This window comes from Prochlorococcus marinus str. GP2, from assembly GCF_000759885.1.
GTDB classification, from domain to species: Bacteria; Cyanobacteriota; Cyanobacteriia; order PCC-6307; family Cyanobiaceae; genus Prochlorococcus_A; species Prochlorococcus_A marinus_J.
Window position 1 is genome coordinate 226876 of the sequence record NZ_JNAH01000004.1, and the last position, 57671, is coordinate 284546.

Consider the following 57671-nt stretch of genomic DNA (forward strand, 5'->3'; position numbering starts at 1 on the left):
ATCTTGAAGAAGAAGTAACTATATGTTCATTAGCAAAAAAACATGAAGAAATATTTATTCCAGGCTTTACTAAGTCTCTTGATACTGACGAAAATCAAAAAGGAGTTCTTCTATTAAGAAGGGTAAGAGATGAAGCACATAGATTTGCATTATCTTTTCATAGAGACAAAAGATCTAAGAGAATGAATAGATCTCAATTGTCCCAAATCAGTGGATTAGGACCATCAAGAATAAGAGAATTGCTTGAGCATTTTAAATCAATAGACGCGATAAGAATAGCTAGTAAAGAGGATTTATCAAAAGTTAAAGGACTTGGAAAAAATTCAGTAAATGATATATATGAATATTTTAACGAGTTATAAATATTAATTAATTTTTGAAAAATAGATTTATTGATACTGTTAAATATAACTATATTAAAAATATATATTTTTAAATTAATCTAGTAATTTGGCAGCTGAAGCATATCTCTGGTTTAAATCACTTCACATTATTGGTGTAATCGTTTGGTTTGCGGGCCTTTTTTATTTAGTAAGACTTTTCATATATCATGAAGAATCTAAAAATATGGATAATGAATTAAAAATTGCCTTTAATAAACAATACACCTTGATGGAAAAAAGGCTGGCGAATATAATCACAACACCTGGGATGATATTAGCTTTAAGTATGGCTATATGTATGGTTATTATGCAACCAAGTTGGTTAAGTGAGAAGTGGTTACAAATTAAAATTTCTTTTGTTTTAGGATTAGTAATTTATCATTCTTACTGTTACAAAATAATGTATTCATTACAAAATGGTACTTCAACCATTTCAGCAAAAAACCTTAGATTATTAAATGAATTGCCTACTTTATTATTATTTATAATTGTACTTTTAGTTATTTTTAAAAATAATTTTCCAACTAGTGTTGCTACATGGAGCGTAGTTGGACTAATTATTTTCATATTGGCTTCAATACAATTATATGCAAAGATTAGAAAGAAAAATGAGAATTCATTAAGTAATGAATAGGGAAGACTTAGTAAAATTAACTTCCAATATCAATAAAAATAGTTGTCCTAAAAATATTAATTTTCACTGTCATACAAAATTTAGTGATGGAAGTTTAGAACCATATGAACTTTTAGAACAAGCTTATAAAAATAACTTGAAATTTTTATCAATAACCGATCATCATACAATTAAAGCTCATGAATATATAAAAAAAAATAATATACTCAAAAAATATCCTAAAGATTCTTTTACATTAATTTCGGGAATAGAAATTAATTGTTTGATTCTGGGATGTTTAGTACATGTAATTGGATTGGGAATAGATATAAAAAGTAAATACCTAAATCCCTACATCCTTGGAGAGTCTCCAATAGGTAATGATTTAAATATTAAATCAGTTATTAAAGCAATAAATTTAGCTGGTGGTTTATCATTTCTTGCACACCCAGCGAGATACAGGATTCCCTTTAATAAATTAATTCCAGAGGCCAAAATACAAGGTATTGATGGAATAGAGGTTTGGTACGATTATGAACTTAATGAAGTATGGAATCCTAGTTTATTTGTTTGTTCAGAAATAGATAAATTAGCAGATAAATATTCAATGCTAAAAACATGCGGAACAGATAGTCATGGACTTTCGTTATTAGGTAGATAATTCAGAATTCGTTTTTTTCAATTATTGAATCAGTATTAATAATTATGTTCTTTAAATTTTCAATGACATCTAATGAACAATTATTCCACATTTTTCTATTGACAATTTCAAGTAATCTTTGTGCAATATCTCTTAAAGCCCATGGATTATTCTCTAGAAAGAAATTCCTAAGATCTATATCACATAACCATGATTTATAAACTTCCTCATAACACCAATCTGAGACTACTTCAGTAGAAGCATCAAAAGCATATAAGTAATCTAGTGTAGCTGAAAATTCAAACGCTCCTTTATAACCATTATCCTTCATTCCATTTATCCATTTAGGGTTAAGTATTCTTGATATAACAACTGTATTAATTTCATCTTGTAATTTTGAAATTTTAGATAATCCAAATTTTGATAAATCACCATGATACATTTCAGGTAATTTACCGCTCAATTTTTTTACTGCTGAAGATAATCCACCCTGAAACTGATAATAATCATCAGAATCTAAAATATCATGTTCCTTATTATCTTGGTTATGAACAACTAACTGCACATTTTTAAGTGCATTTTCTAATGATTTTTTATCCTCTATAGGTTCAAGATTATCACTGTAAATCCACTTACTCCAATTAAGAAAAGATTCTCCAAAATCATCAATATTTTCCCAATTAGAATTTGAAATTAGTTCTTGCAGACCAGCTCCATATGAACCTGGCGCTGACCCAAATATACGATTAATTGAATCACCATCCCTTGATGCCCCAGCAAGAGGGTTAAATTTATCATCCTCATTAAGATTAGAAACAAGATTTATTGCTTTAGAAGTTAATTTAACTAACTGTGGAAATGCATCTCTAAACATTCCCGAAATCCTTAAAGTAACATCAACCCTTGGTCTTTCGAGAACAGATAAAGGAATGATTTCTAGATCTACTACTCTTCTTGAAGGCCCATCCCAAATAGGCTTTACTCCTAATAAATATAGTATTTGACAAATGTCTTCACCACCATTTCTCATTGTGGATGTTGCCCATACAGATATTGCTATATTTTTTAAATCTTCTCCATTATCTTGTTTGTATAAATCAAGTATTTGTGAAGCGGATTGACAACCAACACACCATGCTGATTCAGTTGGCAGTCCTCTCGAATCAATTGAAAAGAAATTCTTACCAGTGGGTAAAGCTTCAGTTTTACCTCTCGTAGGAGCTCCAGATGGACCACTTTTTACATATTGTCCATTTAATGAATTAATAAATGATAATCTCTCATTATATGAAGAATTAATGATTGGATATAGAATCTCTTTTTTTAATAATAAAAAATACTTATTATGTTGTTTTTCATTAAAAAAATAGTCTATTATTTTCTGATTTTTATATTTTTCTAAATTATTTATATTGGTATTCTTTTTGTAAAAAAACAAATATATTAAATACTTTGCTTGTTGTTCCAAAAAATCAATAGCCATTCTAAAATTTAAAATGTTTTTGTTGGAAAAAGTCAATAATATTTTTTTATCCTTTTCACTAAACTTTTGATTATAGTTGTTTGTCCAAGGATCCAAATCTAGTTTTAAATGTTTTGCTATATATTGAACAATCCCAATTCGATTGGCATTTGGCACTCTAGCGATACACAAGAATAAATTTATTTCATTAATGTCATTCTGCCTTTTACCAAAAATATGCAAACCTGTCCTAATTTGAGATTCTTTAATTTTGCAAAGAAAAGAATCAATCTCTTCAATTTGATTATTTTTATTATTAAAAGTGATTTCGTTAAAATCTTTTTTAATTAATTCAAAAATGGATTTTTCTATAAAATCAATCCGATTAGAATCTAATAATTTTGCTTCAAAATATTCGTCTAAATAATTTTCTAATATTGAATATTTTCCATATAATTCTGACCTATCCAAAGGAGGGGTTAAATGATCAATAATTGTTGCTGCAGTTCTTCTTTTAGCTTGGGATCCTTCTCCAGGATCATTTACGATAAATGGATATATATTTGGTATTGCTGGACAAATAATATTTGGAAAACATTTATTACTGAGACCTATAGATTTGCCAGGTAACCATTCAACAGTACCATGTTTACCAATATGGCAAATTGCATTTGCGTTAAAAACTTTTTCAATCCAAAAATATTGTGCTAAATATCTGTGGGGAGGTGGAAGATCGGGAGAATGAATATCTCTATCAGTGAAAGCGTCATAACCTCGTTGAGGTTGAATCAATAATGTTATTTTTCCAAATCTAATACCATTTATTGAGAAGCCTTCATTATCAAGATCGATCGCATCTGATGGTTTGCCCCAACGGTTAACAATAATATTTTTTGGTTCAAGTTCTAAATAATTCCAATACTTTAAATATTCACGAAGTGGTAAGTAATCTAATGGTTTATTATTTTGAGATTCAAGATCATTAGTTCTAGTTTTTATAAGTATTGACATTAATTCCGAAGAATCTTGAGGATAATTACAAGATCCAAGATCATAACCTTCTTCTTTTAACCAGTTAAGAATATTAATTATCGAAGATGGTGTATTAAGACCAACACCATTACCGATTCTTCCATTCTTTACTGGATAATTACTTATTATTAAACAAATTTTTTTATCAAAATTATTAAGTTTTTGAAGTTTCACATAATTTGTTGCGAATTTTGAAATCCATTTAATACCTACTTGATCAGCTTTGTAACTGCTTATTTCACTGTAGAGAGTATTTTTTTCAGAAATTATTTCTTTAAATGCTGAAGGACAGGTAGTAATCCTTCCATCAAATTCAGGAATAATTATTTGCATTAATAAATCAGATGAATTCATTCCAATGGATGAATCTAACCATTTTTTTCTTGATCTATTTGAAGAGAGAAGCTGCAAAATTGGAATTTTAAGAGAAGTAAAAATATTTGTAGAATTTTCAATTAATTCGTTATTTTTGATTTGAGATGAAGAAAATGAAGTTGTGGTAATTATTAATTTAATATCTTCCTTTTTAAAAATATCTATTAATTTCTTTTGAATAATATGATCTTTTAGTGTGGAAATAAATAACGTTTTAGGCGATAGTCCGCATCTTCGTAACTGCAAGTTAAGTTTTTCGTTTACTTCAATTTCATTAGCCAAAAAAAGTGATTTATAGGATATTATTCCTATCTTTTCGCCTTCTTCAATTTTCCAATCATATAAATAAGGATCTGCATAAAAACTAATATTCAAAAACTCATCAGGAATTAATGTTTCATTTAACTTTAGATAATTTAAACAATTAAGAAATTTTCTATAATTGTCCATTCCTCCCGACCGAAGTAATCTAGAAATATTTAATGCAATATTTTTATCTATACTACTTATTTCACTTAAGGAAACTTCCTGATCAACGGTACCTGATAGGATTACTAACTTCCTTTTTTTATTGACTGCTTGCCAATTTAAAAGTTGTTCAATTCCATAGTTCCATGTACCTTTATCTCCAAAAATTCTTAGTATGACAACTTTTGCATAATTAATTGTTTTTAATAAATAATTATCTATTTGAGCTGAGGAATTTAAATTAGAAATTTCTAAAGCTCTTATATTATTTTTTAATGAAGCAAATTCCTTTTCTAACAATAAGTTTGATATGAGATTTAAATCAGCTTTGACACTTGTTATAAAAATAAAATCTGCCGCTGGTTGCTCAATAAAATCATCCTTATTCTTTTCATTTCCTGCTATATTTAATATCCTGTGCATTTTTATATATAAATAAGGTTTAGAATACGTAAGTAGGATAAAACAAGTTTACCTTAATTAAATAAATTGAATATGCATGAATTTCTTCCATACGCCTGGTTCGAAGGTAAATGTATTCCATTTAAAGAAGCAAAAATATCTATAGCTACTCATGCACTACATTATGGTACCGCTGCATTTGGAGGAATGCGAGCGATACCTAACCCTACAAATAAAGAAGAATTCCTTTTATTTAGAACTGATAAACACATAAAAAGATTATCTCAAAGTGCAAAATTACTCTTAACTGATATTTCTGAAGAATATATTTTTAAAGCCATAGAGGAAGTTATAAAAAGAAATAAGCCAGAAAAGCCTATTTATATTAGACCATTCGTATATACAAGCGATTTAGGTATAGCTCCAAGGTTACACAATATTGAAACAGATTTCTTTATGTATTGTATTGAACTAGGAGATTATCTATCCCCAGATGGAGTTTCTTGTAGAATGAGTAGTTGGACTAGACAAGAAGATAGATCTCTCCCATTAAGAGGAAAAATAAGTGGGGCTTATATTACTAGTTCTTTAGCTAAAACAGAAGCTAGTTTATCGGGTTTTGATGAAGCCTTGTTATTAAATTCAAGTGGTAAGGTAAGCGAAGCTAGTGGTATGAATTTATTTATTGTAAGAAATGGAGACTTAATCACTCCTGGTGTGGATCAAGATATCCTTGAAGGGATTACTAGAGCAAGTGTAATTGAATTAGCAAAATCTTTTGGAATAAATGTAATTGAAAGGCCTGTTGATAAAACAGAATTATTAATAGCAGATGAAGTTTTTTTAACTGGTACAGCAGCAAAAATTACACCAGTTAAAAAAATTGAATCAAGTGAATTAAATGGTGAAAGACCAATAATGAATAAATTAAAAAGTAAGCTTATAGAAATAACAGAAGGTCGTTCTCAAGACTATGATAATTGGGTAACAAGAATTTCTCTAAAATAAATTAATTTTTAACTAAAAATGGAATCTTTCAGAACCTATTTAAATAGAGATGAAAAGCCATTAATAATTTTTGACGGAGGTACTGGAACATCTTTTCAGAACTTAAATCTTACTGCCGACGACTTTGGAGGAAAAGAATTAGAGGGTTGTAATGAAAACCTTGTTTTATCCTCACCAAAGGTCGTTGAAAAGGTTCATAATTCATTCTTAGCAGCTGGTTGTCATGTTATAGAAACTAATACTTTTGGAGCCTCATCAATAGTTCTTGATGAATATGATATTGCGGATAAGGCCTATGAGATAAATAAAAATGCTGCATTAATAGCCAAAAAGGCTGCTGCCAAATATGCATCAGTAGATAAGCCAAGGTTTGTTGCTGGCTCAATTGGACCAACTACTAAATTACCCACGTTAGGGCATATACATTTTGATGAATTAAAGCAATCATATAAAGAACAAATATATGGTCTTACAGATGGAGGAGTTGATCTTCTTTTAATTGAAACTTGTCAAGATGTATTACAAATTAAATCTGCCTTATTAGCTTCTAAAGAAGTACTTGATAGTAAAAATATAGATATACCTATAATGGTTTCAATAACAATGGAAACAACAGGTACTATGCTTGTTGGATCTGACATCGCCTCTGCATTAACAATATTAGAACCATTTAACATAGATATCCTTGGACTGAATTGTGCAACTGGTCCAGAACAAATGAAAGAACATATTAAATATTTATCTGAAAATTCTCCTTTCGCTATTAGCTGTATTCCCAATGCAGGACTTCCTGAAAATATTGGTGGTGTTGCTCACTACAGATTAAAGCCAATAGAATTGAAGATGCAGTTAATGAATTTTATATATGACTTTAAAGTTCAATTAATAGGTGGATGTTGTGGAACAACACCTGAACATATTAAATATCTTTCTTCAATAATCGATGAAATTACTTATGACGAAAGGTCTAACAAACTTGGTAATAACAATTTAAGTAGTTATATTCCTTCTGCATCATCAATATATAATTCTGTACCGTACAAACAAGACAATTCTATTTTGATTGTAGGAGAAAGATTAAATGCAAGTGGATCTAAAAAGGTAAGGGAGTTATTAAATAACGACGATTGGGATGGACTAGTTTCAATTGCCAAGCAACAACAAAAAGAAAATGCACACGTTCTTGATGTGAATGTTGATTATGTGGGGAGAGACGGAGTGAAAGATATGAAAGAAATAACTTCAAGACTAGTCACCAATATAAATTTGCCATTAATGATTGACTCTACAGATGCTGACAAAATGGAAAGTGGATTAAAGTCAGCTGGTGGTAAATGTATTATAAATTCAACCAATTACGAAGATGGCAATGAAAGATTTGATCAAGTACTAAATTTAGCCTTAGGGTATGGTTCAGGTCTTGTTGTAGGAACTATTGATGAAGATGGAATGGCAAGGAATGCAGATAAAAAATATAACATTGTAAAACGAGCGCTTAATAGAACTAGAGAATGTGGCTTGTCAGATTATGAGCTATTTTTTGATCCATTAGCTCTGCCAATATCTACTGGGATAGAAGAAGATAGATTAAACGCTAAAGAAACAATTACTGCTATATCAAAAATTCGTGAAAATTTCCCAGATATTCACATCATACTGGGGATATCAAACATTAGTTTTGGTCTTTCACCATTATCAAGAATTAATCTAAATTCAATATTTTTAGATGAATGCATTAAAGCAGGATTGGATTCTGCTATCATCGCACCAAATAAAATTTTGCCATTATCAAAAATTTCTGAAGAAACTAAAAAGCTTTGCTTAGATTTGATATATGACAAAAGAGAATTTGAAGATGATATTTGTATTTATGATCCATTAGTAGAATTAACAAAGGCTTTTCAAGATTTATCTATTCAAGATTTTAAAAAAGCATCTATAGAAAATAAAAACCTAACTCTGGAAGAAAGTCTAAAAAACCATATTATTGATGGAGAAAAAATAGGTTTAGAGGATCAATTAAATAAAGCTTTAAAAAAATATAAACCTCTTGAAATAATTAATACTTTTTTACTTGATGGGATGAAAGTTGTAGGAGATTTATTTGGTTCAGGTCAAATGCAATTGCCATTTGTACTCCAATCAGCAGAAACAATGAAATTTGCTGTTTCAATTTTAGAACCATATATGGAAACTGTAGATGAAAACATATCAAATGGAAAACTCTTAATTGCAACTGTCAAAGGCGATGTTCATGATATCGGAAAAAATTTGGTTGATATAATACTTACAAATAATGGTTATGACGTTATAAATCTTGGAATAAAGCAAGATGTTTCGGCAATTATAGATGCACAAAAGAAGCACAATGCAGATTGCATCGCTATGAGCGGATTACTTGTTAAATCAACTGCTTTTATGAAAGATAATTTAGAGGCCTTTAATAATGAAGATATTACTGTACCAGTAATATTAGGAGGCGCAGCCTTAACCCCAAAATTTGTAAATGAGGACTGCAGCAAAATATATAAGGGGAAAATATTGTACGGAAAAGATGCGTTCACTGATCTTAAATTTATGAATGAATATATGGATAATAAAAAAAAGGGTAATTGGTCAAATACAGAGGGGTTCATTAACAATGAGGGGATAAATATTAATTTAGCCTCATCAAAATCCAACTCTCAAGCTGTTAAAAAATCAATACCTATAGATAAAGAGACTTCTAAATTAAATTTAAAAGAAAATTTTACAAGATCTAAATTTATAAATGAAGAAGAACCAATTCAAGCTCCTTTCTTGGGAACGAAAGTCTTGAAAGACGATGATATAGATTTAAATAAGTTAATTTTTTATTTAGATAGAAAGGCTCTTTTTAGCGGACAATGGCAAATAAAAAAAGGAAAAAACCAAAGCGTAGATGAATACAATAACTATTTGGATTCATACGCTAAACCAATGTTAGATAAATGGTTAGATACAATTATAGAAAAAAAACTTATCTCACCCAAAGCAGTATATGGATATTTCAGATGCGGGAGAAAAGATAATAGCATCTTATTATTTGATGATAAATCATTAAATAAAATTTCCCAATTTAATTTTCCAAGACAAAAATCTGGGAATAATTTATGCATATCTGATTTCTATTGTGATTTAAAAAATGATAAACCGATAGATATATTTCCTATGCAGGCAGTTACGATGGGGGATATTGCTAGTGAATATTCTCAAAAATTATTTAAAGAAGATAGATATAGCGATTATTTAATATTTCATGGACTTACAGTTCAATTAGCAGAAGCTCTGGCTGAGTATGTCCATGCATTAATTCGCATTGAATGTGGTTTTAGGACTGAAGAACCAGACAAAAATAGAGAAATACTAGCTCAAAAATATAGAGGTGCTAGATATTCTTTTGGTTATCCTGCATGTCCAAAAGTATCTGATTCAAACATACAATTATCATTGTTGGATGCAAAAAGAATAAACTTGACCATGGATGAATCTGAACAACTTCACCCAGAACAAAGTACTACAGCTATCATTTCACTACACTCAAAAGCTAAATATTTCAGCGCTTAAGCTAAATTTTTAGTTCTTTTCTAAATATTCAATAATTTCTTCCTGCAATTCTTCCATCGTTTCATTATCACCCAGATCAAGTCCCTCTCCCGCGGCATCCTGTGTTAACTCAAGATAATATGAAGCACCATCACTAGATAAAAATTCTAATGCGGAAGTTTCATCACTATCTTTAAAAGCTTCATAAAGAGCTTTAAATGCAATGTTTTCAGTAAAGTCCCAATCCATAATGAAAAAAACCTTATTAGAATTATTACCTCCTTACCCCCCATACTCGTCAACCTTTTTTAAAGAAATGTTGGTGTTTTATTATTATTAAAAAAATCTATGACCATAAATAATCAAAATCAGTTAAATGTCTTAGGAGAAAAAATTGAGATTTGTAGTTGCGCACCTATGACAGGGTGGTTCAGAGATGGATTTTGCAACTATGACAAAAATGATGGAGGGAATCATTCCATATGTTGTGTAATGGATGATAATTTCCTGAAATATAGTAAATCACAAGGTAATGATTTAATAACTCCCATGCCTATTTATTCATTCCCAGGGCTAAAGGATGGTGATCATTGGTGTATTTGTCTAGATAGGTGGAAGCAAGCATTATTAGACGGTCTTGCACCAAAAGTCATATTAGAATCAACAAATATTGTAGTCTTAGAATCAGTACCTCTGGAAAAATTGAAAGAATATCAATTTAATAAAAAGTAATTACAAGTTTATTTTTTTTTTTAAAATGATTATGATGATTTTTTTTAAATGAGTTTAGAAATATATTGGAAAAAAGCACTAGAACAAACTCGATTATCAATTGATGATGAATCATTATATCCTCTCAAAACTGATATTATTACAAGAGATTTATATGAAAAAGACGACTTCATAATTAGGAAACTCGATACTTCAAAATTTAATAAAAAAAAAATTTATGGTCCTAAGCAAAACCCATTTTGTCCATGGGAAAAGATACTAGAAATTGATAAAATTGGTGATTATCATCAACTTATATTAAATAAGTACCCTGTACAAAAAGGTCATATTTTACTTATTACAAATGAATGGAAACCTCAAAATGGATGGTTAGATATCAAAGATTGGAAAGCGATCCAACAAGTTAATAAAGATACTAGTGGATTATGGTTTTTCAATAGTTCTCCAATTGCGGGAGCAAGTCAACCTCACAGGCATTTTCAACTTCTGCGTAGATCTAAAGGTGAGGTATCATGCCCTAGAGAAAAGTGGTTTTTAGAGATGAACTCATATCAAGATATAGATAGTAAGCTTAAAAAAAATATTATTGTATCCAAATTTAATTTTTTAGAAAATCCATCATGTCTTTTTGAATTTTACTTAGAATTATGCAAGAAATTAGGACTTGGGGACCCTGTTAATGATAAGAAACCGATATATCCTTACAATATTTTAATAACTAATGAATGGATCGCTATCATAAAGAGAAAAAATGATCATATTCATGGTTTCAGTATTAACGGTTTAGGATTTGCAGGATATCTATTAGTAACTGAAAATTCAAATATCACATATTTAAAGAAATTTGGCCCTGAAAAACTTCTAGAAAGTTTCGTTTGAATATTAGTTAGTTACTTCCACATCCTTATCCCTGCTTATTTGGTTTTCTAGAACTTCTATAGATGCTGTTACAGAGGCTATTTTACGTTCAAGTGAATCCTTAATGTAATTGAGCATTTCTAATTTCTTATTTTGATAAAAACTCTTTTTTTCTTTAGATGACTTGAAATAACAATTAAACATTTTTATTTTAATTATAAATAGATACTTAATTGACTTGTGACATGAAAATAAGTTGGTTTTAATTTAAAAACAATATTCAATATGGACTTTCAATTTTTTTTCAATAAAATTAAATAAATTCCTAACTATTAAAGATAGATATTATTGAATATTCCTGAAAATTCAAATACAAAAAGAATTTCAATTGATTTACCTGAGGAACTAATTTCCAGGTTTGATCAACTAAGAAAAGAGTGGGGATTTAGAGCAAGAGGACCTGTAATAGAAAAGATACTTAAAGAAGTTCTTCAAGAAGATGATTTACTACCAAATAACCAACAGCAAGAAATAGACTTTAACGAGAACAATAATATTGAAAATTCAAATATTGATGAAGATACTGCATTGGTATTAATTAAATCAGACGTAAAAAAAGAAGTTAATGAGATATCTTTGAATAAAAGATTTACAAATAACAATTATAATAAAGAAAAAGCCAACTCAAACATAAGCCTTCCCAATTTTGTTGAAAAAAAAGTAAAGAATCTAAGAAGAAGTTTTAATAGTGAAAAATTAAAAGAGAATATTAATGATATTCAAATTAAAACAATTAAAGAAACTGAATTAATAAAATGTCGAATTGAGTTAATAAGTCATTGGAAAACCTTATATGGATCAGTTCCTAATGAACATGTAGTAGAAGCTTCAATGGATTGGTTTGAAAGGGATATATGGCCAAACCTTGATGGAACTGAAAATCTACCCTTTACGTGGAGTGCAGCCAATAAATTAATGTCAGAATTATGCCCATTTTGGATAAAGAAAAATCCAACACTTGAAATTGTTTTATTAATGATTGGAGTTTTAGAAGACCCTTTTGCTACATCTGATCTGATAAATAGAATACCAACACTTATGAGAAGGTTTGTAAGTAGATTTAAGCGAAAAAATAGGTCAAATTCATTTGAAACTTTGGACTCAACAATGACAGTACATGGTGCACTTAAATTATTGAATTTATCAACATCAGCAGGATCAGCTCATACGTTCCGTAAAATTAGGGAGGCCTATAAATCAATAGCCTTAGAGACTCATCCAGATGCTGGAGGATCAACAGATCAAATGAGAAAATTAAATGAAGCGTATCAATTGCTAAAAAATCTATATAGAAATTAGTATACTAATTCTTAAATAAGACTAATTATAAGTCTAATAAATAGTCTCATATAAGATAACTGTTATAAAAATTTTTATTTATATCAATTATTTTTATATAAATTTATAGAAAAAATAATTATGCAAAAAAATTAAAATATAATTTAATCCAAAAAATTTAAAGGTTAAGCGTATAGTACTTCTAATATGAGACACATTATGAGTCTATTATATAGTCTCATAATAGATATTTGAGATAAATTAAATAATCACCTTGAATGAATCACACCTAAACGGATTAATGTCTGGGAGAAATAAAAAAATTAAGCAATAAATCAACAAATTATGTCCTGTTAATGTCCAAGAAATTAATGTGGCCTAAAAAGCCTTGCTATAATTAGCTTTTGTTTATTCTCGTACTGCCTTAAAGACAGTACTACTTAGATTGAAGCTTTTGAATGGCGGTTTGTTTGTCAATACTAGGGACATCACTTAGTCCGTTAGCATCAAACCAAGGGGCGCTTGCCCAATCAAATCCTTCACCAAAAGTATTATCTGGTGCTGTTATATACCAATGACATGATGCATCTGGTATGTCGACAGCACATTTTGACCAATCATCTGACCACTGCGGGACTTGTACCCACAGCACTGAAGATAGTAATAGAGAAAGTAAATTGATCATGATGTTTATAATACAACATTAATTAGTTTTATATGATTATTACTTATCTTATATAAGAATTATATATAGACTTACTTATAGTCTCATATAAGATAAGCAATACAATTAATTCCTCAATTTAGTATTAAAACATTTTTCAATGTTAGAAATGATATTTGAATGTATTGATGAAATGTCCGAGTCTAGTAATGTTTTATCTTTATCTCTATAAGATAATCTAAATGTATAACTTATATGATCATCTCCAAATTTAGCATCTTCAAAAACATCAAGTAAATTTACTTCCTCTAAGAGATTTTTTCCTGTTTTTCTTATCTGTGATGTTATTTCGCTAATTAAAAATTTCTTACTGAAAACAAAATTTATATCCCTTTCCATTTTCGGAACAATTGGGTATTGCTTATATATTGGAATCCATTTGTTTTTTCTTGTACTAGCTCCCAAGAGGTTTGAAACATTTATGTTAAATAAATAAACTTTTTTTAATGACTTCTTTTCTAATAATAGTTTGGGATGTATTTCTCCAAAATAACCCGTATCTTTTCCTTCAATAACTAATTTCGCTGTTCTTCCTGGATGAAGAAAATCAATTGAATCAGTAGGTTTATCTTCAATTTTTATGTTCAAAGATGATAAAGCCTCCTTTAACTTTCCTCTGGCCTGGTAATAATTAAGATCGCTATCCTTACCCGAATTTATCCATTTTCCAAATTTTTTATTTCCATAAATCGCACCATTCAGAACTTCTTCCTGAATGAATTCAGTTTTCATTTGAAAAACATTTCCAATTTCAAATATATAACAACTTGCTTGTCCAGCTTTTATATTACGGTTCACTATCTCCAAATGTTCTTTCCAGATACTATCTCTAAGACAGCTTGTCTCTAATAACAAAGGATTAGAAATCTTTATAAGTTTTTCATTATCTTCAGGAACAAGAGAGTAGCTTAGTACCTCGTTAAAACCATTTTCTATAAAACCATTTTTTACTTTTCTCAATGCCAACTGTTCTGATGACAATTTTCCAGGCTTAATTGGATTAGGAAGTTTTAAGTCGAATCTGTCATACCCTATTAATCTCGCTATTTCTTCAATTAAATCTATTTCTCTTATTAAATCATGTGATCTGTTTGGAATTACTGCTACATCCCAGCCATATTCTTTATTCTTTAAAGTACAACCTATGAGTGTTAATTTATCAACTATTTCATTATCAGATAAATTTCTTTTTTCATATTGATCGTTAATTATTAATGGACCAAGAATTTTATGTATTCGATTTCTTCGTAGTTTAATAAATATATCCTCATTACTTATTAAATTGGAAGTATTGATGATTGGTGAATTTATAGAAAAATATTCTTCTAAAAGATTAATTGCCCTTGTTACGGCACTTATGGTATTTTTTGATGAAATCCCTTTTTCAAACCTGCTGCTAGATTCTGTCCTTATGCCAACCGCCTTTGAAGATTTTCTTATAGTAACTGGATTAAAAACAGCGCCTTCAAGGTAAATAGAAGAGGTAGTATTAGTTACAGAAGTCTCTAAACCGCCTATCACCCCAGCAATAGCTACAGGTTTATCACAACAAGTAATAACTGTGATATTGTCATTTAAGTCATATTCTTTACCATCTAAGCAAATAAGGCTTTCGTTATCCTTGCCTTTTCTTACAGAGAAATCTTCTGGAGAAACTTCCTTACCAATTAAGTTTGATAATTTATCTTTATCAAAAGCATGCAAAGGTTGACCTTGTTCTAAAAGAATATAATTTGTCAAATCAACTAGAAGATTAATTGATTTTATACCTGATTTTTCTATACGGTCTTTAAGCCAATTTGGCGATAATTTCTCTCCATTTACTCCATCAATGCAGCTTATTGTATAAATGCAATTAGATCCTATAGCCTCTGGACAAAGTTTAATTCCCTTAAGTACATGAATATTGTATTTATGGCTTAATTCTGGAAAATTTAAGTTGGATTCTAAAAGAGCAGAAATTTCACGGGCTATACCTATAACAGACATTCCGTCAGGTCTATTAGCTGTAATGGCTAAATCATATATAAAATCATTTAATTCAAGCAAGTCAGACCCTGGAGTGCCCAATTCATGTTTTAAGGCTAAATCTTCATCGATAATCTCTATCCCTTCGCTAGAGTCTTCTAAACCCAGTTCCTGCAGTGAACATATCATTCCTTCACTCATGACACCTCTAATTTCACTTCTTTTAATAGTTAAATCAACTGCATTTAATTTTGCGCCGACAGTAGCAACATAAACATAAATATTTGGTTTAATATTGTGCGCACCACAGATAATTTGTAAATTCTTTGAATTACCAATATCGACTTGGCAAATTGAAAGTTTGTCAGATCCTTCGTGTTTTAAAACGGATAATACCTTACCCAAAACAACACCATTTACATTTTCTGAACAATCTTCTAACGATTCGACCTCAAATCCACCTATAGACAATTTCTCAGAGAGATCTTCAGGAGTAGAAGTAATTTCTACTAAATTTTTCAACCAATTTTGAGAAACTTTCATATATATTTTTTATTCAATGATGATTAAAGAAATGAGTATATCTTCAAAAAAGTTTGTTGAAGATGTACAATAGAAAATTATACAATAAAGTATTAATTAAAATGGCCAAAAAAGGGACAAGAGTTGTAGTGACCCTGGAATGTACTGAAGCTAGGACAAGCACAGATCCTAAGAGATCAAATGGTGTCTCAAGATATACTACTGAAAAGAATCGTAGAAATACAACTGAAAGATTAGAACTTAAAAAGTTTAATCCTCATTTAAACAGAATGACAATTCACAAAGAAATTAAGTAATCAAATCAAATTAAATCATGCCTAATTCAATTTTTAAAAAACAATTATCACCCATCAAACCTGGAGATCCTATTGACTATAAGGATGTAGAACTACTAAAAAAATTCATAACTGAGAGGGGCAAAATCCTACCAAGAAGGATGACAGGTTTAACCTCTAAGCAACAAAGAGATCTTACATTAGCTGTAAAGAGAGCAAGAATTGTAGCTCTTTTACCCTTCGTAAATCCTGAAGGTTAATTTCATATTGAATATAGTTTCACTATAATTAATATCTCAAATATTTGAAAGATTTAACTAATTTAAAAACATATATCATTGACTCTGATAATCCACATGAGGTTGATGATGCTATTTCATTAGAAATAAAAGAAGGAAATAAAAAAAATTTATGGATACATATTAGTAATCCATGCAAACTTTTTTTGCATAACTCTATTGTTGATGTAGATGCAAGAAGGAAAAATAGCAGTTTATATATGACGGATCAATATGTCCCAATGTTACCTAATGGAATTCTTGAAAAGGCAAATTTAGCTCAAAATAAAATTTCAGAAACTATTAGCGCATCGATAGAATTCAACGACGATGGTTCTATAAATAATTATGAAATAATTGAAGCATTAATTAAACCTAAATACCAATTAACATATGAAGATGCGAATGAAATTTTGGAATTAGAACCTAGAGAAGAAATTGAATTAGTCCAAATTAAAAAATTATTAGAAAAAAGTATTAAACATAGAAAAAAACAAGGAGCAATTATTTTTGAAAGTCCTAATAGTAAAATTAAATTAAATAGAGATAAAATTATAATAAATAAATTAGAAAAAACAATATCACAAATTATAGTTGCAGAATCAATGATATTAATGGGTTATGTAACAAGTTTATTTATTAATAAATTTAATTTAGCGGCTGCTTATAGAATTCAAAAAATAAATTGTAATCCACTTGAAATACTTAATAGATACAAAGATAGTGAGATAAAATATATAATATTAAAACAATACATGGGAAGAAGTTATATATCAACTAAGCCCGGAAAACATGAATCTTTAGGCCTTCAAATGTACGTACAATGTACTTCCCCATTACGAAGATATTTAGATTTAATTATACAAAGACAAGTATATAATAAAATAAATAATTATGAACTTCTAAGTATTAATTCTATTTCTGAAATAATTGATTATTCAAGAAATAAACAATCAGAAAATAATAATATATTGAAAAATGATAAATTCAAATATTTAGCATTATTTTTTAAAAATGAAAATAAACCTTTTTATAAAATAATATTTGTTAAGTGGATTAATCATAAAAGAAATATTGCTTTAGTTTATTTTCAAGAGTATTCACTAGAATTACTCATAACACTTTTTATATCTATAGAAATATATAGTAATAAACTTTATAAAATTAAATATTGTAATAATGAAAAAAGTCTTTTAGAGTTTATTTATTAATCAAAAATTTATTTAAAAATTAAATATTAGTTTGAAATAATTATCTGTTAACATTAATAAAAACGATTCATGAGTTTTGTCATTACAACACCTTTATATTATGTAAATGATAAGCCTCATTTAGGCAGTGTTTATACAACAATAATCTGTGACTCAATAGCCCGGTATAAAAGACTTAAAGGTGAAGATGTTATGTTCATCACAGGTGTTGATGAACATGGTTTAAAAATACAAAGAACAGCAAATGAAAAGGGAATTGAACCCAAAACTCATTGTGATGAGATTTCAGAAATCTTTACTATTAATTGGAAAAATTGGGATATATCCTTTGACAAATTTATAAGGACAAGCTCCAAAAGTCACGAGTCAGTTGTTAATGAATTTTATGAAAGAGTAAAAGAATCAAATGATATTTATATGGGAGTACAAAAAGGTTGGTATTGCGTTGGTTGCGAAGAATTTAAAGATAATCCTGAAAACTCAGCAACTTATAAATGTCCAATACATCAAAAAAATCTAGAATGGAAAAATGAAGAGAATCTTTTCTTTAGGCTTTCTAAATACCAAAAGCAAATCGAGAAAATAATAAGCGAACCTTCTTTTATTGAACCAATTGAAAGAAGGAATGAAATTGTAAATTTTGTCTCCAAAGGATTAAAAGATTTTTCAATCTCAAGAACAAATGTTTCTTGGGGAATTCCTGTGCCAGGCCATTTAAATCACACCTTTTATGTATGGTTTGATGCTTTACTTGGATATGTAAGCGCTATTAGTTCCAATGAAACAGAATCCTCATTGGAAATGTCAATTAACGCAGGGTGGCCAGCAGATATTCATTTAATTGGTAAAGATATACTTAGGTTTCACGCCGTATATTGGCCTGCAATGCTTATTTCTGCTGGAATGAGAGTGCCTAAGAAAGTCTTAGGACATGGGTTCCTCACCAGAGAGGGGCAAAAAATGGGTAAAAGTTTGGGCAATGTACTTGACCCTGACCAATTGCTCTCTAGATACGGGAATGATCCTGTAAGGTGGTACCTAATTAAGGATATATCACTAGGTAGTGATGGAGATTTTCAAGATAAAAGATTTGTTGACATAATCAATAATGACTTGGCTAATACAATTGGTAATTTACTAAATAGAACATCATCCATGTCTAGAAAATGGTTTGATAATAAAGTGCCTAATAATGAAAAAATTTCAACTAATAATAAATTAGAGAATTTCGCAAAAATTGCAGTAGAAAAATATATGCATAATTTTGAAATTTACAAATTAGATCATGCAGCTAATGAAGTGCTTAACCTAGCAATTAATACGAATTTATATTTGAATGATAATCAACCATGGTTGTTAGTAAAAGAGAAAGATAATTTGCCTTTTGTAAAAGAAATTATTTATGCCGTACTGGAAAGTACACGGATAATAGGACTATTATTATTACCTTTATTGCCAGAATTATCATCAAAAATAAATGAACAACTTGGTTCTATATACAAGAAAGAAATTCCTTGGGAAGAACAATTAAGGTGGGGATTATTAATTAGTAATTCAAGCCTCCCGAAACCAACTCCAATAATAAATAAACTTGAGTATGAATAATCTATATAGACTAATAATTTTTTTCCCATTTTTTATTCTTGGATGTGCATCAAATTTAACTGAAGAAAATAAAATTCTAAAAAAAATTGATGGTTTAAATATGAATATTTTTTCTAATGAAGGAAAAAAAATATACTCAATAACTAGTCCTAATTCAATTTACGATAAAGTTAAACTTGTATTCAACCTTGAAAGAACAACTATTAGTATCTTTGATGGTGAAAATATCAAATATATTATTAATTCTGATTCATCAAAATTATCAGATAATCATAGAATTGTAGAACTTAATGGAAATGTAGAATTGAGAACCATTAATCAAGATAATGATTTTTTGTATGGGGATTATTTAATTTGGAATATTAATAAATCTAAGTATCAATTAATAGGAAATGTTAGATTTGAAAATAAAAATATTAAATTGTCTTCGAATAAAGCCATGCTGGATAGAGAAAATATAATTGAATTTTTTAATCCGGTAAAATATATTATTAAAGATGATAATAATGAGAATAAATATGAAATTAATTCAGAAAATGCTTTCTATAATCTCAACACTAACTCTCTAAGTTTTAAATCAAAAGATGAAAGGGTTCGTTCTAAAATATATTTTTAAATATTATTTTTTAAAAAAATATTATTTATTTTCTTAGACCAATTATTTATCCATTTTTCATCAGACTTTGTAAAACATTTTGCACTCCAACCTCCAACTAATATAAAAGCTTTTTTATTTATTGGAACAACTAATATAGATGGAATATCAGAACAAAAATTTAAAAATTCATCTCTTCCTGGATAAAATTTAGTGTTTGCTAATGATATTAATTTCATATCTTTAATCGATCTAAGACAAGTTTCTCCTGGATTGAACTCACTTTTTGAAGTTATTCCTCTTTTAAGTATATTTACTCCATCATTATGAATTAATATTGATGCAGCTGCAGTAGAAGTTAATATCGCTTCAGATCCCCATGCAAGTTCATTAATAACTTCATCCGGAATGTTTTTATCATATATAAACTTATTTTCTCCCTTCAGATCTACTTTTTCACCAGCTAAAGGTTCAAATTTTTTAAACAAGAAACCTATCAAAATAATAATTAATGAAGCAGTTGCAGCTAGTACTTGTGCTCTTTCGAGCTCAGGAGTAATAATCTCTATCGAGAAGAAATTTGCTATTTGAAAAATAAAAAGTACTGTTCCAATTAATATTAAAGATTTTCCATTGAATCCCATATATAAAATATGTTAATTCTATTTAAATTATGCAACTATTATATTGTTTAGTAAATTTAGACAAAACTCAAACATATGGTTTTTAATATATAATTAAACAAAACCTCTTAAAATGAATCTAAACATTAATAAATACTTTTTTACTTTTATCGTTACTGGTCTAATATTTATCCTTATTCCTACAACTACATACGCAGAAAGTGTTAGCAATATAAACAGACTTTTTGTTGTCACACAACAAAAGACAATAATAAATTACGAAAAAAGTCAGCCTTCATCCATTGACAACCCAGTAGTGGATCCTAATTTTAACGTCATGAGATCCAAAGATACTGAAAGTTCAACTGCCACATATATAGTTATTGGTTTATTAATAGCAGCTACGATTATACCCTTAGCAACATGGTGGTATTTCTCTAAATAATAGAGAATTTATGACTTCAAAGGAATTCAGTACTGATAATTTATCTCATATAATATTCGTAACAGGGGGTACAAAGAGTGGAAAAAGTGAATTTGCAGAACATCTAGCAAAGGAGTCACAGGGTTTAACATATGTTGCATTATCTGATAACAATGTTGATGACAAAGAATGGCAAGAAAAAATTACTTTACATAAAATTAGAAGACCTAAAGAGTGGAAATTGATAGAAACGACTGATCTGTTAAATACATTAAGAAAAGAAGATGGTCCACTGTTAATAGACTCGATTGGGGGATTTGTAATGGAAAGTCTTGAAAAAGAACATGAAGAATGGTCAATAAAGATGCATTCAGTAATTAGTCATTTAAAAAAAAGAAAAAATATAACAATTATTGTTGGAGAACAAGTTGGTTGGAGCTTGGTTTCAGAATATAAAATTGGTAATACTTATGTTGAAAGAATCGGCGAGCTTCAAAAGAGAATAACCAAAATATCGAAAGATAATTGGCTTGCAATAAACGGCAGAGCAATCAAAATAGATCAAATAAGTTTAGAAATACCCACTTGAAATTGGAAGTATCTCTTTTTGAACCTAGAATCCCCCAAAATACTGGTAATATTGCCAGATCATGTGCTGCCTTCGACATATCTTTAAATCTTATAGAACCCTTAGGCTTTAAAATAGAAGATAAATACTTAAAAAGAGCAGGGTTAGACTATTGGCCATTAGTTAATATTAATAAATACGAAAATTTTGATAAATTTCTGCAGTCAAAGTCAACTAAAAGAATTATTTCTTTTAGCAAAAAAAATGGGATGTATTTAAATGATTTTAAATTTCTGGAAGATGATGTTTTGTTATTTGGCAGAGAAGACTCAGGATTGCCAGATAGCATTATAAACAAAAGCGATTTTTTAATATCAATATTCATGCCCAATTTACAAACTGAAAGTAATGATAATAAAGGAGTTAGAAGTTTAAATCTTTCAGTAGCATGCGGTATTGCTATATATGAGGCCCATAAACAAATTAATTTTCAAAATCATAATTAAGTACAAATAATGTCTTACAATATTGATATGTCTCGGTAGCTCAGCTGGTTAGAGCGGCGGATTCATAGCCCGCAGGTCGCGTGTTCAAGTCACGCTCGAGACATTTTCAATACATTAATAAATGTATAAATGTATAAATGTAAAACTTTTAAACTGCCATAACTAGCTCAAACAATAATAATACTAAATAAAACTAGTGCGGTCTTAGCTTAAAAAAAATAAAAAGCAAAATATCCCGAAGCTAGGATAATAGTTCTTGATAATAATTTTAATACTTTTCAACATGTAGCAAATTGTCATCTAATAATCATTCCTGAGATGTGTAAAAAAAAAGCATTTTAATTAAATATAAAAATAGACAATATAGGTTCAGCTGAAGATTGGCGAGGGCAGTTTGAACAGGCAGAGCTATATCATCAGGAACTGGTGCAGAAGGGATTAACTATGGCAAAAATTGAAAAAAAAGATAGGCATAACATTTATTATATTACGCTCTTTTTTTGATCAATCATTACATAAAACAAACTATTAAATATCAAAATCACATAACCTATTTCGATATTAAAACTCAATGAAATCTTCTATTAAACAAAAGATATAAAACTATATTTTTTGCTAGGATAATTGCTATAAGTATTGTTGCAATATCAAAAAATAATAAGCGATCCTACGAACGGATGAATTCATTGGACAAAAGAATTCACTCTAAAAAAGTGAATAAAAAAGTACTTTTTATCAGGATAAGTTTTTAATTTGGACTTAAATTCTTATATCCTGTCAATTCGGATAGTTCCTCAAGTGTTTGGACTCCTATAATTATTTTCCCGTTAATTTCCCATGATGGGAAACCTTGAATTTTTTTATCAATGCATAGTTGTGTTTGACTATTTTTACCATCTCTCGCGCACTCAACGACATTAAGTTCCTTATAAGCTTGCTTACCAAAAAGCTCACTTTGATTAAGACAATTAGGGCACCAATAGGCTGAATATTTAACTACACCATTATCTTTTAGATACTTAGCGAAGTTGATAGTTTCTTTGGTACTTTCAGAGGTAATTATAAGTTCCTTCTGATTATTTAAATGAGAGCTATTAACAGTTGTGGTTAAAGCAAAAAGAGGAAATAGTGAGAATAATAATAATTTCATTTAATTACTTTTTTTCTTTATATTATCTAAATATTTTATCTAGCAAAATGCACATATTTTATTTTGAAGTTAATCTATTTACTTCAAAATATTCAAAAAGATCAAATACATAATTTTGTATGCTTTCATTTCCAGATACTGCCATTAATAATATGTTTTTAAACTTCAAATCTAATTAAATTGCATACTACATTTTTAATATTTATTTTTTATTGTAATTTTTTAATTAGAGCTAATGATTATTTATTCAGGAAGAATAATTATCTTAATTTTTAAGATTTTAAAAATAATAAATTTTTTTGATCACACTATTAGAATCATTTTGAGAAATTGTTTAAAATTTTACTGCAATTATTAATATTTCAAAACTATAGCATAGAGTGTAGCTCTAATAAATAATATTTATTATTTAGTGTGACACTATTTATTCGATAATATTATTTTCAATCATAACTTTCTTAAAATACTTGAAGTGAATAAATTCATGAATCATTTTGATTTCATCATTGAATATTTTTTTATTTACTCTATAGAAATCATCATTAATTGTTGATTTAAAATTTTCAGAGACTGGTTCTTTATCAAAAGAGTTGTTTATAAATTTATTCTTATCAATTTTATTAGCAGAAAAATTATCGCTTAAAACTCCTCTAGATCTTAATGCTTCTTCAACTAATAATCCTGTTACTTTTGATTGGCTAAATTCATTAGCCTTACATAATTTATCTATAATTTCGTGAACTTCTTCACTAGGCAAAAACCCAATTCTTTTTCTTTGAGAGGGCATAACAATTTATTTTTAGTGTCACACTTGCATATTATAAGTGTTGCACTATATTTGATTTAAGTCAACTAATTTTTATGCATATTTTAATATTGTCTGTTGGATTTATTCTCTGGTATTTAGCTTATGAAGCTAAGCCCATAATTAATGATGAAATAACATTTTATAAAGAAGAGAATCAAACAAACAAAAGAATAAAACTTATAAATATTATTAACGAAAGCCTTAAAAACTAATATTCAATAAATTTTGACCATTCTTTGTGCTTATAATCCAAGTCAGAGATTAACTGCTTTTGATAAGTATATTTGAGTTGATTTTCATTAAGAGATTTCTGGGTAATAATCATCTCGTGAGAGTAAAAATTAGGATTTTTAACTCTTTCAAATTTTTTTTTGATATCCATAAAAAAAATTAACCTATATTTTTTTATATTGTTTAAGATCCTTTAGTATTATTATTTTTATATTATTTTTATATTTACTTAATATATTCTTTTTAGAAAATTTGTAAAACTCACAAGGTTATTTATTAAAACAAGTTATATTAAAAATAAAAATTTTAATTATGAATCTTAAAGATAGAGGAATAACTGTTGGCGATTTGCTAATACTAGTAATAATAATCATTTCAGCTACTACTTTAGTTAATACATTCAACAAGGACAAAAAAACAACAATTAATTTAGAAATTCAAGAAATTCCAACTTACCAGAAAATTAGTTAAACAGATTTGTTATTTAGATAAAATACTAGAAATAGTTATTTAATTATTACCCAAAAATTTCCATAACAAATATTTGCCATAGTTATCATTTTTACTACAAGTGACCTAGTAAGATGAATTAATTGGTGCTTTCCCATTTAAAATTATCTTTTAAATCATTAAGATCTTTAGATAAAGATACTAAATTCACCATTTGAAGAATTTGATTTTTAGTTAGCCTATCCTTCACTATAAGTTTATTAAGCATTTCTAGAACAGTTTTATCTTTAATATTCATTATTGTTTTTTAAATTAACCTAAATTACATAAAAGGTTTTAAGGGATTTTTACCTTTAAATTTTTACCGTATTTAATAATAGATATAAAAATATATTAAGTTATAAAATTTAAAAACAATCTAATATGTGAAAGTTGAAACTCACTTTTCTATAAATTCGTTTAGTGTAAAAGAAAAAAAAATGAAAAAAAGTTCCAAAGAAAAAGAATTTCTTGATAGAGAGGAAATTAGCGAAATGATTGAATCTGCAATTAGACGACATAATAGAAGATCAACAATAATCTCAAGTGTGCTTGGCTGGATACTAATAGGGGGTTATTCATTTGGACTGTTCCAAGCAGTGCAAAACGTATAATTATGTCATACAAAAAAGTAGAACAAGTTAGATGATAGATTTATATTAGTTTTAATATTTTTTAAGAGGTAATATGGAATATATTGAAGCAAATTTAAAAGTTATTAGAAAATATTTTAAAAAACGCAAAAAATTAATATCAAAATCTAATAATGATTCCATAATGGAGGAATTCAAGGAATGGAGTAAGGAACCCATTCCAAAAACAGAATCAATATGGACTTTACCTGACTTGACTAGCAATGAAAGATTAAAAAATTTTTGTCGCTCAATTAAAAAAGAGATAAGTTAATTTATCAATTGCTCAATTGAATATGATTAACCTTTAAATAAAAATAACCCGCAAATCCAACTATATTCAATATAACAACGAAAATCCATGCTCCAATTGGTTGATTAGAGTCAAACTTTTTTATTTTAATTTTATTTTTTAGCCTTTCAATGTAGTTATCCATAATTAAAGATACTTATAGAGTAAGTTTAATAATTATAGATAGAACAAATTAAGGGAATCTTAAATAAAAAAGAATTTCCTTTAATTTTTATTTTCAAGCCTATTTATAGGATATTTTATTAATTCTTTTTTGAGATTTTTTAAAAGTTTATTATGATTCAAAATTGTAAACTTTTTAGTGAAGGAGTAATGCCATTTCATTTAATCAAAAAAAACTTGCTAATTTATTATTAATAAAATTATAATGTTAAATACGGTCATTAAGACCATACATAATTAAAAATAGGACAAAGTTATTTATGAGCTTACGAGTTGGACAAGAAGCACCCGATTTTAGTGCTACAGCAGTATATGATCAAGAGTTTAAGGAAATTACACTTTCAGGTCTTAAAGGTAAGTGGGTCGTTTTATTCTTTTATCCATTAGACTTTACTTTTGTATGCCCAACCGAAATCACTGCATTTAGTGATAGATATAATGATTTCTCATCACTTAATACGGAAATTCTCGGTGTATCAGTAGATAGTAAACATTGTCATCTTGCGTGGATACAAACTCCTAGAAACGAGGGCGGAATAGGTGATATAAAATACCCTTTAGTCTCTGACTTAAAAAGAGAAATATGCCAAGCATACAATGTTCTTAATGATGATGGAGAAGCTGATAGAGGTTTATTCCTAATCAATCCAGAAGGCATAGTTATGCATACAACTGTAAATAAGGCCCCTGTCGGCAGAAATGTTGATGAAACACTAAGAATACTTCAAGGTTATCAATATGTTGCTGCAAATCCAGATGAAGTATGTCCAGCAAACTGGACCCCAGGTGAGAAAACAATGTTAGAAGATCCTAAAGGCAGTAAAGAATATTTTTCTGCACTGTAATAAAGACTTATTGCATTTAAGTAAGTATTGAATAATAAAAAATTATAAAAAAATAAAATATAAAAATTTTAAAAAGGGGGTTCATATCCCCCTTACTTGGTTTATGAATGATCCAGTCGCTTAAATTAGATTTATAAGATAAGAAAGACCATGTAAAGTAAAATATTTCTATTAAGAGCAGGTTTAAAACATTAATTAAATTTATGTTATCTAATTGATAATACTTATAGATATGAAATTGATCATCAATTTTTATATTATTAATTTGCAGATACCAAATAAAAAAAGATATAAAAATAAAATTTATTAATATTAGTTTTTTAAATAAACGCCGAGATTTCATAAAAATAAGAAAGATAGCAACAAAAAATACAAAAATGAATAATTGAAGAATCTCAGGTTCTTGAAAATTGACGCCTTCGAGAAATAAATTAGTTATCAGATCAAAATTTATATAAAAATATTCAGTTATTAAATAAGATAGAAATAACAAATTTACTACTACTAATAATAATAAAGCTTTCCCTTTAATTATTTTATTACTAGCAATCTTATACTCATTAAATTTATAGTATGTAAAGTTATTTAATGAGTTAAAACATATTAAAGATGGACATATAATGCCACTTAAATAGTAAAGGATTGAATAAAAAGAAATATTGTTTATATTGAATAAATATAAATTAAACCATTGTTTTTGGACAAACGGAAGAATAAGTAAGAATAAAAGTGAAATTATTAAACTTGTTGAGTTGTTTTTAATTATCAAGAATCATATTTTCATTTAATGTAAAACAATTAAATCAAACTTTCAACAATTTAGAAGTTGTTAATTTAAATTCTTCTTTATCTATAGTTTCCAGGGTCAATAACATATCAACTAATTTATCAAGTAGAACTCTATTTTTTTTCAATATTTCTATTGAATTATTTAATGAAATTTTGGAAATCTTTATTACCTCATTATCAATTCTAGAACTGGTATTTTCGGCTATAAGAGGCTTTCTTGTAAATAACCCTTCTCCTAAATACATTTCACTATTACCAGAGTCCATTGAAATTGGACCAATAATAGAAAATCCATATTTTGTAACCATTTCTCTTACAATGTTTGTCGAATAAGAAATATCGTTTAGGGAACATTGTGTAATTTCATTTTCACCAAAAACTATAGTTTCTGCAGCTCTTCCAGCAAGAGCAATTTCAATTTTTGAGAATAATAATTTTTTTGAAATCAAGCCGCTAGAAATAACATCTTCATCTGGGCATATTTTTGTATAACCTCCTAAAGATCCTGATCTAGGTAAGATTGTAATCTTATCAACTGATTCAATTCCATTTCTCACAGCAGATACAATTGCTCTTCCTACTTCGTTATAAGCAATAATTTTTTTCATATTTGAAGAAGTTATTGATGAACATCTCAGTCCGATTGTAATTTTATCTAAAGCATTTTCTATATGAAAATCATTAATAGATTTAGATGCATCTCTTGCGCAATGAATGGCACTCTCGTTCATTAAATTTGCAAGGTCTGCCCCAGAGAATCCAGCTGTTCTTGAAGCCCAATATCCTAAATCAACTTTGCTTGAAAGTGGCTTAGAAAGAGAATGAACTGAAAGAATTTTTTTCCTTCCATCTAAATCTGGAAGCATTACTTCTATTTTTCTATCAAATCTTCCTGGTCTTAATAATGCTGCATCCAGAATATCCGGTCTATTTGTTGCCGCTAAAACAATAATGCCTGAATTATCAGCAAAACCATCTAATTCAGTAAGAAGCTGATTAAGGGTTTGCTCTCTTTCATCATTTCCACCTCCGATACCAGAACCTCTTTGCCTACCAATTGAGTCAATTTCATCAATAAAAATTATACAAGGAGATTTTTCCTTAGCTTTAGCGAAAAGATCTCTCACTCGGCTTGCTCCAACACCAACAAAAAGTTCTACAAACTCTGATGCCGCTATTGAGAGAAAAGGAACTCCTGATTCTCCGGCAATTGCTTTAGCCAATAGTGTTTTACCTGTCCCAGGAGGACCGATTAAGAGAACTCCTCTGGGAACTTTTGCTCCAAGATTTTCAAATTTTTTAGGTTCTTTTAAAAAAGTTATTACCTCTTTTAATTCCTCAGCCGCTTCAGGAACACCAGCTACATCATCGAATCTTGTTTCTACATCATCAATGGTTACAAATTTAGCTTGATTTTTAGTAAATCCAAAGGCTCTGGAAGCTAATTTTGAGGTACTTCTCAAAATTAAAACTATAGCAAATATAAAAATCAAGAAAAGACTGATTGAAGCAAATGAATTAGCTGCTGAGGATTCTTTTCTACTATTGTTAACAGTAAGTTCTACTTTGTTTTCAGAAGCCTTTTCAAGGATTAATTGGTCATTATAAAGAATAGGTATTTTAATTTTATCTCCATTTTTATACAGAACATCAATTTCTCTTTGCCTAGGATAGAAAAAAATTGATTCGATGTTCCCCGACTCTATATCTTCTAAAAGATCGGAATAACTTGATTTAGAATTTGAATATGAGAATTTTGATCTAAACACTAATCCTTATAAGTTATTAATAAAGCATATATACTTATTTGAAAAATTGGCGTATATAAACAAAATATACTCAAAAGTTTTGGAGAAAACCACTTAAAGGTTATATTATTATATGGAAATAAAGAAAAAGAATGGCTGTACCAAAGAAGAAAAAATCAAAGAGCAAAAGGAACCAAAGACATGCTGTCTGGAAAGGGAAAGCAGCATTAGCAGCTCAAAAAGCTATATCATTAGGTAAATCAGTTTTAACTGGCAAAGCCCAAGGATTTGTTTACCCTATTGAAGAAGAAGAAGAAGAATAATAAGAATATCTCTTATGATCCTAATTTGAATGCCTCAAGTACAACGGCATAGATTGCACCTATTCTTAATTTATCAACTGCGGACCATAAATTATAAAATCTCGATCTTGATGAAGGCTTAATTCTTATAATAATTTCAATAAAAACTATGATTATTGGAACCATAATTAACTCATTTTTACCTTCAGAAATAAACTTTGTGGCAAAATTTGCAAACAAAAAATAGCCTGTCAAAACAGAAATTAGACCAATAGATTTTGACCTCCAAGTATCGCTTAAAAAACCAAAAAATAGATTATTTATTTGATGCGTAATTCTTGAAAAATTAGTTTTTTGCATTGCAAACTGTTATTAAATAATCATTTAGGAAGGAATAGTCGACATATGATTTTTTTAGTTTAGGACCTTTAATTACATTTGCCACATGTTTCCCATCTCCTAGGCTGTCTATAATGCAATCTAATTTGATATTTTTTTCAAGAACTATAGGGATATTAGAAGGAACAAAAATTGTAGGTAAGTTAGCTGCTAAGGAAGATTTCAATCCAGGATTGGAGTCTTCAAATACTATTGAGTTATTCTTTTTGATCCCACTTAATTGAACTGCTTTTAAATAAGGTAATGGATTTGGTTTTTTTAAATCAACATCTTCACTTGAAATAATAAATTCAAATGGATTGAAACCATTAAATAGATATTTAATAAGTAAATCTACTTGATTTCTAGAACTTGAAGTAACAATAAATTGTCTTATTTTTTTTCTGTATAGTTCATTTATCAATCTTAAAACTCCAGTTTTAAGATTAACGGAATTTTTTTTTATTAATTCTAAGTAATGAAACTGTTTTTTCTCATGGATTTTTAAAATTAAATCTTCTGAAAAGTAGTCATTATTTAATCTTGAATAATGGGCGATTCTATTTCTACCTCCATTTATTTTCAATAGTTGAATGTATTTATTAGTATCCCAATTCCAATCAATACCAATATCACTAAATGCATGATTAAAGGCCGGTAAATGAGCCTCTAATTCTGTATTTGCGATAGTACCATCTAAATCCCAATAAACACCCTTGAGATAAGTCACCAAGAAATATTTATTTATTTACGGTAAAATACTAGAGCAATAATTGCTGGACCTGCTAGCGCAACTACAGCTAAAGGAATAAGTGTTGCCATGATTAATGAATATGTTTTGTGATACTATTTTTACAAATAAAAGATAGAACTGTACTAATACGTAACAAGATTGAATTAAATTATGAAATCATGGACTTGTATAGAAAATTGTGGAGCTTGTTGTAAGTTCAGCTTGAACGAAAGAAGTGATCTTACAGACAAACTAAGCAGTAAAGATATCGATTTAATAAATTCGATGACGGCTAAAGACGGTTGGTGTAAGAATTTGGACAGAAAAAATAAAAAATGCTTAATTTATGATAAGAGGCCTCATTTTTGCCGAGTAAATGAATTCTCAATTGCTTTTAATGGTTATTGGGAATCTGGTGATAAGTTTCTTATAGATTGCTGCAAGCAGCATATTTCATCAAATTATGGCTATAGGAGTAAAGAGATGAAGAGTTTTAAAAAGGCAGTTTTAGAAAATGAATAGTAATCTAGAAAAAAAAGAGAACAATATAGAAAAAAGTTTCTTATCTATATTTATTACAACTTTTACTACAATTTTTATTGCTGAACTTGGAGATAAAACTCAAATAGCCACTTTAATGCTTTCTGCTGAGTCAGGTAAACCAATAATTGTTTTTCTTGGAAGTTCTCTTGCTTTGATAAGTTCAAGCATAGTAGGAGTTCTAATAGGTAAATGGTTATCAAAAAAAATATCTCCAAGCAAATTTGCTTTATTTACTGGTTCTTTAATGATAATAATAAGTTTATTTTTAGCCTTTGATACTTTCAAAAATTATTTATAAATGATTTTAAGTTTATTACTATCAACATTTCTTACTGTTTTTGTAGCTGAGTTAGGTGACAAAACACAACTGGCTACTTTAACTATAAGCGGTACTTCAAATAAACCATTAGCAGTTTTTTTAGGATCTTCTTCTGCACTTGTCTTTGCTAGTTTACTAGGAGCATTGACAGGTGGTTCTATTTCAAGCTTTTTACCTGAGATAGTTCTAAAATCTATAGCCTCCATAACATTTTTTATTATTGGTATCAGGCTTTTTATAAACTCATTCGCTATCCATAAAGAAGAAAAAGGAGACAAAGAAAATAATTAGCTTTAAGCTTGGATAAAAAGGTGTAATAATGGTTTATATAACCTAATTAATCTATAAATATTTATTTATACCATGTTCACAACATCTTCAATTATTGATAATTTGAATCAGTCAGAAGGTTTAGAATATAAGAAGTTATGCAGTTCATTAAAAGTAACTAAGAAATCTGATAAAGAAAAATTAAATATAGCTTTATCAGCTTTAGAAAAACTTGAAATTATAAATAAAAATGAAAATAATGCATATACATACACTTCAGATAGCAATCACATATTCGCTAAAATAAGGTGTAGTAGTAAAGGGTACTGCTTTGCCGTAAGAGACAGAAACGAAGAAGATATTTACATTAGAGAAAATCTACTTAATTATGCTTGGAATGGAGATAAAGTTTTAGTAAGGATAATAAAGGATGGTTACAGAAGAAGATCACCTGAGGGAGTAGTTGATTGTATTCTTGAAAGATCAAATCAGATACTTCTCTCAAAAGTTGAAACTATAAGCGATCATGTATATGCCATTCCCATTGATGATAGGATTCTTTCTAAAATAAAACTTCCAAAAGAGGATAAAAAATATTTATACAAAACGGAAAATAAGAATATAGTTAAAGTTCAAATCGATAGATTTCCAATTGGTCAAGATGAAGGATTAGGCCATGTAATACAAGAATTACAACTAAATAAAAATGAAGAATTAGATACAGATTTTGTTTTATCTAAAAGCAATATTGTCAAGTTATTCAATGAAAATGAAATTGGATCTAAGAAAATAGAGAAAAGGGAAAGAATAGATTTATCAGATAAAAACTCTTATTTGTTCAAAAGTTGGAATTCTGATAATTCTCCAATGCTTCCAATGATTCAAGTAGAAGAAGGAAAAGATGGAGAAACTAAACTATGGATACATACAAATAATCTTGCAGAAATAGTAGAACTTAATAGTAAAAAATCCTTAGCAGTATTTTTTGATAGTTTTGAATCATTACCCTTATTGAATAATTGGCAAAACTACATTAATAAAGTTATAAGAAATACTTCTCAATTTAACTTAGGTAAAAAGAATGAAGCAATTAGTCTCTGCTTACATTTAAATAGCGTTAATGAAATAACTGATTGGTCATTTCATCTAACTTTAGTAAAATGCACCCTTGTTGTTGGAAGTGATCATACTGAGGCACTTCAATCTAGAAAAAGTAAAACTAGAATAACCTCTCGATTTTTAAAACCAATAAAGGATCATATCGCGAATCTAGATAAAATTTTAGAAATTTCAACTTCATTCAGACAAAGACATATCTTTGAAGGTAAAGCTGAAATCCCTGCACCACTTAATAAAATAGATTCATTAAATGAATTTTTTATTCACAACCCTGCAGAATATTCGAAAGGATATTTTGAAACATTAAAAAAAGAAGATTGTCAAACGTATCTTTCCCCAATACTACTCGAAGCAAACTTAATATGGTTTAAACATTCAAGTCACTATGGTTTAAAAAGTGCAGGATACCTCTCAAAAGGAATAGATTATATTAATGCAAATGAAATCATCAAATATTCTGAATTTATTGATAATGATATAGAGCTGAATGAAGATGGTAATTTATCATTTAGTCAACTAATTAAGTTATGTGGCGATGATAATAAAAAAAGAATCTTACATAAACTTTTAATTAATGAATTTAAGGATAATGAAGTTACCCTTTTTACTGAAAAAATTGATAATGAAGATCCAGAAAAACTATTTATATCTCCATGGACAATGCCTGGATATGACTTCACTAATCTTATGAACCAGTATTGTATTTTTAATATGATAATAAATGGAAAGAAATCAAAGAAAATTAACATTAATGAAATTAATATAGTGGAAAGTAATTCATTGAATTTAGTAAATTGGGATATATTTAATTCTTCAGTTTCAAAGAATATAGATTTATTATTTAATAAGTTTGTAATAGATAAAATTAATGATTATAAAGACAAAGTAAATCAATACAAATCCAATATGATAAGTATAAAAAAAGTAAGAATAGCCGATAAATTAATAGGTAATATTTATAGTGGTTTTATATTATCAGTGCAAAGTTATGGTTTTTTTGTTGAGATATCAGAACTAAATGTGGAAGGTCTTGTACATGTTAGCACCCTTAATAATGATTGGTATGAGTATAGATCACGACAAAATATATTAATAGGAAGGAAATCTAAAAAATCATATAAAGTTGGAGATGAAATAGAAGTAAAGATAATGAAAGTTGATATTCTTAAATATCAAATTGATTTAGAATTAAATAAAGAAGCTTTATGAAATATATTATGAATTTATTAATCAAATAACAATGAAGATGTTTTTTTAGAATGATATTAAAGAAAAAATTTTTATTATTTACCCTTTTTTTTATAATAATTATTCAAACTTTGTTATTTACAAATAATAACCAGAAGACTTCATTTAGATACTTTAGATGGACTATCCAAGAAGTAACTATAGGGAAGTTAATCAGTATTTCTTTTTTATCTGGTTTATTTGTGAGCATTCTATTAAATACTAATATCACTAGTTATAAAGAAAATAATGTCGAGCAAATAGAAGAGAATTATGAACCTTTAGATAATGAAGAATATCCAAGATCTAATGTGGAGATGCCACCACAAAGGGATATTAGAGATGCGCAACCAACAATATCCGTTAATTACAGAGTAGTCAAAAATACGGAGGAAAATAATTTTAAAAAAGATCTCAATTATTCAAATCCTGATAATAAAGATGACTGGGATAATGTTGATAGTGATTGGTAGAAAAATAAATTAATTAAAAATGTTTTTTTAATTTATAATGGTATAAATAATTTTTTTTATGGAAGAAAATTTAGACAAAAATAATGAACTCAAAAAAGAATCATCTGACAATACTACTAAATCAAACTCTAATGAAATAATGGAACCTAAATCAGAAAATGTTATCAAAATGGATATGAATAATGGTATTTCTGAAAGGAATTCTTCTTCTAAAGTTGTTATAAAAAATGAAATTGATACTCCCGACAAACCCATAACAAAACCAAAAAAAGAAATCCCAATAGAGAAAAAGCCTTTCCAAGAATTTATTAACACACATTTAATTCCTGAACTTATAGAAGAAATTAATCAAAGAGGTTTAGAAATAAACGAAATTAAACTTTCAAACACTAATAGACCTATTGCTGGAGATAAATGTTGGGTAATAAACTGTGAAATTAAAGATACATGTAACTTTTGGTTATCCTTTGAGAAGGATGACATTAGTTCATTAAAAAGTATTTCTTTATCAAAACCTAATCAAAATCCCAGTATTATTGAATCTTTTCTTATCGACGAAAAAAGAATTACCCTAAAATTAATTATTTCAAGAGTATTGCAAAGATTAAATGGACAAAAATTAATAGGAGTTAATTAGAAAAACAATAACACCAAGTTAACTTTTCCCTCGAAAATACAAATCATAGTAAATAATAGTATTATTAACCGAATAAAAAATGGCTCAATCAACTGTTGAATCAAAAAATAAAAAAGATATTAATAACGGAAAGATACCAGCAAAAGAAACAATTTTGTCTCCAAGATTCTATACAACAGATTTTGAGGCCATGGAAAATATGGATTTATCAATAAACGAGGAGGAATTGGAAGCTATATGTGAGGAATTTAGGAAAGATTACAATAGACATCATTTTGTAAGAAATAGTGAATTTGAAGGGGCTGCAGATAAATTAGATCCTAAGACAAGAGAGCTTTTTGTTGATTTTCTCGAGGGAAGTTGTACTTCAGAATTCTCAGGTTTTTTACTTTATAAGGAACTTAGTAAGAGAATTAAAGTCAAAAACCCTCTACTTGCTGAATGTTTTGCTCATATGGCCAGAGATGAAGCAAGACATGCAGGTTTTTTAAATAAATCAATGAGTGACTTTGGACTTCAGTTAGATTTAGGTTTTTTAACAGCCAATAAAGATTACACTTATTTCCCTCCAAGAAGTATTTTTTACGCTACTTATTTATCCGAAAAAATAGGTTATTGGAGATACATAGCAATTTATAGGCATCTCGAAAAGAACCCTGATAGCAAAATTTTCCCACTATTTAATTACTTTGAAAATTGGTGTCAAGATGAAAATAGACATGGGGATTTCTTTGACGCATTAATGAAAGCACAGCCACGCACTGTTAAATCTTTAAGCCAAAAAATTACCATTGGCGGCTCTACTTTTACACACCCATTATTTGACTACTTCCATAGGTTTAGATATTTCTTGAATAATCTTCCATTAACATCAAAGTTATGGTCTAGGTTCTTTCTTTTAGCTGTATTTGCCACTATGTATGCAAGGGATTTGGGAATTAAAAAAGATTTCTACAGTTCTTTAGGTTTAGATGCCAGAGATTACGACCAGTTTGTTATTAATAAAACAAATGAAACTGCAGCTAGAGTTTTCCCTGTAGTAATGGACGTTTATGATAAATCTTTTTATGGAAGATTAGATAAAATAGTAGAGAATAATAAGGTTCTTTCCGATATTGCAAACAGTGATGGAAATAAAGTATCTAAAACTTTTAAAAAATTACCTAAATATTTATCAAACGGTTACCAGTTATTAAGACTATACTTATTAAAACCTCTTGATAGCAAAGATTTCCAACCTTCGATTAGATAATCTTTAATACAGAGAAGATTTATAAACTCATATGCTTTCGTCACAAATTAAATCAAATGAAATCGTTTTTGGTAGTTGCAATAAAGATTTATTAGAAGAAATTATTTTCTACGGCATTGGACTTGGTGCTGATTTTGTAGAAATATTTTTAGAGAATACTGACAACTCAAGCGTTTTAGCTGAAGAAGATTTTATTACAAATGTAAGTCCATCATTTGGAAGAGGTGCTGGCATTAGAATATTCAAGGGGGAAAAGGATGGATTTGTAAGTACAAATAATTTAACAAAGCAAGGCTTGATGAGATCGGTATCTCAGGCTATTGAGATGTTAGACATAACAGATAACAAGAGAGAAGTATTTAACGGTTTAAATGAACATAGGGACTATAGTTTATCCAAGAAAAAATGGATTAATGAAGTCCCATCTATTAATGAGATAAGTGAAAAACTACTAGTCAGCACAAAATCTTTAAAAAAAGATAACAAAATAATAACTAGAAAAGGAAGTTACTCGAGAAATCTTCAAGAAGTAATTATAGCCTCCAGCGACGGAACCTATGTTTCAGATATTAGATTGCATCAAACAGTTGGACTCAATGTAATTGCAAGTGATGCCCAATATAGATCTAGTGGAAGTAGAAGATTTGGATCGTCAGGAATGCCTAATGAATTTAGATTATGGGATCACGAAAAAGCAGCTAATGATGTGTTTGAAAGTTCAATGAACATGTTGTACGCAGATTATGTTGATGCAGGGCAAATGCCTGTTGTATTAGCTAATAAATTTGGTGGCGTTATATTCCATGAAGCCTGCGGTCATTTACTTGAAACTACTCAAATAGAGAGAGGAACAACACCATTTGAGAATAAATTGAATGAAAAAATTGCACATGAATCTGTAACAGCAATAGATGAAGGAATATCAGAAGGATCCTTCGGTTCATTATCAGTAGATGATGAAGGTATGGAACCCGAAAAATCAGTTCTTATAAAAGATGGAATTTTAAAAAAATTCATATCAGACAGGGCAGGTGAATTAAGAACTGGCCATAAAAGAACAGGAAGTGGAAGAAGACAAAATTATTCTTTTGCTGCAGCTTCAAGAATGAGAAATACTTATATAGCTAAAGGTGAGCACTCGAAAGAGGATTTAATCAATAGTATTAGTGATGGTCTTTACTGCAAATCAATGGGTGGTGGCAGTGTAGGTGCTACAGGACAATTTAATTTTGCGGTAGAAGAAGGTTATCTTATTAAAAATGGAAAATTAACTAGTCCAGTAAAGGGGGCAACATTGATCGGTGAGGCTAAAGAAGTTATGCCTAAAATATCAATGTGCGGAAATGACCTTGAATTAGCACCTGGATTCTGTGGTTCCATTAGTGGAAGTGTCAACGTAACTGTTGGCCAACCTCATATTAAGGTTGATTCAATCACTGTTGGCGGAAGATAGGATATGAATTCAAGAGAAATCACAACTCAAATCTCCAAAGCTGCAGATTTCCTAAATCTTAAAAAATGGGATTATGGAGCAAGCTTTTCTAATGATTATTCTGTGCAAGTAGATAAAGGAGAGGCTAAACAACTTAAGGCATCACAAAAGCAAATTTTAACTATAAGAGTTTGGAATCAATCTAATCTGGTTGGTATTACTACAACAAGTGATATTAGTGAATCTGGTATTAAAAAGGCTCTTAAGCAGGCAAATATAGCTTCTGATTTCGGCAATAAGAATGAAACTACAGAATTTTCACCACTAGCGAAGGATCCTATTAAAGTTAAGGATTTTAAAAAAAGAAATCCTGTTGGAATAAAAAAATTACTTACACTTTTAAGAGGAGCGGAAGTAAAACTAATAGAAAGTCATGAATCCATAAAATCTGTTCCATATAATGGTTTATCTGAGAGTTTCTTTGAGAGAGTTTATGCAAATAGTGAGGGTGCCTTTCGAAGTTATTCCAAAAGTCAAGCAGCACTATATTTATATGCAAGAGCAGAAGAGAAAAATAAGAAGCCTCGTAGTTCAGGTTCTGTAAAACTTGGATATGGAGCTGATGATATAGATATAGAGTCGTGTATTAAAGAGGCTTCAAATAAAACAATTTCTCATTTAAATTATTCAACTATTAAAACTGATAAATATTTAATATGTTTTTCCCCAGAGGCTTTTTTAACTATCATTAACGCCTTTAGCTCAATGTTTAATGCTAGAAGCATCATAGATGGAGTGAGCTTATCTAATAAAAATTCAATCGGAGAGAAACTATCTACAGAAGCACTTAATATTTATGATGATGGCCTTCACGAAAAGAATATTTCTTCAACACCATTTGATGGAGAAGGAACACCAACCAAAAGACTATGTCTAATTAATAAAGGGAGAATTGAAAATTTTATACATTCTGAATCAACTGCAAGAATATTTAAAACAACTCCCACTGGCCACGCTGGACTAGGATCAAAAGTCTCAGTATCTCCTGATTGGATCGTAGTTGAAAAATCAGAAGAAAACTTTGATCTAAAAACATCACTAGATCACTCTACTTATGAGGGAGAATTTGTTTATATCGAAGAGTTAAATGCAATCCATGCAGGTGTCAGAGCAAGTCAAGGTTCATTTTCTCTTCCATTTGATGGATGGCTCTACAAAAACGGTAAAAAAATCTCTATAGAATCTGCCACCGTAGCAGGGGATATCAAATATCTTTTGAAAAATATAGTAAATATTGAATCAAGCCAGGAGGTAACAACAAGTGGAATTTCTCCACATATATGGGTAGATGAATTATCAATAACTGGTGACGCGTGAGAATTATATTTTGGGGAACACCTGAATATTCAATTTCGAGTCTTGATATTTTAATTAAATCTAAGCACGAGGTAATTGCAGTAGTTAGCCAACCTGATAAGAAAAGATCTAGGGGAAATAAATTAATATCCTCCCCCATCAAAAACATTGCTGAGCAAGAATCTATAAAAATTTATACTCCAGAAAAAATCAAGGGCAATATAGATTTTATAAATGAACTTAAATCACTTTCTTGTGATTTATTTATTGTTATAGCTTACGGGAAAATTTTACCCAAAGAGATATTGGAAATCCCCAAATATGGTTGTTGGAACGCACATGCTTCATTACTTCCAAGATGGCGTGGTGCTGCCCCAATCCAATGGTCCCTAATAAAAGGAGATGAATTTACTGGTGTAGGAATTATGAAAATGAATGAGGGACTAGATACTGGCGATATATTGTTGGAAGAAAAAATTAAAATCGATAATAACGATAATTTAAATACACTATCTGAAAAACTTAGTATTTTATCGGCAAAATTATTTTTAAATGCTACATCTTTAATCGAAGAAAATATTAATAAAAAAACTACTTCCAAATTAACAAAACAAAATACCCTTGGAAGAGAGATTACTTACGCAAGAATGATTGAAAAATCAGATTTTAAAGTGGTTTGGAGTAATGAGGCATTTAAAATTTCTCAAAAAATTAAAGCACTATACCCAAAAGCAAATACAACTTTTAGAGGTAAGAACCTAAAAATAATTAAAATCAAAGTTTTGAGTAGTGATGAAATAAAAAATGAAAAATACCTTAAAATGAGAAACTATTCAAAACCAGGAATTATTCTTTCTGTCTTAGAAAATGAAGGAATAATAATTTCAACTAAAACTGATCCGATTATTTTATTAGAAGCAAAACTTGAAGGCAAAAACATATCTAGCAAAAATCAATTGATACAACAGTTAAAACCTACAGTAGGTGAATATTTCTCAGATTAAGCTTTAGATTCTTTTTTAGAGAATCCCCAAATGAAAGCAAAAAGAATCAAAATATAAAAATAATAGTCTGGAAGAATGGACTCTTTTATTAACGTATTTAGTAAAAGCTTAATCCCAACAATCAAAATCGCAACGTAACCGGCTGTTTCCAATCTAGAAAATATATCCAGAAGTTTTAAAAAAATCCCAGATGTAAATCTTAATGCTAATACACCAATTACTGCTCCAAATATAATTAATATGTATTGATCGCTAATTGCTACTGCAGTAGTAATACTGTCTATAGAAAATGCAAAATCAGTAATTGAAAGAAGTGCTACAACTCTTAAGAACCTAAGATTATTTTTTTTATTATCTGTTCCACTTTCAGCATTTTCTATATCTGAATTTAAAAAAACATTAGAAAAGAATAAGTATATTAAATAAAAACCAGCAAAAACTCTAATAAGAATATACTTGAGAAGAACGTTAGATAATATGATGAGAATAATTCTAAATAATAAAGATATTGTTATACCAATATTTAAGGCTCTTGACCTTAATTCTGAACTGTCGAGGGATTTAGTAAGAGAAGCTAGTGCGACAGCATTATCAGCCGACAATAATAATTCTAGAGCAATTAATATTGGTAAAAGTGTGAAGATTTCGTACCAGCTATCTACCTGATCTAGTGTTGGTATAAAAGAATTTATTGCGGCCGAATCCATCAAATATTGTTCACAATCAGTATAAAATCTAATATAATAGATCGGATATTTGTAATCAAGATTGATAACTATTAATGAGTTTAAATACTTTAGTTGATTATATTTCTAACTCACAAATTACTTCTGAATTAATAAAAAGAATTTCAAAAAATAATGAATTAAATATTGTTGGCTCAAGTAGATATGCTAAATCAATAATTTTAGATAGCATCGCAAAAAAAGAGAAAAAAAATATAGTATTAATATGTCCTAATATAGAAATTGCATACAAATGGATTGGTTATTTTGAAAGTATAAATGAGAAAGAAGTTTTATATTATCCTCCAACAGAACATCTACCATATGCATCAATTAATAAATCCAAAGAGATTGAATTTAGTCAGCTTACTGTTTTATCCAAATTAATAAAAAAAGAAAAAAAGCAACTTAATATTGTTATATCAACAGAGAGATCACTACAGCCTCATCTAATAAATAAAAACTTATTAATTGAAAACAAGTTAGATTTAAAAAAAGGATTTCAAATCGAGATTCAAGAATTAGCAAATAAACTTACTTTGTTGGGTTATACAAAGGAAAATGTAACTTCAACAGAAGGATTCTGGAGTAGGAGAGGGGAAATAATAGATATTTATCCTGTCAATAATGAGTTTCCTGTAAGATTAGAATTTTTTGATAATGTAATTGAGAAAATAAGAGAATATGATCCCAATTCACAGAAAACATTAGAAAGTATCAATAATGTTGAAATAATACAGGCTGGATTTGATTTATTAATAAAAGATAAGTTAAATAATTTATCTAAAAACAGTATTTTTAATTCAGAAGATATAAATAAAAATAATCTCGATCGCTATTTAGGAATAATTGAAAAACAACCCTCAAATATAATAGATTTTATAAATAGGGAAACAATTCTTGTAATTGATGAATTAGAAGATTGTAAAAAATTTGCAAATAATTGGTATCTTGATTCAGAAAGTAGTTTTGATAATTGTAAGTATGAATTAAATGAGAACCTTAAAAATAATGACATTAATTTAGAGGCCAAACCTAATTTGCATTTAAAGTTTGATGAAATATTAGATAAACTAGGAAATTTTAATTTAATAAAATTTTATGAATTTGAATCTAAAGTAAATATTGATAATAGGTTTTTGTTAAACGATAAAAGATTAAACTCATACTCTAAAAATATAGGGAAATTATCCAATGATATAAATAAAAATATAAAAAATAATGAAAAAGTATGGATATTATCAGCACAGCCATTGAGAACTAGGACTTTACTTTTTGAGCACGAATGTAATACAAATTTCTTAAACAATCCTAATGATACTGATGAAGCATTTAAGTCAATTAATAGTTCAACCCCTTTAATTTTAAAAAATAAGAATAATTATGAAATCGAGGGATTTTATCTTCCGATATGGAAAGTTGTCCTGATAACAGATAAAGAATTATTTTCACAACAATCTCTTTTTAATAATGTATTCATAAGAAGAAAAAAAAGAAGTGTCAATTCAAATATAAATGTAAATAAGATTAGTCCTGGTGATTTTATAGTTCATAAAAATCATGGAATAGGAAGATTTTTAAAAATAGAAAAAATAAATATAACTGGTGATTCCAGAGATTATTTAGTCATTCAGTATCAAGATGGGAAGATAAGTGTTGCTGCTGATCAGCTTGGTAGTGTTAACAGATATAGATCAAGCGGAAAAATAAAGCCAAAAATAAATAAATTAGGAGGGACAGAATGGGAAAGAATAAAAGATAAAAATAAGAAACAAATCAAAAAAGTTGCTGTCGATATTTTAAAACTTTATGCAAAGAGAGAAAAATTAAGGGGGTACATTTACCCAGAAGATGGTCCTTGGCAAGATGAATTAGAGGAATCATTCCCTTATCAACCAACACCTGATCAAATTACTGCCGTAGAAGAAATAAAAGCTGATATGGAAAGCGATAAGCCAATGGACAGACTAGTTTGTGGAGATGTAGGATTTGGTAAAACAGAAGTCGCTGTTCGGGCTATTTTTAAGGCTATTACATCAGGCAAACAGGTAATATTACTAGCGCCTACAACAATCCTAGCTCAGCAACATTGGAGAACAATAAATAATAGATTTTCACCTTACCCAATAAAAGTATCATTACTCAATAGATTCAAAACCGTTAATGAAAGAAAGGAAATCTATGCAGGTTTGAAAAATAACAAAATTGATTTAGTTGTAGCAACGCACCAAATTTTAGGTAAAGAAATAGAAATTAAAAACTTAGGACTACTTGTGATTGATGAAGAACAAAGATTTGGAGTGAGGCAAAAAGAAAAAATTAAAAAACTCAAAAACAACATAGACGTTTTAACTATCTCAGCAACTCCAATTCCAAGAACTCTTTATATGAGCTTATCTGGACTAAGACAAATGAGCCTACTAAATACTCCTCCTCCATCAAGAAGATCAATAAAAACATATTTATCTGAAATAGATATGGATGTTATAAGAACTGCAATTAATCAAGAACTTGATAGAGGAGGTCAAATCTTTTATGTTCTTCCAAGAATTTCTGATATTGATCAAGCTGTAAACAAATTAAAAAATATGTTTCCCAGCTTAAAATTTATTGTTGCACATGGGCAAATGAACGAAACAGAGCTTGAAAATGCAATGATTGCTTTTAATAATGGAGAAGTTGATCTAATGATATGCACAACGATAATTGAAAGTGGATTAGACATCCCTAAAGTGAATACAATAATTATTGAAGATTCTCACAAATTTGGCCTTTCACAACTTTATCAACTTAGAGGAAGAGTTGGCAGAAGCGGTGTACAAGCACATGCATGGTTGTTTTATCCAAATATAAATAAAATTAATGACGCTGCAAAACAAAGATTGAAAGCGATAAAAGACTTTTCAGAACTAGGAAGTGGATACCAACTTGCTATGAAAGATATGGAAATAAGAGGTGTTGGTAGTTTGCTAGGAGAAGAGCAGAGTGGAAAGGTTAATGCTATTGGATATGATTTATATATAGAAATGCTCCATGAGGCTATTTCAGAAATCAGTGGCCAAGAAATACCTGAAGTTAGCGATACTCAAATTGATCTACCAATAAATGCATTTATACCTGCATCATGGATATTAAACAGAGAAGAGAAGCTTGAGGCTTACAAATCCGCTACCGAATGTTCAAATAATGATGAATTAACTGAATTAGCCACAGACTGGGTTAATAGATATGGAAACTTACCCAAAGCTGTTGAGTCTTTAATTATGATAATGAGACTAAAATTACTGGCTAAAAAATGTGGTTTTAATAAGATCAAACTCAAAAAACCAAATATTTTAATAGAGTCAAAATTAAAACAATCAACTTTTAAGATGCTGCGAAATTCTTTACCAAGCAGCGTTCAAAATAAATTTAATTTTGATGAGGGAGAGCAATTTTCACTTATAACCATAAGAGGTTTAGGAGTGACTGAAATTGAAAATCAAATTGATCAATTAATGTTTTGGTTTGGTTTATTTGTAAAAGAAATAAATAATTTTGATAAAGATCTACTAATCAAAAAAGAATAAATCATTAAATATTTATTTAATATCCGCGAAAGAGTAAATTTTCAGTTAAATTGTTAAAAATTTGATACTTAAATGGGCGAATATATAGATATAGGAATTCAAACTTCGATTTTACCCTTATCATTAATTATTTCATCAATTTTAATTGGTGCTTACGCTTTATTTGGAATCGAGACAGAAAATGATGACGATGATTCAGATTCAGGTAGTGGAGGCCTAATGCAACCGATCTGATATTATTTATAATTGACTTGTTTTTCCCTTTTTTTTGTAATTCTAAATAACCTATAAAAAGATCCTATTAATAAAATTAAAGTTATAAGCGCTAAAATAAAAATAAGGATCACTAAAAAAATCTCATAAATATTTGAAAATAGATCAATAATTAGTAGAAAAGATTTATTAAAGTTATTCGGTAGATTTTGTAGTAGCAAATTTTTATTAGGTATTAAATAATTTATATAAATTAAAAAAAGACTCAAAATAAACATAAAAGCAGCCTCGATAAATAGCCTCTTCTTGGATTTTCTTCTTAAACTTAATTTTTTTTTAAAAATATATTTATTAGAGTTCATATTTAAGCTGGGTATTTGTAAATCTGTCATACATCAAGGCTCAAAGAATAATTAATTAATTATTCAGAAAAGAAATTACCCTATGTTATCGTGTTTGTATTTAGGATGCTAATCGGCCTTTATTTAGGATTTATTAATTCATTTTTTTCTATATCTTCAACAGGATTATAAAAATATATAAAAGTGGAGGAGAATAGTATTAAAGAGCAAATTGAAATAATAGGCGGCATAATAAAATTAAAAAATTTAAGTTTATTACTTAAACCAAATCTTGCTTTTTTAGGAATATTATTAGATCCAGTTTTTTTTATTATTACATTTGATGATTCATTTAACTGATCAAAACAATTAATGGTGTCTGACAATAATGAATTACCAATCTTTAAAGTTAATGGTTTTACATTTGGTTTAGAGCTCTTAAGAACAATATTATGGGTGTGGAGATTGTCAGCCTTTATATCAATTAATTTAGACTCATATATTGGAGTTTCGTTTTTGATTAGAAGATTTGAATAAATATAAAATGCATTCATAATAGGTCTTAAATGTTCAACTTTTCCTTCAATGAGTGGTTGATCAGTCATGGATAACTTCCATTGTGAGATTATTGAAATTTGATCTTTATTTTCATTATTTGAATAATCTGGCAAACCGATTACTTCAAGATTCACCGAAGATTGATTAAATGAAAATTTGTTTTGCATCATATTAAAGATCGAATAAAAAATTCTTCAACTTTTGATAACCTTGATTTGAAATACTAAGGGATAAGGTGAGCAAAGACTTTATAATAATTTCATCATTTTCAGTTTGATTTAAAAGTTTTTTCACTCTTATACTATCTATATTAAATCTCTCTTTTATCAAATCAATAAATCTCCTATTAAAATCATTCCAAACAAGAGAATTCATTTCAAGATTTTCTTTAGATTTAAGTATTTCTCTGATATAAGGATATAAATATCTAGACATTTCAACAGTTATTTTAACTAACGCATCGAATTCATCTTGTTTAATATTGTTATTAATATAAGATTTTCTTAATGGATTATTATTTCTTAATTTCCAAATAGTAACTTTATTTGGAAAAACATTATTTAAATTAAGTCTATTTGATATAGCATAAAGGGATTGTAAACCATTCAAATCAATAGTCTCTAGGATTAATAATAATAAATCAAGCTTCTCTATCGATTGCCTTGATACCTGATTTCCTTTAGTTAAAAGAGTAATTTTTCTTGGTTCAAATATAAGACAATTATAACAGTACTATCTTTCCGATTTTTGAAATAAAAATGAATATAACTTATCAAGTTCTTCAATAGTTAGCATTCCATAACTCCATAATAATATTGGTAATGGAGTATTATTTTTTATAGATAATTTTATACCAAGTTCAATAGTAGATTCATCTAAACCTAATACATTAAATAAATAAATTATCATTTCTTTAGATACATAATTATTCATGAATTTTATTTAATACTTGAGTAAATGAGAGATTTAGTCATTTGATTTAGGACTAATTTTCTTGTAAAACTAAATTTATTTAAAAGTAAAAATGAAAATTTCCTAATTGGAAATAAAAAAACGTTTCTATTAGCAAAAATTGATATCAATGAGTCAGTAATAAGAATAGTGAAGATAATATCTAAAATCCTGTTTGAAAAATACTTAAATTTAAATAATATCAATTGCATTTTAGTAATAGCAGTATTTTTATTAAAAAGATCATAAATAGTGTTAACATCTCTCCAACAAGTATTTAGACCCTGCCCACCAACAGGATGAAATGTATGAAATGCATCTCCTACAAAAACTAATTTTTTAAAATTTAAAACTGGTAAATTTAATGATAATGAAACAGGAAAAATATTAAATTCGCCAATTATTTGGTCCAACTTAAATTCAACTGGCAAGATCGTTGATAAATTATCCATTAAAAAATTCTTGTCAGAATTTAACCTTGCAATTGCCTTTAATGTACTGGAGGTCCAAATTACTTGATATAAGTTTTTTTCTAAAGGTAATAATGCTAGTGGGCCTTCATTTCTAAAAATTTCATAAGCACGCTTTTCGCAATGACCTCTAAGAGAAACTTTAAAAGTCAAACAAGACTGATTATAAGATTTTTTTATATCAAAAAAATCTAAGAATTTTTTATCAAGTGAGTTTGCTCCTGTTGAAAAGAATTGATAATCAAATAATATTTTTTTACGTAACAATCTCTGTGGTGTCATAAAAAAAATATTTTCATAATTATCAATCTCTTGAAAAAACACATTCATGAGATCCGAATGTTTAACTACCCAACCAATATTTTCAGCAGAACTTATATCATCATCTAAGTCAGAAGTTGATAAATTGGTAAAAGCATTAATTACGTTATCTGAAATTGAAAGGGTATCAAAGCCAAATAAAAATGGTTCTAATTTTTCCCAAAGTCTGAATTTAGATAAGATTTTTCTTGTTGAGTGGGTAATTGCATAAGTTTTATCCTTATCAATTAATCTATCTTTTGTTAATAAATCAGTTAAAAAAATATTGCAATCAAATTTTGAAAGTGCAATTGAAAGTAATAAACCTGTGGGTCCTGATCCAACAATTTTAAAATTGAATTTATTTTTCATCGAATTATATAAGCATCAACTATTTATTCAAATAAATATAGCAAATTTCTTCAAATGCTGGTCTCAATAAATAGGGGTATTCACCAACCCACAAGTTGATTTCAGGAAGCCAAGCATCGGTCAAATAAAAATCTCTGTCAAAATTACGGTTATCAGATGTTATTAAACATCTAATACTCGAACCCACCCTAATTTGACTATGCTTATTTTCCATAGGAAAACTTAGTTTTTCCAAATAACCATCTTCATCTTCTAATTCAAGTACTAACCAAGTCCTTTTGTTTTCGATAACTTCTAATCGACCTTGCCTATTAGATTGTTCTCTTGAACTTTCAATCTTTTCTGTTTTATAGATATCTGATACATAGCCATCAAATAAAGAAAAAAATTTATATTTTCTTAATTGCAAATTTTTTCTACTTGATTCAAGAATTGGGCCCCAGATAATATATAAAAAGAAACCTACACATAGGAATAACCAGAAATTATTAGTTTGATCTCCAGTCGAACTAATAATTAATGAGATAAATCCACCAATTGAAGAAACTATTACTCTTTGAAGAATTTTTCTTGGATTCCCCAACGCGTACTTAAATTGACTTCCTGTACCAACTGCAGGAATAAGTTTTGAAATTTGACTTGAATTAATTGGAATTAACATTTTAAAAAATCAATTTTTCAAGTCCGTAAACTAAAGTTTCATAATTACCAATTTTTTTTATAACCTGTAAAACTCCAGGCATATATGCCTTTCTATCAATAGTGTCATGCTTAATTGTGTAAGTTTCACCTGGAGATCCCATAATTACTAACTGATGAGCGAGTAATCCTGGTAATCGTACAGAATGTATGTTAATGCCTGAATCTCTGAGTCCACCCCGTACACTTTTCAATGACTCAGACTCTTTTACTAAATTTTGATTAAATTTCTTTGGATATTCTTCAATCATTTCTGCGGTTTTTATACATGTCCCACTAGGAGAATCAGCTTTTTGATTATGATGCATCTCTATTAATTCAATATTGTCATAAAACCTTGCAGCTACCGATGCCGCCTGCTGAAGAAGAACTATACCTACTGAAAAATTAGGAATTATTGCACAACCAACCGATGCTTTCTGAGCAAAAACAGACAAATCTTGTATTTGCGAAGGGCTAAGACCTGTAGTCCCTACTACTGGTGAGACACCATATGCAATAGCTGATCTGGTATTTTCATATACAGAATCAGGATGAGTAAAATCAACCATAACAGGTTTGATTTTTTCATTTCTATAATTTTGACTAACAGAACATAAAGTTCCTTCAAAATCATTTGAAACAAAAACATCACAATTTTTTACCTTCAATAATTCAGAAATATTTGAGCCATTATTCTTTTCGTTTGTGTCGATTGCTGCAACAAGTTCACAATCTGTAGAATTTAATACAGTATTAACTACTTCGCTACCCATTCTGCCTAAAGCTCCAGATACTAGTACTGGTATTGGTTTTTTAGAGTTTTCAATCATTTTTTTAAAAAATTTTTTTTTAAAGGTTGTTACACGCTATTTATATTGCACACAATAACGTCTTTTCATTCGTAGGCTGGTAGAAATACTTAAAGAAAATCAATGTTTACGCAGGTCCGCTCAGCAAACCGCAGAGTATCTCCTGTTGAGGATAACAAACACAAAGTTGTAATAAAAGCAGTTTATGTTGTCCTTGAGCCACAATACCAAAATTCCTTAACGGAAGCTGCAAAGTCAATAAATAATATGAATGGGCCAATAGGTATAGACCTTAGCGGCTATCTTATCGAAGAACTTAGGAACGATAGTAATTTTGAAGATTTTAAAGAAGATATAGCTAATGCAGATATATTCATTGCTTCTCTCATTTTCATTGAAGACCTTGCTCAAAAAGTCGTCGATGCAGTATCTCCATTTAAAGACAAACTTAAAGCATCAATTGTCTTCCCCTCCATGCCAGAGGTAATGAGATTAAATAAGCTAGGTTCATTTAGTATGGCCCAACTTGGTCAATCTAAAAGTATTATTGGAGATTTAATAAAAAAGAAAAAAGAATCAGATGGAGCAAGTTTCCAAGATTCAATGTTGAAGTTATTAAATACACTACCATCAATACTTAAATATCTGCCAGTAGAAAAAGCTCAAGATGCCAGAACATTTATTCTAAGTTTTCAGTACTGGTTAGGTGGTACCACTGAAAACTTAAAAAACTTTTTGTTAATGATTTCTGAAAAGTACGCTGTTTCAGAGATCATAAAAGATCAAATAGAAGAATTCAAAATTCAAGACCCTGAAACATTCCCAGATTTAGGAATTTGGCATCCTCTTGCTCCTTGCATGTTTGAAAGTCTTAAAGAATATCAAAATTGGGAAAACAATAGGAAAGATATAAATCCCAAAGATGACAAAACTCCAACAATAGGCTTAGTGCTTCAAAGGAGTCATATAGTTACGGGAGATGATGCTCATTACGTTGCTGTTATTCAAGAATTGGAATACAGAGGTGCGAGAGTACTTCCTATTTTCTGCGGAGGTCTAGATTTTTCTAAACCAGTAAATGAATTTTATTACGATTCCATAAATAAGGATCAACCTATAGTAGATGGAGTTGTATCTCTAACAGGATTTGCACTTGTTGGTGGGCCAGCAAGACAAGATCATCCTAAAGCTATTGAAGCCCTAAAAAGGTTAAACAGACCATATATGGTTGCACTTCCATTAGTTTTCCAAACCACACAAGAATGGGAAGACAGTGATCTAGGTTTACACCCTGTTCAGGTAGCACTTCAGATTGCAATTCCAGAGCTTGATGGTGCTATTGAACCTATAATTCTTTCAGGTCGCGATGATGCTACAGGTAAGGCTCATACGCTCCAAGATCGAGTTGATGTAATAGCTGAAAGAGCAATAAAGTGGTCAACATTAAGAGTCAAACCAAGAAAGGAAAAAAAATTAGCCATCACAGTATTTAGTTTTCCACCAGACAAAGGAAATGTTGGTACGGCAGCATACTTGAATGTTTTTGGTTCAATTTATAGAGTACTTCTTGAAATGAAATCGAAAGGATATCAAATAGATGAACTTCCAAGTAATTCAAAAGAATTAATGGAAAAAGTAATTAACAACCCTGAAGCGATGGATGGATCTCCAGAGTTAAATATTGCTCATAAGATGTCAGTAAAAGAATACGAAGAGTTCACACCATATTCACAACGACTTGAAGAGAATTGGGGTAAACCTCCTGGGAACCTGAATAGTGACGGACAAAACCTTCTTATCTATGGAAAACATTTTGGAAATGTTTTTATAGGAGTTCAACCTACATTCGGTTATGAAGGTGATCCCATGAGATTGCTCTATTCAAGAAGTGCTAGTCCTCATCATGGTTTTGCTGCTTATTACACGTATGTAGAAAAAATCTGGGGGGCTGATGCTGTTCTCCATTTTGGAACTCACGGCTCACTTGAATTTATGCCTGGGAAGCAGATGGGCATGAGTGAAACTTGCTATCCGGATTCTCTTATTGGATCTTTGCCTAATTTGTATTACTATGCTGCGAATAATCCATCTGAAGCAACAATTGCGAAGAGAAGAGGATACGCTTCAACTATTAGTTATCTTACTCCTCCAGCGGAAAATGCAGGACTCTACAAAGGACTTAAAGAACTAAGTGAACTCGTTGGTTCTTATCAACAATTAAGAGAAAATAGCAGGGGTATTCAAATTGTTAATGCAATAGTTGAGACTTCTAAACAATGTAACCTCGACAAAGATGTTGAGCTTCCTTCAAAAGATGTAGAAGAACTTTCATTAGATGAAAGAGATTTATTTGTTGGTAATGTCTATAAACAATTGATGGAAATTGAAAGTAGATTGTTACCTTGTGGTCTTCATACTATTGGTGAAGCTCCAACAGCAGAAGAAGCTGTTGCAACGCTTGTAAATATTGCATCTTTAGAGAGAGAACAAGAAGGATTAAGATCTCTTCCTGGATTACTTGCAGAATCCATCGGTCTAACTATTGAACAAATTTATGATGGGAATAATAGAGGTGAACTTAAATTTGTAGAATTAAATGAAAAAATCATAAAGACAGCAAGAGAATCCATTTTTGCGATGGTCAACTCTTTAAAAATTGTTGATGGCAGAGTTTATTTAGAAAAATCACTTCTTTCTAAACTTTTCGATTTACTTAAAGTTTTTGGTTTAAATTTACCCACTCCTTGGCTAAGGGTTTGTAAATCAAATGGATTTAATGAAGTTAACCAGAAAGAATTAAATAAATTATTTGATTATTTACTTTTCTGCTTGGAACAAGTCTGTGCAGACAAAGAGATGGATAGCCTTATCAAAGCATTAGATGGTAATTATGTTTTACCAGGACCAGGAGGAGATCCTATAAGAAACCCAGGTGTTTTACCAAGCGGTAAGAACATCCATGCACTTGATCCTCAATCAATTCCAACTACTGCAGCAGTAGCCGCAGCTAAATCAGTAGTTGACAAATTAATTGAAAGACAAAGAGAAGAGCAAGGTATTTGGCCTGAAACAATTGCATGCGTTTTATGGGGTACTGACAACATCAAAACCTATGGAGAATCTCTCGCACAAATCTTATGGTTTGTAGGGGTAAAACCAAAGCCAGACTCTGTGGGAAGAATAAACAAATTGGAATTGATTCCATTAGAAGAATTAGGAAGACCAAGAATAGATGTAGTAGTAAATTGTTCTGGTGTGTTTAGAGACCTATTTATAAATCAAATGGCATTAATAGACCAGGCAGTCAAATTAGCTGCTGAGGCTGATGAGCCTTTGGAGTCAAATTTTGTTAGAAAACACTCATTAGAGCAGGCAGAAAAAGAAGGTACTTCAATTAGGGAAGCATATTCGAGAGTATTCTCAAATGCTAGTGGTAGCTACAGTTCAAATGTTAATTTAGCCGTGGAAAATTCAACTTGGGAAGAAGAAAATGAGTTACAAGAGATGTATTTATCTCGTAAGACATATGCTTTCAATGCTGATAATCCAGGAGAAATGAATCAAAAAAGAGATGTATTTGAATCTGTTATGAAAACAGCAGATGTTACATTCCAGAACCTTGATTCCTCAGAAATTTCTCTAACAGATGTAAGTCATTATTTTGATTCTGATCCAACAAAATTAATAAAAACACTAAGAGATGATGGCAAAGAGCCTAGTAGTTACATAGCAGATACTACTACTTCTAACGCTCAAGTTAGGACACTTGGAGAGACTATTAGATTAGACTCAAGAACTAAACTTCTAAATCCCAAATGGTATGAAGGTATGCTCAAATCTGGTTATGAGGGAGTAAGAGAGCTTTCCAATAGACTTAATTACACACTTGGTTGGAGTGCGACGAGTGGTCAAGTAGATAATTTTGTATATGAAGAAACTAATGAAACATTTATAAATGATGAAGAAATGAGGAAAAGACTAATGGATCTAAATCCCAATAGTTTTAGAAGAATAGTAGGGACTTTACTAGAAGTTAATGGTAGAGGATATTGGGAAACATCAGAAGAAAATATAGAACAGTTAAAAGAACTTTACCAAGAAGTAGAGGATAAAATTGAAGGTGTAAAAGAATAATAATCTTTCTATTTCCGATAGATTTTATCGGCAACTTTTAGAATTTGAGAGTTCATTCTTACATTATGAACTCTCACTATATCGATATTAAAATGAGAACAGATGCAACTTATTGCTAGAGTGCCAATATCCCTTTCCTTGGGATTTTCTTCATTTAGGATTTCCCCTATGAATCTTTTCCTTGAGGCACCAATCAAGATTGGTAAGTTTAATTCCTTAAATACATTCAAGTTTCTTAAAATTTCCAGATTTTGATTTATATCTTTTGAAAAACCAATCCCTGGATCCACAATTATATTTTTTTTAGATATTCTTTTATCTAAAGCATTTTCTATCAAAGTCTCAAGAGAACACTTAACTTCACTCAATACGTTCTTGTAGTTAGATAATTTATTCATGTTTTGGCTATTTCCACGACTATGAGTTATGACAAAAGGACAGTTGAATTTCGAAACTACATCCAAAATTTCTTTATCCCTCCTTCCTCCTGTAACATCATTTATCCAGTTTGCACCATTTAAAAGAGCTTCTTGAGCTACCTCAGAATTAAATGTATCAATAGAAATTAAGATCTCTGGATATTCAGATTTTATTAATTTCAAATATGGTATCAACCGTTTTATTTCAACCTTAGATCCAACTTCTTCAGCCCCAGGTCTCGTACTCTGCGCACCAAGATCAATAATGTCAACACCATTAAGTAAAAAATGATTAACTTGATCTAGAACTTTTTTTGTAGAGTTTAAATCTCCACCATCACTAAAAGAGTCAGGTGTTAAATTAATAACACCCATTATTGAAGTTTTTTGTCCCCAGCCCATAGGCCAAGGGGTTGTTTTATTGATAATTTGCAATTCTTGCAAAACTATTAGGATCTAATGAAGCCCCTCCAACTAAGACTCCATCTATATCACTCATGGACATAATTTCGTCAATATTATTTGGCTTAACAGATCCCCCATATTGAATAATTACATCATCAAAACCTATTAATTTTCTAATCAATGAACATATCTCATTAGCGTCTTTAGCTTCACATGTTTTACCTGTTCCAATAGCCCAAATTGGTTCATAAGCCACTATGAGATTTGATGGATCTGTATTTTCTAAACCCTGTTCAACCTGTCTAGTAATAACTCTACTTGCTTCTCCTCTCTCTCTTTGTTCCAATGTTTCTCCAACACAAACTATTGGAGTAAGACCACTAGATTGAGCAAAAACTGCTCTTTTATTAATTTGTTCATCACTTTCACTAAAATATTTCCTTGGCTCACTGTGGCCAACTATTGCGTATGAGACTCCATGTTCAAGCAACATTTTTGGTGATATCTCAGCCGTAAATGCTCCTTCATCTTCCCAATGAATATTTTGACTAGAAATATCTAAATAATCAAAATCAGAATGATTAGAAAAGGTTGAAATAGCAGTAAATGGTGGAGCAATAACTATTTTACGGTCATCCTGAATGGTTTTTATTAAGGGTATAAACTCCTCTAAATACAATTTTGCCTCAGCACAAGTCATGTGCATTTTCCAATTTCCAGCAATAACAGATTTTCTCAAAATACTATCTCCAAGAAAAATATACTAATATAAATTGAGCTTAATAGGGCAACTATTCAAAAATTAATTCATTTTTTAGAAACATAACTTTATCTCCCCTATTAAGTTTTCTGCCTCTTCTAGTTTCAATTTCTCCATTAACTTTGACTGAACCAGATTTAATTAAAAATTTCGCCTCACCACCAGAAGAAACTAAATTTTGCCATTTTAAGAATTGATCTAATTTCATTGTTTTGTAAATTCAAAGATATTGATAAAGTAGGATAAATAATAAAATATATAATATCTTGCGATTAATACCATCAGTCAAACCATATTCAAATAGGTTTATAAAGGGCTTTATATGCATGCTTATTTACGTAGGTTGTTGGCCATTATTAGCTTATCTCGCAGGAAATTTAATCCCTGCTATTGGGAGCGGCGATCTCTCAAAAGTATCTAACATTATTGTCAAATCTTTATTAATATTTTTAATTCAAAAAGCTGCCCAATTTGGTCAAGATGTATTTATAGCGAAACCATCACTAGAAATTAGTGAAATAATGAGAGGAAATTTATTTAATAAAATTCAAAAAATAAATTTGAATTCTATTGAAAAGATTTCAGCCGGAGATATCACATATCGACTTACAGAAGACGCTGATAGAGTCAGCGAAGTTATTTATAAGACTGCTCAAGATACTATTCCATGTTCCTTACAATTATTAGCTGTAATAATTTATATGATTTACTTAGATTGGTCACTCACGTTATCAACTTTTGTATTAGCACCAATGATTATTCTCTCAGTTAATAGTTTTGGGAGAAGAGTTTTATCAGCATCTGAAAAGAGTCAAGAATCAACGAGTGACTTAGCAGGCTTAATAGGTGAATCTATTAATGGAATGTCGACAATAAGAGCCTTTGCTGCCGAAAACTGGATTGAGAAAAGATTTTACAAGAGATTAAGTGCAAATAAAAAAGCAAAATATAAAACATTGAAATTACTTGCATTTCAGCATCCGATTGTCGGCTTTTTAGAAGCATTTGGGATATTAGCTGTATTAGGTTTAGGAGCAACAAGAATTAACTTAGGCCTTCTGACTAGTCAAGAGTTTAGCAGTTTTTTTGCTGCAATATTGATGCTTATTGATCCAATAAGCCATGTAAGTACGAATTTTAATGATTACAAACAAGCTGAAGCATCTATAAAAAGGTTGAAAAACATTAATCAAGAACCTATAGAAGATAATAAAAAGAATTTAACAAGAATATCCAATATTGAAGGCGAAATAATTTTCAAGAAAGTGAGTTTTGAATATAAAAAAGATAATCACGTTCTTAAAAATATAAATTTAGAAATTAAAAAAGGAGAAGTTACAGCTTTCGTTGGAGCTTCAGGTGCTGGGAAAAGTACAATGATGGCACTAATGTTAAAATTTATAAAACCAAGTATTGGAGATATTTTTATAGATAATAAGAATTTAAAATCATTAAATACCAAAGACATAAGAAATAATATTGCACTTGTACAACAACAGCCTTTTTTATTTTCAGGAAAAATAATTGATGTAATAAAAATGGGTAGAAAATTTACAAAAGAAGAAGTTATGGAGGCCGCAAAAAAAGCAAATGCTCACTACTTTATTCAAAATCTTCCTGATAAATATGAAACTAAAATCACGGAAAGGGGATCGAATTTATCAGGCGGTCAGATCCAAAGGATAGCAATTGCAAGAGCAATTTTAGGAAACCCATCCATTCTTCTATTAGATGAAGCTACAAGTGCATTAGATGCAGAATCCGAATCAGAAGTTCAAGAAGGGCTTAATAGAGCTATGAAGGGTAGAACTGTTGTTGTAATTGCTCATAGATTGGCGACAACTCAAGAAGCAGATAAAATAGTTGTCTTTGATAAGGGTAAAATAGTTGAAGCTGGGAAACACTATGATCTAATAAATAAGAAAGGAATTTATAAAGAATTATGTGAAAAACAATTGATAAAGAGAATTTAATTTTATCTTGTTTATTAAAAATTAAATTCATGAATTCAGAGACTAACGATTCTACTAACCCAGTTTTAACCTTTGAAGGAAAGAAATATTTGATAAATGAACTCTCTAAAGATATCAAAGAATCAATCAGAGGTTTACAAATAGCAGAAACTCAAATGAAAATGCATGAAGACACTTTGAAATTACTATCGATTAGTCGAAACTCTTTAGCAAATGAATTAAGAGAAAAACTAAAAAACTTAGAGTAAAGTTTTATTATTTATGGATTTCTTGTAGTGAGTAAATATCAATATTATTACTTCGAAGAGATTTAATTGCTTTTAAGGCTGCCTTTGCTCCAGGAATCGTTGTAAAAGTTGGGATATTATATTCTAAAGCAGCTCTTCTCAAATATGCGTCATCATGAAGAGCCTGTGAACCAACTGGAGTATTAATTATTAATTGAATAAGTCCCGAACGAATTAAATCCTCTATATTTGGTCTGCCTTCATGTACTTTTAGAACTTCCTCAACTTGAATACCTAAATCAAATAAATATTTTGCAGTACCTTTTGTTGCGACTAATTTAAATCCTAAAATCAACA

The 57671-nt window shown here is 29.1% G+C and carries 61 protein-coding genes, 1 tRNA gene and 1 pseudogene (2 of these 63 only partly in view); 39 read left to right on the forward strand and 24 right to left on the reverse strand.

The genetic code is table 11. From position 1 onward, the window contains the following. The 3 genes from uvrC to EU91_RS04165 all read left to right on the forward strand — a co-directional run. Positions 1 to 362: the end of an excinuclease ABC subunit UvrC gene (gene uvrC / locus EU91_RS04175; protein ID WP_032524446.1), read on the forward strand. The gene continues 1597 nt to the left of window position 1, outside the view; 362 of the gene's 1959 nt are visible here — the last part of the coding sequence; its start codon lies off the left edge, out of view; it ends in the stop codon at positions 360 to 362. An 88-nt stretch (positions 363 to 450) separates the two neighbouring features. Next, entirely contained in the window at positions 451 to 1017 is a 567-nt protein-coding gene (hemJ, locus tag EU91_RS04170; protein WP_032524447.1) for a protoporphyrinogen oxidase HemJ, read from the forward strand. Further along, a complete protein-coding gene (locus tag EU91_RS04165) occupies positions 1010 to 1657 on the forward strand; it encodes a PHP domain-containing protein (RefSeq protein ID WP_032524448.1) in 648 nt (215 codons plus the stop codon). The genes hemJ and EU91_RS04165 overlap by 8 nt, the downstream gene beginning before the upstream one ends. Position 1658: 1 nt before the next feature. Here EU91_RS04165 and cobN read toward each other — a convergent pair whose 3' ends face one another. Next, positions 1659 to 5396 (reverse strand): cobaltochelatase subunit CobN, encoded by a 3738-nt coding sequence (gene cobN / locus EU91_RS04160; protein ID WP_032524449.1) that lies wholly within the window; start codon positions 5394 to 5396, stop codon positions 1659 to 1661. Positions 5397 to 5468: 72 nt separating this feature from the next. Here cobN and EU91_RS04155 point away from each other — a divergent pair, with 72 nt between their 5' ends. Together EU91_RS04155 and metH are read left to right on the forward strand one after the other, a co-directional pair. After that, a complete protein-coding gene (locus EU91_RS04155; protein ID WP_032524450.1) occupies positions 5469 to 6383 on the forward strand; it encodes a branched-chain amino acid transaminase in 915 nt (304 codons plus the stop codon). Positions 6384 to 6401: 18 nt separating this feature from the next. Continuing rightward, positions 6402 to 9968: a methionine synthase gene (metH, locus tag EU91_RS04150; RefSeq protein ID WP_032524451.1), complete on the forward strand. Its 3567-nt coding sequence runs from the start codon at positions 6402 to 6404 to the stop codon at positions 9966 to 9968. Between the two features lie 9 nt (positions 9969 to 9977). Here the strand turns inward: metH and EU91_RS04145 are convergent, their stop codons facing one another. Next, positions 9978 to 10196: a hypothetical protein gene (locus tag EU91_RS04145; protein ID WP_032524452.1), complete on the reverse strand. Its 219-nt coding sequence runs from the start codon at positions 10194 to 10196 to the stop codon at positions 9978 to 9980. Positions 10197 to 10295: 99 nt separating this feature from the next. Here EU91_RS04145 and EU91_RS04140 point away from each other — a divergent pair, with 99 nt between their 5' ends. The 3 genes from EU91_RS04140 to EU91_RS04125 all read left to right on the forward strand — a co-directional run bounded on the left by EU91_RS04140 (position 10296) and on the right by EU91_RS04125 (position 12896). Beyond that, entirely contained in the window at positions 10296 to 10679 is a 384-nt protein-coding gene (locus EU91_RS04140) for a DUF2237 family protein (RefSeq protein ID WP_011376479.1), read from the forward strand. A gap of 48 nt (positions 10680 to 10727) precedes the next feature. Next, positions 10728 to 11558 (forward strand): ATP adenylyltransferase, encoded by an 831-nt coding sequence (locus EU91_RS04135; RefSeq protein WP_032524453.1) that lies wholly within the window; start codon positions 10728 to 10730, stop codon positions 11556 to 11558. A gap of 327 nt (positions 11559 to 11885) precedes the next feature. After that, entirely contained in the window at positions 11886 to 12896 is a 1011-nt protein-coding gene (locus tag EU91_RS04125; RefSeq protein ID WP_032524455.1) for a molecular chaperone DnaJ, read from the forward strand. Positions 12897 to 13311: 415 nt separating this feature from the next. On the opposite strand, the gene EU91_RS04120 is transcribed toward EU91_RS04125, so the two are convergent. Both EU91_RS04120 and pheT read right to left on the reverse strand, forming a co-directional pair. Then, positions 13312 to 13560 carry a hypothetical protein gene (locus EU91_RS04120; RefSeq protein WP_032524456.1) on the reverse strand — a complete coding sequence of 83 codons (249 nt, stop codon included), beginning with the start codon at positions 13558 to 13560 and terminating at the stop codon, positions 13312 to 13314. 105 nt (positions 13561 to 13665) lie between these two features. Then, positions 13666 to 16110, reverse strand: a complete 2445-nt coding sequence (gene pheT, locus EU91_RS04115) for a phenylalanine--tRNA ligase subunit beta (RefSeq protein WP_032524457.1) — start codon at positions 16108 to 16110, stop codon at positions 13666 to 13668. A gap of 101 nt (positions 16111 to 16211) precedes the next feature. Between pheT and rpmG the strand changes: the two genes are divergently transcribed. The 5 genes from rpmG to lptC all read left to right on the forward strand — a co-directional run bounded on the left by rpmG (position 16212) and on the right by lptC (position 20095). Continuing rightward, positions 16212 to 16406: a 50S ribosomal protein L33 gene (gene rpmG / locus EU91_RS04110; protein ID WP_002805540.1), complete on the forward strand. Its 195-nt coding sequence runs from the start codon at positions 16212 to 16214 to the stop codon at positions 16404 to 16406. Between the two features lie 17 nt (positions 16407 to 16423). Beyond that, entirely contained in the window at positions 16424 to 16645 is a 222-nt protein-coding gene (gene rpsR, locus EU91_RS04105) for a 30S ribosomal protein S18 (RefSeq protein ID WP_002806014.1), read from the forward strand. Positions 16646 to 16689: 44 nt separating this feature from the next. Beyond that, positions 16690 to 17874 (forward strand): ribonuclease catalytic domain-containing protein, encoded by a 1185-nt coding sequence (locus EU91_RS04100; RefSeq protein ID WP_032524458.1) that lies wholly within the window; start codon positions 16690 to 16692, stop codon positions 17872 to 17874. Positions 17875 to 17943: 69 nt separating this feature from the next. Continuing rightward, positions 17944 to 19479: a methionine--tRNA ligase gene (gene metG / locus EU91_RS04095; protein ID WP_032524459.1), complete on the forward strand. Its 1536-nt coding sequence runs from the start codon at positions 17944 to 17946 to the stop codon at positions 19477 to 19479. Continuing rightward, positions 19472 to 20095 (forward strand): LPS export ABC transporter periplasmic protein LptC, encoded by a 624-nt coding sequence (lptC, locus tag EU91_RS04090; RefSeq protein ID WP_193741605.1) that lies wholly within the window; start codon positions 19472 to 19474, stop codon positions 20093 to 20095. The genes metG and lptC overlap by 8 nt, the downstream gene beginning before the upstream one ends. On the opposite strand, the gene EU91_RS04085 is transcribed toward lptC, so the two are convergent. Further along, positions 20092 to 20718: a cofactor assembly of complex C subunit B gene (locus tag EU91_RS04085; protein ID WP_032524460.1), complete on the reverse strand. Its 627-nt coding sequence runs from the start codon at positions 20716 to 20718 to the stop codon at positions 20092 to 20094. The genes lptC and EU91_RS04085 overlap by 4 nt on opposite strands. A gap of 112 nt (positions 20719 to 20830) precedes the next feature. Between EU91_RS04085 and EU91_RS04080 the strand changes: the two genes are divergently transcribed. The 5 genes and pseudogenes from EU91_RS04080 to EU91_RS09585 form a co-directional block, all read left to right on the forward strand. Next, positions 20831 to 21142, forward strand: a complete 312-nt coding sequence (locus EU91_RS04080) for a hypothetical protein (RefSeq protein WP_032524461.1) — start codon at positions 20831 to 20833, stop codon at positions 21140 to 21142. Between the two features lie 10 nt (positions 21143 to 21152). Continuing rightward, positions 21153 to 21710, forward strand: a complete 558-nt coding sequence (locus EU91_RS04075; protein ID WP_032524462.1) for a bifunctional adenosylcobinamide kinase/adenosylcobinamide-phosphate guanylyltransferase — start codon at positions 21153 to 21155, stop codon at positions 21708 to 21710. A 2-nt stretch (positions 21711 to 21712) separates the two neighbouring features. Beyond that, the gene (locus EU91_RS04070) at positions 21713 to 22195 is read left to right on the forward strand and encodes a tRNA (cytidine(34)-2'-O)-methyltransferase (protein ID WP_032524549.1); all 483 of its coding nucleotides are present in this window, start codon (positions 21713 to 21715) and stop codon (positions 22193 to 22195) included. Between the two features lie 29 nt (positions 22196 to 22224). Next, positions 22225 to 22298, forward strand: a tRNA-Met gene (locus EU91_RS04065). 119 nt (positions 22299 to 22417) lie between these two features. After that, positions 22418 to 22699: pseudogene (locus tag EU91_RS09585) on the forward strand (hypothetical protein); the annotation flags it as partial. Between the two features lie 244 nt (positions 22700 to 22943). Here EU91_RS09585 and EU91_RS04060 read toward each other — a convergent pair. After that, entirely contained in the window at positions 22944 to 23345 is a 402-nt protein-coding gene (locus EU91_RS04060) for a hypothetical protein (protein ID WP_032524463.1), read from the reverse strand. Positions 23346 to 23769: 424 nt separating this feature from the next. Further along, a complete protein-coding gene (locus tag EU91_RS04055; RefSeq protein WP_032524464.1) occupies positions 23770 to 24132 on the reverse strand; it encodes a hypothetical protein in 363 nt (120 codons plus the stop codon). A gap of 74 nt (positions 24133 to 24206) precedes the next feature. Between EU91_RS04055 and EU91_RS09360 the strand changes: the two genes are divergently transcribed. Then, positions 24207 to 24365 (forward strand): hypothetical protein, encoded by a 159-nt coding sequence (locus tag EU91_RS09360; RefSeq protein ID WP_193741606.1) that lies wholly within the window; start codon positions 24207 to 24209, stop codon positions 24363 to 24365. Positions 24366 to 24696: 331 nt separating this feature from the next. Then, complete coding sequence (locus tag EU91_RS09365; protein WP_193741607.1) at positions 24697 to 24855, forward strand: hypothetical protein; 159 nt, start codon at positions 24697 to 24699, stop codon at positions 24853 to 24855. A 118-nt stretch (positions 24856 to 24973) separates the two neighbouring features. Here the strand turns inward: EU91_RS09365 and EU91_RS09370 are convergent, their stop codons facing one another. Beyond that, a complete protein-coding gene (locus EU91_RS09370; protein ID WP_193741608.1) occupies positions 24974 to 25132 on the reverse strand; it encodes a hypothetical protein in 159 nt (52 codons plus the stop codon). Positions 25133 to 25313: 181 nt separating this feature from the next. Between EU91_RS09370 and EU91_RS09375 the strand changes: the two genes are divergently transcribed. Beyond that, positions 25314 to 25487: a hypothetical protein gene (locus tag EU91_RS09375; protein ID WP_193741609.1), complete on the forward strand. Its 174-nt coding sequence runs from the start codon at positions 25314 to 25316 to the stop codon at positions 25485 to 25487. Between the two features lie 73 nt (positions 25488 to 25560). Continuing rightward, positions 25561 to 25779 (forward strand): hypothetical protein, encoded by a 219-nt coding sequence (locus tag EU91_RS04045; protein WP_032524466.1) that lies wholly within the window; start codon positions 25561 to 25563, stop codon positions 25777 to 25779. 4 nt (positions 25780 to 25783) lie between these two features. Here EU91_RS04045 and EU91_RS09380 read toward each other — a convergent pair whose 3' ends face one another. After that, positions 25784 to 25942 (reverse strand): hypothetical protein, encoded by a 159-nt coding sequence (locus EU91_RS09380; RefSeq protein ID WP_193741610.1) that lies wholly within the window; start codon positions 25940 to 25942, stop codon positions 25784 to 25786. Positions 25943 to 26240: 298 nt separating this feature from the next. Here EU91_RS09380 and EU91_RS04040 point away from each other — a divergent pair, with 298 nt between their 5' ends. Next, the gene (locus EU91_RS04040) at positions 26241 to 26825 is read left to right on the forward strand and encodes a peroxiredoxin (protein WP_032524467.1); all 585 of its coding nucleotides are present in this window, start codon (positions 26241 to 26243) and stop codon (positions 26823 to 26825) included. An 803-nt stretch (positions 26826 to 27628) separates the two neighbouring features. Here EU91_RS04040 and ftsH read toward each other — a convergent pair. Next, positions 27629 to 29383 carry an ATP-dependent zinc metalloprotease FtsH gene (ftsH, locus tag EU91_RS04030; protein ID WP_032524469.1) on the reverse strand — a complete coding sequence of 585 codons (1755 nt, stop codon included), beginning with the start codon at positions 29381 to 29383 and terminating at the stop codon, positions 27629 to 27631. A 131-nt stretch (positions 29384 to 29514) separates the two neighbouring features. Here ftsH and rpmF point away from each other — a divergent pair, with 131 nt between their 5' ends. Continuing rightward, positions 29515 to 29685, forward strand: a complete 171-nt coding sequence (rpmF, locus tag EU91_RS04025) for a 50S ribosomal protein L32 (protein ID WP_025926528.1) — start codon at positions 29515 to 29517, stop codon at positions 29683 to 29685. A 12-nt stretch (positions 29686 to 29697) separates the two neighbouring features. Here rpmF and EU91_RS04020 read toward each other — a convergent pair whose 3' ends face one another. The 3 genes from EU91_RS04020 to psb30 are packed head-to-tail and all read right to left on the reverse strand — an operon-like array spanning position 29698 to position 30864. Continuing rightward, entirely contained in the window at positions 29698 to 30024 is a 327-nt protein-coding gene (locus EU91_RS04020; RefSeq protein ID WP_032524470.1) for a DUF565 domain-containing protein, read from the reverse strand. Beyond that, a complete protein-coding gene (locus EU91_RS04015; protein WP_032524471.1) occupies positions 30011 to 30772 on the reverse strand; it encodes an HAD-IA family hydrolase in 762 nt (253 codons plus the stop codon). Before EU91_RS04015 ends, EU91_RS04020 begins: the two co-directional genes overlap by 14 nt. Before the next feature lie 14 nt (positions 30773 to 30786). Then, entirely contained in the window at positions 30787 to 30864 is a 78-nt protein-coding gene (psb30, locus tag EU91_RS09710; protein WP_144010216.1) for a photosystem II reaction center protein Ycf12/Psb30, read from the reverse strand. Positions 30865 to 30946: 82 nt separating this feature from the next. On the opposite strand from psb30, the gene EU91_RS04010 reads away from it, so the two are divergent. From EU91_RS04010 to fmt, 10 genes are all read left to right on the forward strand, one after another. Next, positions 30947 to 31297, forward strand: coding sequence for a YkgJ family cysteine cluster protein (locus EU91_RS04010; protein ID WP_032524472.1), 351 nt, complete (start codon positions 30947 to 30949; stop codon positions 31295 to 31297). Further along, positions 31290 to 31616, forward strand: coding sequence for a TMEM165/GDT1 family protein (locus tag EU91_RS04005; protein ID WP_032524473.1), 327 nt, complete (start codon positions 31290 to 31292; stop codon positions 31614 to 31616). The genes EU91_RS04010 and EU91_RS04005 overlap by 8 nt, the downstream gene beginning before the upstream one ends. Next, on the forward strand, positions 31617 to 31928 hold the full coding sequence (locus tag EU91_RS09050; protein WP_072012896.1) for a TMEM165/GDT1 family protein: 312 nt from the start codon (positions 31617 to 31619) through the stop codon (positions 31926 to 31928). 72 nt (positions 31929 to 32000) lie between these two features. Next, a complete protein-coding gene (locus tag EU91_RS04000; RefSeq protein ID WP_032524475.1) occupies positions 32001 to 34235 on the forward strand; it encodes a S1 RNA-binding domain-containing protein in 2235 nt (744 codons plus the stop codon). Positions 34236 to 34345: 110 nt separating this feature from the next. Further along, on the forward strand, positions 34346 to 34726 hold the full coding sequence (locus tag EU91_RS03995) for a hypothetical protein (RefSeq protein ID WP_342503431.1): 381 nt from the start codon (positions 34346 to 34348) through the stop codon (positions 34724 to 34726). Positions 34727 to 34784: 58 nt separating this feature from the next. Beyond that, a complete protein-coding gene (locus EU91_RS03990; protein ID WP_032524477.1) occupies positions 34785 to 35363 on the forward strand; it encodes a DUF2996 domain-containing protein in 579 nt (192 codons plus the stop codon). Positions 35364 to 35442: 79 nt separating this feature from the next. Beyond that, entirely contained in the window at positions 35443 to 36615 is a 1173-nt protein-coding gene (acsF, locus tag EU91_RS03985) for a magnesium-protoporphyrin IX monomethyl ester (oxidative) cyclase (RefSeq protein WP_032524478.1), read from the forward strand. 31 nt (positions 36616 to 36646) lie between these two features. Then, complete coding sequence (locus EU91_RS03980; RefSeq protein WP_032524479.1) at positions 36647 to 38068, forward strand: TldD/PmbA family protein; 1422 nt, start codon at positions 36647 to 36649, stop codon at positions 38066 to 38068. A 3-nt stretch (positions 38069 to 38071) separates the two neighbouring features. Then, positions 38072 to 39424: a TldD/PmbA family protein gene (locus EU91_RS03975; protein WP_032524480.1), complete on the forward strand. Its 1353-nt coding sequence runs from the start codon at positions 38072 to 38074 to the stop codon at positions 39422 to 39424. Next, the gene (fmt, locus tag EU91_RS0108605; RefSeq protein ID WP_032524481.1) at positions 39421 to 40407 is read left to right on the forward strand and encodes a methionyl-tRNA formyltransferase; all 987 of its coding nucleotides are present in this window, start codon (positions 39421 to 39423) and stop codon (positions 40405 to 40407) included. Before EU91_RS03975 ends, fmt begins: the two co-directional genes overlap by 4 nt. Here fmt and EU91_RS0108610 read toward each other — a convergent pair. Beyond that, complete coding sequence (locus EU91_RS0108610; protein ID WP_032524482.1) at positions 40404 to 41114, reverse strand: TerC family protein; 711 nt, start codon at positions 41112 to 41114, stop codon at positions 40404 to 40406. The genes fmt and EU91_RS0108610 overlap by 4 nt on opposite strands. Before the next feature lie 74 nt (positions 41115 to 41188). On the opposite strand from EU91_RS0108610, the gene mfd reads away from it, so the two are divergent. Both mfd and EU91_RS09385 read left to right on the forward strand, forming a co-directional pair. Next, on the forward strand, positions 41189 to 44701 hold the full coding sequence (gene mfd / locus EU91_RS0108615; protein WP_032524483.1) for a transcription-repair coupling factor: 3513 nt from the start codon (positions 41189 to 41191) through the stop codon (positions 44699 to 44701). Between the two features lie 72 nt (positions 44702 to 44773). Beyond that, the gene (locus EU91_RS09385; protein ID WP_193741611.1) at positions 44774 to 44935 is read left to right on the forward strand and encodes a hypothetical protein; all 162 of its coding nucleotides are present in this window, start codon (positions 44774 to 44776) and stop codon (positions 44933 to 44935) included. A 460-nt stretch (positions 44936 to 45395) separates the two neighbouring features. Here the strand turns inward: EU91_RS09385 and EU91_RS03965 are convergent, their stop codons facing one another. Genes EU91_RS03965 through dapB form a run of 6 tightly spaced genes read right to left on the reverse strand, consistent with a single transcriptional unit; the run spans position 45396 to position 49417 of the window. Further along, on the reverse strand, positions 45396 to 45983 hold the full coding sequence (locus EU91_RS03965; RefSeq protein ID WP_193741612.1) for a DUF4335 domain-containing protein: 588 nt from the start codon (positions 45981 to 45983) through the stop codon (positions 45396 to 45398). 1 nt (position 45984) lies between these two features. Continuing rightward, a complete protein-coding gene (locus EU91_RS09055; RefSeq protein ID WP_342503433.1) occupies positions 45985 to 46527 on the reverse strand; it encodes a DUF3038 domain-containing protein in 543 nt (180 codons plus the stop codon). Between the two features lie 18 nt (positions 46528 to 46545). Next, on the reverse strand, positions 46546 to 46746 hold the full coding sequence (locus EU91_RS03960; protein WP_032524485.1) for a DUF2949 domain-containing protein: 201 nt from the start codon (positions 46744 to 46746) through the stop codon (positions 46546 to 46548). Between the two features lie 5 nt (positions 46747 to 46751). Beyond that, entirely contained in the window at positions 46752 to 47906 is a 1155-nt protein-coding gene (locus EU91_RS03955; protein ID WP_032524486.1) for an FAD-dependent monooxygenase, read from the reverse strand. 19 nt (positions 47907 to 47925) lie between these two features. Next, the gene (locus EU91_RS03950; RefSeq protein ID WP_032524487.1) at positions 47926 to 48567 is read right to left on the reverse strand and encodes a hypothetical protein; all 642 of its coding nucleotides are present in this window, start codon (positions 48565 to 48567) and stop codon (positions 47926 to 47928) included. 1 nt (position 48568) lies between these two features. Then, a complete protein-coding gene (gene dapB / locus EU91_RS03945; RefSeq protein WP_032524489.1) occupies positions 48569 to 49417 on the reverse strand; it encodes a 4-hydroxy-tetrahydrodipicolinate reductase in 849 nt (282 codons plus the stop codon). A gap of 102 nt (positions 49418 to 49519) precedes the next feature. On the opposite strand from dapB, the gene EU91_RS03940 reads away from it, so the two are divergent. Further along, complete coding sequence (locus EU91_RS03940) at positions 49520 to 53530, forward strand: magnesium chelatase subunit H (protein WP_032524490.1); 4011 nt, start codon at positions 49520 to 49522, stop codon at positions 53528 to 53530. An 8-nt stretch (positions 53531 to 53538) separates the two neighbouring features. On the opposite strand, the gene folP is transcribed toward EU91_RS03940, so the two are convergent. The 3 genes from folP to EU91_RS03925 are packed head-to-tail and all read right to left on the reverse strand — an operon-like array spanning position 53539 to position 55322. Continuing rightward, a complete protein-coding gene (gene folP, locus EU91_RS03935; RefSeq protein ID WP_082303030.1) occupies positions 53539 to 54384 on the reverse strand; it encodes a dihydropteroate synthase in 846 nt (281 codons plus the stop codon). Then, entirely contained in the window at positions 54368 to 55093 is a 726-nt protein-coding gene (gene tpiA / locus EU91_RS03930) for a triose-phosphate isomerase (RefSeq protein ID WP_032524491.1), read from the reverse strand. Before tpiA ends, folP begins: the two co-directional genes overlap by 17 nt. A 52-nt stretch (positions 55094 to 55145) precedes the next feature. Beyond that, the gene (locus tag EU91_RS03925; RefSeq protein ID WP_032524492.1) at positions 55146 to 55322 is read right to left on the reverse strand and encodes an RNA-binding S4 domain-containing protein; all 177 of its coding nucleotides are present in this window, start codon (positions 55320 to 55322) and stop codon (positions 55146 to 55148) included. A gap of 118 nt (positions 55323 to 55440) precedes the next feature. On the opposite strand from EU91_RS03925, the gene EU91_RS03920 reads away from it, so the two are divergent. Beyond that, complete coding sequence (locus EU91_RS03920; protein WP_052041276.1) at positions 55441 to 57087, forward strand: ABC transporter ATP-binding protein; 1647 nt, start codon at positions 55441 to 55443, stop codon at positions 57085 to 57087. 29 nt (positions 57088 to 57116) lie between these two features. Then, positions 57117 to 57335 (forward strand): DUF6447 family protein, encoded by a 219-nt coding sequence (locus EU91_RS03915; RefSeq protein ID WP_032524494.1) that lies wholly within the window; start codon positions 57117 to 57119, stop codon positions 57333 to 57335. Positions 57336 to 57342: 7 nt separating this feature from the next. Here EU91_RS03915 and carB read toward each other — a convergent pair whose 3' ends face one another. Further along, a protein-coding gene (gene carB, locus EU91_RS03910; protein WP_032524495.1) for a carbamoyl-phosphate synthase large subunit crosses the window boundary here: on the reverse strand, positions 57343 to 57671 show its 3' end. Its footprint extends 2965 nt past the window's final position; 329 of the gene's 3294 nt are visible here — the last part of the coding sequence; the start codon falls outside the window, past its right edge; the stop codon is at positions 57343 to 57345.

Bases quoted from the DNA above. Each gene is read 5' to 3' on its own strand.
- mfd (WP_032524483.1), top strand. From the start codon at position 41,189: ATGAGTTTAAATACTTTAGTTGATTATATTTCTAACTCACAAATTACT.
- EU91_RS04010 (WP_032524472.1), top strand. From the start codon at position 30,947: ATGAAATCATGGACTTGTATAGAAAATTGTGGAGCTTGTTGTAAGTTC.
- EU91_RS04140 (WP_011376479.1), top strand. From the start codon at position 10,296: ATGACCATAAATAATCAAAATCAGTTAAATGTCTTAGGAGAAAAAATT.
- metG (WP_032524459.1), top strand. From the start codon at position 17,944: ATGAGTTTTGTCATTACAACACCTTTATATTATGTAAATGATAAGCCT.
- EU91_RS09370 (WP_193741608.1), bottom strand. From the start codon at position 25,132: ATGAATATTAAAGATAAAACTGTTCTAGAAATGCTTAATAAACTTATA.
- EU91_RS04155 (WP_032524450.1), top strand. From the start codon at position 5,469: ATGCATGAATTTCTTCCATACGCCTGGTTCGAAGGTAAATGTATTCCA.
- EU91_RS09365 (WP_193741607.1), top strand. From the start codon at position 24,697: ATGAATCTTAAAGATAGAGGAATAACTGTTGGCGATTTGCTAATACTA.
- rpsR (WP_002806014.1), top strand. From the start codon at position 16,424: ATGCCTAATTCAATTTTTAAAAAACAATTATCACCCATCAAACCTGGA.
- EU91_RS03925 (WP_032524492.1), bottom strand. From the start codon at position 55,322: ATGAAATTAGATCAATTCTTAAAATGGCAAAATTTAGTTTCTTCTGGT.
- metH (WP_032524451.1), top strand. From the start codon at position 6,402: ATGGAATCTTTCAGAACCTATTTAAATAGAGATGAAAAGCCATTAATA.
- EU91_RS03940 (WP_032524490.1), top strand. From the start codon at position 49,520: ATGTTTACGCAGGTCCGCTCAGCAAACCGCAGAGTATCTCCTGTTGAG.
- EU91_RS03955 (WP_032524486.1), bottom strand. From the start codon at position 47,906: ATGAAAAATAAATTCAATTTTAAAATTGTTGGATCAGGACCCACAGGT.
- cobN (WP_032524449.1), bottom strand. From the start codon at position 5,396: ATGCACAGGATATTAAATATAGCAGGAAATGAAAAGAATAAGGATGAT.
- EU91_RS03915 (WP_032524494.1), top strand. From the start codon at position 57,117: ATGAATTCAGAGACTAACGATTCTACTAACCCAGTTTTAACCTTTGAA.
- EU91_RS04000 (WP_032524475.1), top strand. From the start codon at position 32,001: ATGTTCACAACATCTTCAATTATTGATAATTTGAATCAGTCAGAAGGT.
- EU91_RS04080 (WP_032524461.1), top strand. From the start codon at position 20,831: ATGAATCTAAACATTAATAAATACTTTTTTACTTTTATCGTTACTGGT.
- EU91_RS04005 (WP_032524473.1), top strand. From the start codon at position 31,290: ATGAATAGTAATCTAGAAAAAAAAGAGAACAATATAGAAAAAAGTTTC.
- rpmG (WP_002805540.1), top strand. From the start codon at position 16,212: ATGGCCAAAAAAGGGACAAGAGTTGTAGTGACCCTGGAATGTACTGAA.
- EU91_RS09050 (WP_072012896.1), top strand. From the start codon at position 31,617: ATGATTTTAAGTTTATTACTATCAACATTTCTTACTGTTTTTGTAGCT.
- EU91_RS04085 (WP_032524460.1), bottom strand. From the start codon at position 20,718: ATGGGATTCAATGGAAAATCTTTAATATTAATTGGAACAGTACTTTTT.
- pheT (WP_032524457.1), bottom strand. From the start codon at position 16,110: ATGAAAGTTTCTCAAAATTGGTTGAAAAATTTAGTAGAAATTACTTCT.
- EU91_RS03990 (WP_032524477.1), top strand. From the start codon at position 34,785: ATGGAAGAAAATTTAGACAAAAATAATGAACTCAAAAAAGAATCATCT.
- EU91_RS03960 (WP_032524485.1), bottom strand. From the start codon at position 46,746: ATGAATAATTATGTATCTAAAGAAATGATAATTTATTTATTTAATGTA.
- EU91_RS03920 (WP_052041276.1), top strand. From the start codon at position 55,441: ATGCTTATTTACGTAGGTTGTTGGCCATTATTAGCTTATCTCGCAGGA.
- acsF (WP_032524478.1), top strand. From the start codon at position 35,443: ATGGCTCAATCAACTGTTGAATCAAAAAATAAAAAAGATATTAATAAC.
- rpmF (WP_025926528.1), top strand. From the start codon at position 29,515: ATGGCTGTACCAAAGAAGAAAAAATCAAAGAGCAAAAGGAACCAAAGA.
- EU91_RS04045 (WP_032524466.1), top strand. From the start codon at position 25,561: ATGGAATATATTGAAGCAAATTTAAAAGTTATTAGAAAATATTTTAAA.
- EU91_RS04055 (WP_032524464.1), bottom strand. From the start codon at position 24,132: ATGCCCTCTCAAAGAAAAAGAATTGGGTTTTTGCCTAGTGAAGAAGTT.
- EU91_RS03980 (WP_032524479.1), top strand. From the start codon at position 36,647: ATGCTTTCGTCACAAATTAAATCAAATGAAATCGTTTTTGGTAGTTGC.
- EU91_RS04165 (WP_032524448.1), top strand. From the start codon at position 1,010: ATGAATAGGGAAGACTTAGTAAAATTAACTTCCAATATCAATAAAAAT.
- EU91_RS03950 (WP_032524487.1), bottom strand. From the start codon at position 48,567: ATGTTAATTCCAATTAATTCAAGTCAAATTTCAAAACTTATTCCTGCA.
- EU91_RS03975 (WP_032524480.1), top strand. From the start codon at position 38,072: ATGAATTCAAGAGAAATCACAACTCAAATCTCCAAAGCTGCAGATTTC.
- EU91_RS04135 (WP_032524453.1), top strand. From the start codon at position 10,728: ATGAGTTTAGAAATATATTGGAAAAAAGCACTAGAACAAACTCGATTA.
- psb30 (WP_144010216.1), bottom strand. From the start codon at position 30,864: ATGGCAACACTTATTCCTTTAGCTGTAGTTGCGCTAGCAGGTCCAGCA.
- EU91_RS03965 (WP_193741612.1), bottom strand. From the start codon at position 45,983: ATGATGCAAAACAAATTTTCATTTAATCAATCTTCGGTGAATCTTGAA.
- EU91_RS04020 (WP_032524470.1), bottom strand. From the start codon at position 30,024: ATGCAAAAAACTAATTTTTCAAGAATTACGCATCAAATAAATAATCTA.
- EU91_RS09380 (WP_193741610.1), bottom strand. From the start codon at position 25,942: ATGGATAACTACATTGAAAGGCTAAAAAATAAAATTAAAATAAAAAAG.
- EU91_RS09375 (WP_193741609.1), top strand. From the start codon at position 25,314: ATGAAAAAAAGTTCCAAAGAAAAAGAATTTCTTGATAGAGAGGAAATT.
- EU91_RS04120 (WP_032524456.1), bottom strand. From the start codon at position 13,560: ATGATCAATTTACTTTCTCTATTACTATCTTCAGTGCTGTGGGTACAA.
- EU91_RS04060 (WP_032524463.1), bottom strand. From the start codon at position 23,345: ATGAAATTATTATTATTCTCACTATTTCCTCTTTTTGCTTTAACCACA.
- EU91_RS04145 (WP_032524452.1), bottom strand. From the start codon at position 10,196: ATGGATTGGGACTTTACTGAAAACATTGCATTTAAAGCTCTTTATGAA.
- lptC (WP_193741605.1), top strand. From the start codon at position 19,472: ATGAATAATCTATATAGACTAATAATTTTTTTCCCATTTTTTATTCTT.
- EU91_RS09385 (WP_193741611.1), top strand. From the start codon at position 44,774: ATGGGCGAATATATAGATATAGGAATTCAAACTTCGATTTTACCCTTA.
- EU91_RS0108610 (WP_032524482.1), bottom strand. From the start codon at position 41,114: ATGGATTCGGCCGCAATAAATTCTTTTATACCAACACTAGATCAGGTA.
- dapB (WP_032524489.1), bottom strand. From the start codon at position 49,417: ATGATTGAAAACTCTAAAAAACCAATACCAGTACTAGTATCTGGAGCT.
- EU91_RS09360 (WP_193741606.1), top strand. From the start codon at position 24,207: ATGCATATTTTAATATTGTCTGTTGGATTTATTCTCTGGTATTTAGCT.
- EU91_RS04040 (WP_032524467.1), top strand. From the start codon at position 26,241: ATGAGCTTACGAGTTGGACAAGAAGCACCCGATTTTAGTGCTACAGCA.
- EU91_RS04075 (WP_032524462.1), top strand. From the start codon at position 21,153: ATGACTTCAAAGGAATTCAGTACTGATAATTTATCTCATATAATATTC.